The organism is Micromonospora costi, assembly GCF_003626655.1.
In the GTDB taxonomy this organism is placed as follows: Bacteria; Actinomycetota; Actinomycetes; order Mycobacteriales; family Micromonosporaceae; genus Micromonospora; species Micromonospora costi.
The window spans coordinates 1,375,326-1,432,996 of the sequence record NZ_RBAN01000001.1; the positions used below are offsets into that span (position 1 = coordinate 1,375,326).

General features: G+C 72.8%; 47 protein-coding genes (2 of these 47 cut by a window edge). 16 read left to right on the plus strand and 31 right to left on the minus strand.

Going from position 1 to position 57,671, the window contains the following annotated elements:
- Positions 1-18: the 5' end (the start) of an ATP-binding protein gene (locus tag D7193_RS06210; RefSeq protein WP_120778351.1), read on the minus strand. 3,447 nt of this gene lie to the left of the window's left edge; 18 of the gene's 3,465 nt are visible here — the first part of the coding sequence; it begins with the start codon at positions 16-18; the stop codon falls past the left edge of the window.
- 66 nt (positions 19-84) lie between these two features.
- A complete protein-coding gene (locus D7193_RS06215; protein ID WP_206611848.1) occupies positions 85-765 on the minus strand; it encodes a MerR family transcriptional regulator in 681 nt (226 codons plus the stop codon).
- Between the two features lie 101 nt (positions 766-866).
- Here D7193_RS06215 and D7193_RS06220 point away from each other — a divergent pair, with 101 nt between their 5' ends.
- Entirely contained in the window at positions 867-1,355 is a 489-nt protein-coding gene (locus tag D7193_RS06220) for a DUF6194 family protein (RefSeq protein WP_120778353.1), read from the plus strand.
- A 123-nt stretch (positions 1,356-1,478) separates the two neighbouring features.
- On the plus strand, positions 1,479-2,726 hold the full coding sequence (locus D7193_RS06225; RefSeq protein WP_120778354.1) for a phosphodiester glycosidase family protein: 1,248 nt from the start codon (positions 1,479-1,481) through the stop codon (positions 2,724-2,726).
- Positions 2,727-2,791: 65 nt separating this feature from the next.
- Here the strand turns inward: D7193_RS06225 and D7193_RS06230 are convergent, their stop codons facing one another.
- Together D7193_RS06230 and D7193_RS06235 are read right to left on the minus strand one after the other, a co-directional pair.
- Complete coding sequence (locus tag D7193_RS06230) at positions 2,792-4,120, minus strand: AAA family ATPase (protein WP_241562826.1); 1,329 nt, start codon at positions 4,118-4,120, stop codon at positions 2,792-2,794.
- 144 nt (positions 4,121-4,264) lie between these two features.
- Complete coding sequence (locus D7193_RS06235; protein WP_147434335.1) at positions 4,265-6,742, minus strand: choice-of-anchor D domain-containing protein; 2,478 nt, start codon at positions 6,740-6,742, stop codon at positions 4,265-4,267.
- A gap of 268 nt (positions 6,743-7,010) precedes the next feature.
- On the opposite strand from D7193_RS06235, the gene D7193_RS06240 reads away from it, so the two are divergent.
- Positions 7,011-7,229 carry a hypothetical protein gene (locus D7193_RS06240; protein WP_120778357.1) on the plus strand — a complete coding sequence of 73 codons (219 nt, stop codon included), beginning with the start codon at positions 7,011-7,013 and terminating at the stop codon, positions 7,227-7,229.
- A 123-nt stretch (positions 7,230-7,352) separates the two neighbouring features.
- Positions 7,353-7,673 (plus strand): GYD domain-containing protein, encoded by a 321-nt coding sequence (locus D7193_RS06245; protein WP_241562906.1) that lies wholly within the window; start codon positions 7,353-7,355, stop codon positions 7,671-7,673.
- A 102-nt stretch (positions 7,674-7,775) separates the two neighbouring features.
- Here the strand turns inward: D7193_RS06245 and D7193_RS06250 are convergent, their stop codons facing one another.
- The 4 genes from D7193_RS06250 to D7193_RS06265 all read right to left on the minus strand — a co-directional run bounded on the left by D7193_RS06250 (position 7,776) and on the right by D7193_RS06265 (position 10,219).
- Positions 7,776-8,177: a hypothetical protein gene (locus D7193_RS06250; protein WP_120778359.1), complete on the minus strand. Its 402-nt coding sequence runs from the start codon at positions 8,175-8,177 to the stop codon at positions 7,776-7,778.
- Positions 8,174-8,434: a hypothetical protein gene (locus tag D7193_RS06255; RefSeq protein WP_120778360.1), complete on the minus strand. Its 261-nt coding sequence runs from the start codon at positions 8,432-8,434 to the stop codon at positions 8,174-8,176. The genes D7193_RS06250 and D7193_RS06255 overlap by 4 nt, the downstream gene beginning before the upstream one ends.
- 15 nt (positions 8,435-8,449) lie before the next feature.
- Positions 8,450-9,124, minus strand: a complete 675-nt coding sequence (locus D7193_RS06260) for a hypothetical protein (protein ID WP_120778361.1) — start codon at positions 9,122-9,124, stop codon at positions 8,450-8,452.
- A 180-nt stretch (positions 9,125-9,304) separates the two neighbouring features.
- Positions 9,305-10,219, minus strand: coding sequence for an alpha/beta hydrolase (locus D7193_RS06265; protein ID WP_241562827.1), 915 nt, complete (start codon positions 10,217-10,219; stop codon positions 9,305-9,307).
- A gap of 177 nt (positions 10,220-10,396) precedes the next feature.
- On the opposite strand from D7193_RS06265, the gene D7193_RS06270 reads away from it, so the two are divergent.
- The gene (locus D7193_RS06270) at positions 10,397-10,738 is read left to right on the plus strand and encodes a winged helix-turn-helix transcriptional regulator (RefSeq protein ID WP_120778363.1); all 342 of its coding nucleotides are present in this window, start codon (positions 10,397-10,399) and stop codon (positions 10,736-10,738) included.
- A 9-nt stretch (positions 10,739-10,747) separates the two neighbouring features.
- On the opposite strand, the gene D7193_RS06275 is transcribed toward D7193_RS06270, so the two are convergent.
- From D7193_RS06275 to D7193_RS06285, 3 genes are all read right to left on the minus strand, one after another.
- Complete coding sequence (locus tag D7193_RS06275) at positions 10,748-11,464, minus strand: 8-oxoguanine DNA glycosylase OGG fold protein (protein ID WP_147434336.1); 717 nt, start codon at positions 11,462-11,464, stop codon at positions 10,748-10,750.
- A gap of 156 nt (positions 11,465-11,620) precedes the next feature.
- Positions 11,621-12,871 (minus strand): phosphodiester glycosidase family protein, encoded by a 1,251-nt coding sequence (locus tag D7193_RS06280; RefSeq protein WP_377456422.1) that lies wholly within the window; start codon positions 12,869-12,871, stop codon positions 11,621-11,623.
- A 213-nt stretch (positions 12,872-13,084) separates the two neighbouring features.
- On the minus strand, positions 13,085-13,849 hold the full coding sequence (locus D7193_RS06285) for a DUF427 domain-containing protein (protein WP_120778366.1): 765 nt from the start codon (positions 13,847-13,849) through the stop codon (positions 13,085-13,087).
- Between the two features lie 241 nt (positions 13,850-14,090).
- Here D7193_RS06285 and D7193_RS06290 point away from each other — a divergent pair, with 241 nt between their 5' ends.
- Both D7193_RS06290 and D7193_RS06295 read left to right on the plus strand, forming a co-directional pair.
- Positions 14,091-14,630 (plus strand): SigE family RNA polymerase sigma factor, encoded by a 540-nt coding sequence (locus tag D7193_RS06290; RefSeq protein ID WP_120778367.1) that lies wholly within the window; start codon positions 14,091-14,093, stop codon positions 14,628-14,630.
- Complete coding sequence (locus D7193_RS06295) at positions 14,617-15,825, plus strand: hypothetical protein (protein ID WP_120778368.1); 1,209 nt, start codon at positions 14,617-14,619, stop codon at positions 15,823-15,825. Before D7193_RS06290 ends, D7193_RS06295 begins: the two co-directional genes overlap by 14 nt.
- A 136-nt stretch (positions 15,826-15,961) precedes the next feature.
- On the opposite strand, the gene D7193_RS06300 is transcribed toward D7193_RS06295, so the two are convergent.
- Genes D7193_RS06300 through D7193_RS06310 form a run of 3 tightly spaced genes read right to left on the minus strand, consistent with a single transcriptional unit; the run spans position 15,962 to position 16,884 of the window.
- Positions 15,962-16,351 (minus strand): GIY-YIG nuclease family protein, encoded by a 390-nt coding sequence (locus D7193_RS06300; RefSeq protein WP_120778369.1) that lies wholly within the window; start codon positions 16,349-16,351, stop codon positions 15,962-15,964.
- A 9-nt stretch (positions 16,352-16,360) separates the two neighbouring features.
- Positions 16,361-16,624: a hypothetical protein gene (locus D7193_RS06305; RefSeq protein WP_120779294.1), complete on the minus strand. Its 264-nt coding sequence runs from the start codon at positions 16,622-16,624 to the stop codon at positions 16,361-16,363.
- Complete coding sequence (locus tag D7193_RS06310) at positions 16,621-16,884, minus strand: DivIVA domain-containing protein (RefSeq protein ID WP_120778370.1); 264 nt, start codon at positions 16,882-16,884, stop codon at positions 16,621-16,623. Before D7193_RS06310 ends, D7193_RS06305 begins: the two co-directional genes overlap by 4 nt.
- Before the next feature lie 518 nt (positions 16,885-17,402).
- On the opposite strand from D7193_RS06310, the gene D7193_RS06315 reads away from it, so the two are divergent.
- Both D7193_RS06315 and D7193_RS06320 read left to right on the plus strand, forming a co-directional pair.
- Positions 17,403-17,645 carry a GntR family transcriptional regulator gene (locus tag D7193_RS06315; RefSeq protein ID WP_120778371.1) on the plus strand — a complete coding sequence of 81 codons (243 nt, stop codon included), beginning with the start codon at positions 17,403-17,405 and terminating at the stop codon, positions 17,643-17,645.
- Positions 17,646-17,705: 60 nt separating this feature from the next.
- Positions 17,706-20,780, plus strand: coding sequence for a DEAD/DEAH box helicase (locus tag D7193_RS06320; protein ID WP_120778372.1), 3,075 nt, complete (start codon positions 17,706-17,708; stop codon positions 20,778-20,780).
- 21 nt (positions 20,781-20,801) lie between these two features.
- On the opposite strand, the gene D7193_RS06325 is transcribed toward D7193_RS06320, so the two are convergent.
- The gene (locus tag D7193_RS06325; protein ID WP_120778373.1) at positions 20,802-21,659 is read right to left on the minus strand and encodes an SAM-dependent methyltransferase; all 858 of its coding nucleotides are present in this window, start codon (positions 21,657-21,659) and stop codon (positions 20,802-20,804) included.
- A 107-nt stretch (positions 21,660-21,766) separates the two neighbouring features.
- Here D7193_RS06325 and D7193_RS06330 point away from each other — a divergent pair, with 107 nt between their 5' ends.
- Positions 21,767-23,770 carry an FG-GAP-like repeat-containing protein gene (locus tag D7193_RS06330; protein ID WP_147434337.1) on the plus strand — a complete coding sequence of 668 codons (2,004 nt, stop codon included), beginning with the start codon at positions 21,767-21,769 and terminating at the stop codon, positions 23,768-23,770.
- Between the two features lie 66 nt (positions 23,771-23,836).
- Here D7193_RS06330 and D7193_RS06335 read toward each other — a convergent pair whose 3' ends face one another.
- From D7193_RS06335 to D7193_RS06350, 4 genes are all read right to left on the minus strand, one after another.
- A complete protein-coding gene (locus D7193_RS06335) occupies positions 23,837-28,045 on the minus strand; it encodes a LamG-like jellyroll fold domain-containing protein (RefSeq protein WP_120778375.1) in 4,209 nt (1,402 codons plus the stop codon).
- A gap of 80 nt (positions 28,046-28,125) precedes the next feature.
- Positions 28,126-28,989: a HoxN/HupN/NixA family nickel/cobalt transporter gene (locus D7193_RS06340; protein ID WP_120778376.1), complete on the minus strand. Its 864-nt coding sequence runs from the start codon at positions 28,987-28,989 to the stop codon at positions 28,126-28,128.
- A 3-nt stretch (positions 28,990-28,992) separates the two neighbouring features.
- Positions 28,993-29,712, minus strand: coding sequence for a hypothetical protein (locus D7193_RS06345; RefSeq protein WP_120778377.1), 720 nt, complete (start codon positions 29,710-29,712; stop codon positions 28,993-28,995).
- 138 nt (positions 29,713-29,850) lie between these two features.
- Positions 29,851-30,678: a PPOX class F420-dependent oxidoreductase gene (locus tag D7193_RS06350; protein WP_120778378.1), complete on the minus strand. Its 828-nt coding sequence runs from the start codon at positions 30,676-30,678 to the stop codon at positions 29,851-29,853.
- An 86-nt stretch (positions 30,679-30,764) separates the two neighbouring features.
- Here D7193_RS06350 and D7193_RS06355 point away from each other — a divergent pair, with 86 nt between their 5' ends.
- Positions 30,765-31,202, plus strand: coding sequence for a VOC family protein (locus D7193_RS06355; protein ID WP_120778379.1), 438 nt, complete (start codon positions 30,765-30,767; stop codon positions 31,200-31,202).
- A gap of 53 nt (positions 31,203-31,255) precedes the next feature.
- On the opposite strand, the gene D7193_RS06360 is transcribed toward D7193_RS06355, so the two are convergent.
- Complete coding sequence (locus D7193_RS06360) at positions 31,256-32,563, minus strand: hypothetical protein (RefSeq protein WP_147434338.1); 1,308 nt, start codon at positions 32,561-32,563, stop codon at positions 31,256-31,258.
- Between the two features lie 100 nt (positions 32,564-32,663).
- Entirely contained in the window at positions 32,664-33,149 is a 486-nt protein-coding gene (locus D7193_RS06365) for a WapI family immunity protein (protein ID WP_120778381.1), read from the minus strand.
- A 275-nt stretch (positions 33,150-33,424) separates the two neighbouring features.
- Between D7193_RS06365 and D7193_RS06370 the strand changes: the two genes are divergently transcribed.
- Positions 33,425-34,036: a hypothetical protein gene (locus D7193_RS06370; protein ID WP_241562829.1), complete on the plus strand. Its 612-nt coding sequence runs from the start codon at positions 33,425-33,427 to the stop codon at positions 34,034-34,036.
- Positions 34,037-34,137: 101 nt separating this feature from the next.
- Entirely contained in the window at positions 34,138-34,836 is a 699-nt protein-coding gene (locus D7193_RS06375; protein WP_120778383.1) for an alpha/beta fold hydrolase, read from the plus strand.
- 24 nt (positions 34,837-34,860) lie between these two features.
- Here the strand turns inward: D7193_RS06375 and D7193_RS06380 are convergent, their stop codons facing one another.
- Entirely contained in the window at positions 34,861-36,039 is a 1,179-nt protein-coding gene (locus D7193_RS06380) for a hypothetical protein (protein ID WP_120778384.1), read from the minus strand.
- Between the two features lie 315 nt (positions 36,040-36,354).
- On the opposite strand from D7193_RS06380, the gene D7193_RS06385 reads away from it, so the two are divergent.
- Positions 36,355-38,646 carry a helix-turn-helix domain-containing protein gene (locus D7193_RS06385; protein WP_120778385.1) on the plus strand — a complete coding sequence of 764 codons (2,292 nt, stop codon included), beginning with the start codon at positions 36,355-36,357 and terminating at the stop codon, positions 38,644-38,646.
- Positions 38,647-38,693: 47 nt separating this feature from the next.
- Here D7193_RS06385 and D7193_RS06390 read toward each other — a convergent pair whose 3' ends face one another.
- From D7193_RS06390 to D7193_RS06400, 3 genes are all read right to left on the minus strand, one after another.
- The gene (locus D7193_RS06390; protein WP_158674777.1) at positions 38,694-41,933 is read right to left on the minus strand and encodes a S8 family serine peptidase; all 3,240 of its coding nucleotides are present in this window, start codon (positions 41,931-41,933) and stop codon (positions 38,694-38,696) included.
- A gap of 333 nt (positions 41,934-42,266) precedes the next feature.
- A complete protein-coding gene (locus D7193_RS06395; RefSeq protein ID WP_120779295.1) occupies positions 42,267-44,645 on the minus strand; it encodes an acylase in 2,379 nt (792 codons plus the stop codon).
- Positions 44,646-44,747: 102 nt separating this feature from the next.
- Positions 44,748-45,965, minus strand: a complete 1,218-nt coding sequence (locus tag D7193_RS06400; RefSeq protein ID WP_120778387.1) for a hypothetical protein — start codon at positions 45,963-45,965, stop codon at positions 44,748-44,750.
- Positions 45,966-46,274: 309 nt separating this feature from the next.
- Between D7193_RS06400 and D7193_RS06405 the strand changes: the two genes are divergently transcribed.
- Positions 46,275-47,939, plus strand: a complete 1,665-nt coding sequence (locus tag D7193_RS06405; RefSeq protein WP_120778388.1) for a gluconokinase — start codon at positions 46,275-46,277, stop codon at positions 47,937-47,939.
- A 7-nt stretch (positions 47,940-47,946) separates the two neighbouring features.
- Here the strand turns inward: D7193_RS06405 and D7193_RS34060 are convergent, their stop codons facing one another.
- Positions 47,947-48,231: a putative quinol monooxygenase gene (locus D7193_RS34060; RefSeq protein WP_120778389.1), complete on the minus strand. Its 285-nt coding sequence runs from the start codon at positions 48,229-48,231 to the stop codon at positions 47,947-47,949.
- 134 nt (positions 48,232-48,365) lie between these two features.
- Between D7193_RS34060 and D7193_RS06415 the strand changes: the two genes are divergently transcribed.
- Entirely contained in the window at positions 48,366-49,634 is a 1,269-nt protein-coding gene (locus D7193_RS06415; RefSeq protein WP_120778390.1) for a serine hydrolase, read from the plus strand.
- 50 nt (positions 49,635-49,684) lie between these two features.
- Here D7193_RS06415 and D7193_RS06420 read toward each other — a convergent pair whose 3' ends face one another.
- The 5 genes from D7193_RS06420 to D7193_RS06440 all read right to left on the minus strand — a co-directional run.
- Positions 49,685-50,443 (minus strand): MerR family transcriptional regulator, encoded by a 759-nt coding sequence (locus D7193_RS06420; protein WP_120778391.1) that lies wholly within the window; start codon positions 50,441-50,443, stop codon positions 49,685-49,687.
- 51 nt (positions 50,444-50,494) lie between these two features.
- Positions 50,495-52,810 (minus strand): putative bifunctional diguanylate cyclase/phosphodiesterase, encoded by a 2,316-nt coding sequence (locus tag D7193_RS06425; RefSeq protein WP_241562830.1) that lies wholly within the window; start codon positions 52,808-52,810, stop codon positions 50,495-50,497.
- Between the two features lie 326 nt (positions 52,811-53,136).
- Positions 53,137-55,347 (minus strand): trypsin-like serine protease, encoded by a 2,211-nt coding sequence (locus D7193_RS06430; protein WP_120778392.1) that lies wholly within the window; start codon positions 55,345-55,347, stop codon positions 53,137-53,139.
- Between the two features lie 119 nt (positions 55,348-55,466).
- A complete protein-coding gene (locus D7193_RS06435; RefSeq protein WP_120778393.1) occupies positions 55,467-56,972 on the minus strand; it encodes a hypothetical protein in 1,506 nt (501 codons plus the stop codon).
- Positions 56,969-57,671: the 3' portion of a hypothetical protein gene (locus D7193_RS06440; RefSeq protein ID WP_120778394.1), read on the minus strand. Its footprint extends 398 nt past the window's final position; the window shows 703 of its 1,101 coding nt (coding positions 399-1,101); its start codon lies beyond the right edge, outside the window — the gene reads right to left on this strand; its stop codon occupies positions 56,969-56,971. The genes D7193_RS06435 and D7193_RS06440 overlap by 4 nt, the downstream gene beginning before the upstream one ends.

Here is a 57,671-nt window from a genome sequence, read left to right on the forward strand (position 1 = left end):
GCCGAGCTGCGCGTCCATGACCTCTCGACGGTAGCGGAACCGTCCGACAACCCGCCGACCTTAAAAACCCGCGGCAGAGCGCCGTCACCGGCCGGCGGCCGCCAGGTAGTCGGCCAGGCGGCCGTCGGCCACCAGCATCGCCCGGCCCCGGGCAGCGAGCCGCTGCCGCCAGCCGTCGAGTGAGGCGGCCAGCGGCGCGGCGCCCTCCGCGGCGCGTACCTGATCCATGACGGTCGCGATGTGGTCCAGCAGGTAGCCGCCGCGACGCAGCAGGTGCGCCAGCTCCGCGTCGCGTACGTCGTCGGGGCCGTAACGGCGCTGCCGCGTACGGTCGCGGGCCGGCGTCAGGATGCCGGCCCGTTCCCACTTCCGCAGCGTCGCCGGAGTCACCCCGATCCGGTGGGCGAGCGCGCCCACGGTCAGCGGCCGGTCGGGGCGGCTCCCTGCCGGCGCCGAGGTGAGCACGGTGACGGTCGCCTCGACGGCGTCGAGGGTCTCGCGATCGCGCAGCAGTTGGGCGTGGCCGCCGTCCACGGCCCGCAGCGCCGCGTCGACGTCGCCGCGGGTCGCGGCCCGCATGATCTCGGCGGCGACCCCGTAGCCGTACGCGGGAACGAGCGCCAGGTACGCGCGCAGAGCGACGGCGTGCAGCGCCGTGTACGCCCGGTAGCCGCTCGGGGTGCGCCGGGCGGCGGGGAGGACGCCGTCGCGCTCGTAGTTGCGGACGGCCTGCGTGGAGATGCCGTGCTCGCGGGCCAGGTCCACGGGCCGGTAGGCGCGGTCTCCGGTTGGAAGGTTCAGGGGTGCGCTCCCGCGTCAGCCTCGTCGAAACTCTCAAGAGGTCGTTCAACGATACGGTAAAGGTCATGGCTGAACCGCAATCACCCACCGCCGACGAGATCGCCGGGCGGATCCTCGCCCTGCCCGGGGTCGAACTGCTCGTGGCCAGCAAGGAGTCGAGCGCCCCGGAGGTGGCGTGGGGCTGGCGATTCTTCTACGTCGGCCCGGACCGCCGACTGCCGTTCGCCACCATCGGCGAGTCCGACATGGCCGGCTTCGACGAGGAGTCCCGACTCCACCGGCCCGGCGTCTTCCGCCTCAACCTCGACGTGGGCCGGCGCGAGTTCGCGCGCCTCTTCGGCTACCCGCCGGCGGAGTCGGACGACCGCCGGGCGTCGGTCGACGTCAGCGTCCTCGACGAGGTGCTGCCCCACCCGGTCTACGGCACGGCCGCCTGGGCGTGCGTGCTCAACCCGGGCCCGCGCAGCCTCGCCGAGGTCGAGCGCCTCATCGCGTACGCCCACCAGCGGGCGCAGGAACGTCACCGCCGGACGTCCGACCGCCGTTCAACTTGATCATCTCGCCCGTTCACTCCCGCGTGATCGGCTCATCGGGACGTTTTCGCTGGTCCGGCGATCGGTCGGACCGGCTCGAACCTCCGGGCCCCGCCCCGGAACCCGATAGAGAGAGGAGCGGCGATGAGGTCATCGACCCTCGTACGCCCCGGTCTGGCGCTGCTGCTCGCCGCAGGGCTGAGCACGCTCGCGGCGCCCGGCGTCGCCCAGGCCGACACCGCGCCCACGGTGGACGCCCCGGTCACCATCACCTCGACCGAGGAGCTGGCCCCCGGCGTCACCTACGGCTCCTTCCAGGTGGACACGCCCCGCGGTGCCACCGTCGGCTACCTGCTCACCGCCGACCTCCAGAAGAACAAGGTCTCCCTGGACCTGCTGCACCCCGGATCCGTGGCGCAGCGCCAGGTCGTCTCGGCCATGACGAACGCCCAGGGCGCGATCGCCGGCGTGAACGGGGACTTCTTCAACATCAGCGAGACCCACGCCGGGGTCGCGCCGACCGGCTCGGCGTCCGGCCCGGAGATCGCCGACGGCGAGGACCTGAAGTTCGCGGTGCCGAACGCCCAACGCTTCGGTCCCGGGCTCGCCCCCGGCACCACCACCCGCGACGTCTTCGGCGTGGGCGTCAACGGCAGGGCCCGCGTCGACACCCTGAGCCTGGCCGGTGAGGTGCGCAGCGCCCGGGGCACCATCACCCTCGACGGCCTCAACCAGTACGCCCTCCCCGTCGGCGGCGTCGGCCTGTTCACGTCCGCCTGGGGCACCGCGTCCCGCGTCCGGTCGACCTGCGGCAGCGACACCAGCCGCAACGACCCGTGCAGCACCCACACCTACGAGGTGGTCGTCCGCGACGGCGTGGTGGCCTCGGTGGGCACCGCACCCGGCGCCGGCGCGATTCCGGCCGACACCGAGGTGCTGGTCGGTCGCGAGGGCGGCGCGGACGAACTCGACGACCTCCAGGTCGGCGACCGGGTGAGCGTGGACGAGAAGCTCGTCTCCGCCGGCGAGCCGAAGCTGACGTTCGCGGTCGGCGGCGCCCCGATCCTGCGGGACGGCCAGCCCCTGGCCGGGCTCGACACCAAGACGGCCGCCGTGCGCAGCGCGGCCGGTGTCAGCCGCGACGGCAGGACGGTGTACCTCGTGGCGCTGGCCGGCCGCGCGCCCGCCAGCGCCGGCTTCACGATCGCCGAGCTGGCCGACCTCATGCGGTCGTTCGGCGCGGACGCCGCCGTGAACCTCGACGGCGGCGGCTCGACCACCGTCGCCGTCCGGGAGCCGGGCCAGGTGGCGGCCACCGCCCGCAACAACCCGTCCGACGGTACGGAGCGCGCGGTCGCCAACGGCATCGGCATCTTCGTCGGCCACCGCTGACGGTCGGCCACGGCGTGCCTCGGCGCGTCCCGGCCGGCCGCCTGCGGGAAGCGCCCCGCCCGTTGTCAGCTCCGGGCGGGGCGCTTCCCCGTGAGGTACGTGATCATCGAGTGGTTGGCCTCCCAGCCGTCCGGGAACTTCACCGGCACGTCGAGGTGCACGGGTTCGGTCGACGGGTGGGCGTCGAGGAGGTCGGCGATGCCGTCCCGGGCCACCACGACGCAGGCGTGCCGGTGCCGGGACGTCAGCACGCACAGCCGCCCCGACTCCAGGTGGAACGCCGTGGCGTCCCGCCGCCCGGACAGCGGGTGCAGCACGATGGTCACGTCGTACTCCCGGCCCTGGAGCCGGTTGGCGGTGTCGACGGTGACGCCCTCGCCGGCCGGGCCGAGTCGTGCGCGGACGGCCGCGGCCTGGTCACGGTGGGCCGTACCGATGGCGATCCGGTCCGCGGTCACCGACGCGCCCCCGGCGTCCTGCTCCGAGACCGCGACCGCTCCCCGTTCCAGCAGCCGCACGGCGAGCGCCGCGCACGCCGACGCCGCCTCCACGTCGGTACGCAGCGTGTGCCGCTCCGGCAGCGCGTACAGTCCCCAGCCGGTCGACGCGGCCAGGTCGAGCGTCGCGTCGACCGCGTCGCCCGGCCCGTCGGCGGTCAGCGTCAACGCCCGGTCGGCCGCCCCGGTGCCGGCGCGGAACCCGGTGAACGGGTAGAACGCCTCGGCCACCACCGGGGCCGCGGAGGCGGGCAGCCGCCAGGAGACCGGCAACCGGTGGACGGGCAGCTCCGGGTTGTGCCGCAGCAGCACCGCCACGGCGGACTGCATCGGATCCCAGGTCAGGCCCGTCCACCGCGCGGTGTCCACGGTGGAGAACGGGTCGAGCTGACCGGGATCACCCACGAACAGGGCCCGCTCGAACCGACCGGCCACGCGCAGCAGGGCGTCCGACCGCATCTGGTACGCCTCGTCCACGATCGCCCACGGCCAGCAGCCCTCGGTGACCGTGGCCCACTTGGCGGCCGTACCGATGACGACGGCCGGACCGCCGAGGTCCGCGACCTTCGCGGCCACCCGGACCGTCGCGTGCCCGCTGATCCGGGCGGACGGCTGGTAGTCGGCGGCGGAGAGCCGGCCGATCCGCAGCTCGGGCGCCTTGCGCGCCAGGCGGTCGATGAGGTCGTCGACCTGCTCGTTGGTCTGCGCCACGACGATCAGCGGCTCGCCGCCCTCGGCCAGCTCGACGGCGGCGCGTACCACGAGGGTGGACTTGCCGGCGCCCGGCGGTGAGTCGACCACCACGCCCCGGTGCTCGCCCGACCGCAGATCGGCCAGCACGGCCGTGATCACCCGTTCCGCCTCCACCGCGGGCGGCAACTCCAGCCCAGCCTGCACTGCCCTCACCCCTACCCGCCGTCGCCCGGGAAGAGTATCGGTCACCTGCGGGACAGTCGCGGTCACGCTGGCCGGAAGACAGCGGCGGTGGCCGTCGACTGCTCGACGGCCACCGCCCGGTGCTGGTGGTACGGGTTCAGCGGGTCATCGCGCGACCCGGTCGGGCGTCGGCAGGTCCCCGGCCGGCTGTCGGGTGGTGCTACCGGCGAAGCCCTGGACGGTGGCACCGCTGGCGGTGCCCGGGTAGCGCCAGAAGGTGCCGACGACGTCCGCGACCACGCCGGTGCTGCCCGAGTGGTTGTAGATGTTGAACTGGTTGGTCGGGCCGAGCTGGGTGATGGCGGCGTTGGCGACGATCTGCCCGGCCAGGGCGTTCACGTTGCTGACGTCCGGCTGGTTGATGCCGCTGACGCCGTTCGGCCACAGCTTCAGGAAGGTGTTGGCGGTGGGCGTCACCGCGGTGACGTTGAGTGCCAGGGCCTGGGTGCCGCTGGTCAGCAGCGCACCGGGCGTGGTGACGGTGCCAGTCCGGCCCGCGCCGAGGTTGCCGGGCAGCCCCTGAGCCTTGCGACTGTCGACGATCCGGGTCGGCGTCTTCGGGATGAACCGCAGGCCGTTGGCGAGGCTGCTGTCGTCGATGAACCCGACGATGTCGACGATCACGTGGGTGTCCTTCAACGTGTAGACGCCGAAGGTCGGGAACTCGGATCCCCACGGGCAGTCGTAGCAGTGCCGGACCGGCACGATCGCCAGATTCGGGGTGATCGACCCGGTGTTGTAGTTGACGGTGGAGGTCTTCGGTTCGGGCCACTCGCCGTTCCACGCGGTCAGGAACCCGTTGGACGCCGGCGACACCGCGGTGATGTTGAGGACGACGGCCTTCATCCGCCAGTTGGCGTCGGTGCCGTAGTTCACCGCGACGCGGACCTGGTTGTCGGCCGGCAGCTTCTCGCCCCAGTCGCTACGACTGTCGAACACCCGCAGCGGCGGTACCGGCTGCAGCTGCCCACCCAGTTGACCCGAGGTGAGCAGCGGGGTGTTGTCGATGGCGTAGTAGCCCAGCACGTCGACGATGACATGGGTGTAGCCGGAGAGGTTGTTGATGGCGACCTTGCCGCCCGAGCCGACGGCCACCGTCACCGAGTTCGACCGGATCCAGCCCTTCTGGAAGTTCAGCGACGAAGCCGTCGGCTTCGCCTGGCCGGCCGGGTAGACCGTCAGGAAGCTCGAGGACGTGGGCTCGGTGATCGTCACGTTCAGCACCACCGCGCCCACCCCGCTCGACGGGACACCACCGCGCCCGGTCACCTGCAGGTTGACCGTGCCGTTCGGGCCCACCTTCGCCTTCGGGGCGCCGTTGCCGGTGCGGGTGTCCATGATCCGCGTCGGGGTCAGCGGGTAGTAGGTGCCCTTTGCGCCCACCACCCCGTTGAGGGTCAGCGGCACGGTACGCGGGTTGGTGAGGCTGTTGTTCGGCAGTTGCAGAGTGGCGCTGCGGGCACCCCGGCCGGCGGCCTTGGCCGAGACGTCCACCCGGCAGGTCTGGTTCTTGGCCAGCGTGACGCCCTTGCAAGTGTCCGCCTTGACGGTGAACGACGAGGCGTCCGTGCCGCCGATGGTGGCGGTGCCGAAGGTGATCGGCGTGTCACCTGTGCCGGTCACGGTCACCGACTGCGTGGAACCCGTCTCGGCGATGTACTGGTCGCCGAAGGCCAGTGACGTCGGGGAGACGGTGATCGAGCGGGGGTCGACGCCGTTGACGCCGAGCTGCACGAGCCGTTCACCGAGGACGGTGTTGTCGGGGAGCCGGAGGAACGTCCAGTCGCCACCCAGCTTGGTCGGCTTGACGCTCACCGTGACGGTGCACGTCTCCCCGGCCGCGCGGGTCGTGCCGGAGCAGGTGTCGCCCGTGATCGAGTAGGCGCCCGGGGTGTCGAACCTGGCGGTGCCGTACTCCACCGGGTCGGAGCCCATCGACCGTACGGTGATCGTCTTGCTGGCCGCGGCGCCGCCGACGAACCGGTCGCCGAAGTTGTACGACATGGTGTCGGTGCCGGCGGCGGCGTACCCGACGCTCGAATTCCACCGGATCTCGCCGAACAGGTCGTGAACGTTGGTGCCGCACGAGATCACGTAGAAGGCGGCGAACGAGGTGAGCCGGTCGGTGCCGGCGTCCCGGGTGGCCTCGTGGACGGAGAGGTAGCCCGGCACCTCGTCGCAGGTGGCGCCGTTGTGCGCGACGTCGATGAAGGCGAAGTCGGCGGCGGGCTGCACACCCGTCAGCTCGTAGGTGGTGCCGACCGTCCAGGACTCACCGCTCGGTGGCGCCAGCCGGAACGTCCAGGCGTCGCCGGCCTGGTCCGCGCGGAGGTTCAGCTCGTCACCGGCGCTCGGCGTGACCGTGAAGGCGGCGCCGCCGGCCTGGTCGAAGACCCGGGACCCCTGGTACCACCAGGAGAGCGGGTTGCCGTCGACGGTGAGCGCGGTGTAGGGAGCAGCGGGCGCGGCAGCCGCGCTGGCCGGGGTGGCCACCGCGGTCACCGCGGCCAGCAGGGTTATGGTGCCGATGGCGGCACCACGAAGGTAACGCAACGAGACCCCCGTCTTGTTGTGTGAAGGCATGAACGCCAGCGACGACAGTAGATTCTCCGTCTTTCCGCGGGCAAGATCGTTTGCGGAGAACTGTCCGAAGAGACCCCGACGTCGGACGGTCGGCGAGTCGGCCAGCGGGCCGGGGCGAGGACGTCGGGCCTTCCGCTGCTCGCGTACGCACACGTGAGGGCGCTGTAGCGGCGTCGGCGTCCGCTCGAACGCCGCGGCCTGGTGCCCGGTGGCGCCGGCCCGGCCGAGGTGGATGACTAGCCGCCCGGGGACCGGGTACGCGCCGGCCATGGGTAGCCAGAAGCCGAACAAGCATGATCCTGGTGGCGAGTCGGCGCGCGGGCGGCGGCACCCGGGCAGTGGCGCCCGGGGTCGGCAGGGTTCCGAGGTCGAACGCTCGCCGCACCGGCGCCAGCTCCGCGCCGCGACCGGGACGTCCGGGAGCGAGCGCGACCAGGGCCGGGCCCGGGTCGAGGGCGGCGAGCGGGTGCAACGCCAGGGCACGTGACCACGACCGTGGTACGCCATGAAGCGGCCCTACGCCGCGAGGCGGTCCCGGCGGTCCTACGCCGCGAACCAGTCCGGAGCCGGCGCCCGGGTGGTGCCGCAGTGCCTGAAAGGTGACGTCGAGGTGGCGAAGTTCCTGCTCAAGTCGACCTACACGCTCGATGGGGTCAAGGGCCTGGCCAAGGACGGCGGCAGCAAGCGGGCCGAGATCGCCACGAAGGCGATCGAGGCGGCGGGCGGGCGCGTCGAGTCGCTGTGCTTCGGCCTCGGCGAGCACGACACGTACGTCGTGTGTGACCTGCCGGACCACAAGACCGCGGCAGCGCTGGCCATCGCCATCCGGGCAGCCGGTGGTGTCGACACGCGGGTCGTCCCGCTGCTGACGCCGCAGGAGGTCGACGAGGCGGTCCAGAAGCAGATGAGCTACCAGCCGCCCGGCGCCTGACCGGTCGTCGGTCCGGGCTAGGCCGACTCCGTTTCGCCGATGTGGCGGTGTCCGGGCGCGCCGGACGCCGCCATCTCGGCGATCCGGTGCTGATCGAAGACGTCAGCGGGTGTCGGTGACGACGTGGGAGCAGGCGGCGCAGGCCGCGCGGCCCTGCTCGGCGTACCAGCGGCAGCTGCGCCGGATGGCGCAGCGTGGCAGGTCGGCCTCGGCCGGGCCGACGGCCTCCTGGTAGGAGTCGGCGAGGCGTTTCCCGAGGCCGCAGTGCTCGCCGGTCCAGAAGCCGCACCGGGACGTCACGCAGGGGCCCGCGAGCCGGACCTGCGACTCGACCGGCGCGTCCGTGGCGGCCACCGCGAGGGCGACGTCGGCCGGCATCTGCGGCGTGACGTACGCGACCCGGCCCGCCGGAGTGATCATGCCGAGGAACACCGTGGCGTTGGTCGCCGGCGTGCTCGGGCACATCCGCTCCGGCGGGTCCGGCCGGCGGACGGCGTCGGTCACCTCTGCACCCAGAAGCCGATGTCGTTGATCTTCTGGCCGAGGTCGTCGGCGAACGGGCCGTCGAGCACCCACAGCCCCCGCCACTCGGGGCGCAGTTTCAGGTTGGCGTGGCCCACCGAGAGCGGGTTGGTGAGTTGGGCGCCGGCAGTGGCGAGCGCCTTCAGCCCCGCCTTCTGGATCTCGCCCGCGATGAGGCTCTCCTGCTCCCGGCTCAGCTCGACGCCGTCGACCACGAACCGGAACTCGCTGCGTGCCATGTCTACCTCCGATGGTCAGTACGCTTCGGTCCGCAGCCCGCGCCGCAGACTCGCCCTGGTGAAGGCCGCCCACGCGTCGGCCCGCCGCCCGCCGACCTGGTCGCGCCAGGAGCCGGCGTCGGCCGTACGCACACCCCACAGCTCGCGGCACGCCGCCACCGCGAACGCCACCTGCTGGGGTGCACCGGTGAAGCCGGCGAGCCCGTCGCCCACCCGCAGCCCGCCGCCGGGCACGACGTCGACCAGCGGGAAGTCGTGGTGCAGGCTCGCGAGCGTGGCCAGGTGCGCCGGGTCGGTGCGGCCAGCCGTGAACGCGTCGACCGCCCGGTCGCCGCTCACGACCCGGATCCGGAGCAGCGTGAACGTGTCCCCGGCGGAGGTGACCTCCCCGTCCACCTCCACGGGGCTGCTCCAGTGCCGGGGTGAGTTGGCCGACCAGAACGCCAGCCAGTCGTCGAGCCGGTCGGCGAAGTCCGCCTGGACGCGGACCGCGCCGCCGGTGAGCCGCGCGCCCGCGATCCGGTCCCGAGTGACGAGCGGCTGCCCGGGACGTACGCCGGTCGGTGCGGCGTGTGCGGCGCTCGGTGCGGCGTGTGCGGGGCTCGGCCCGGCGACGGTGACCGCCGCCGAGGTTGCCGCGGCACCCACGAGGATGCGGCGCCGGGAGAGCGAAGGGATCGTGTCGTTCATCGTCCGCCTTTCCGTGACGGCCTTTGCGCGACACGCTATCGACGGACATTGATCAGTTGAACGGACTCTCTATCGGGACACCGACATGAATGCCGGTGATCGACGGCGGCGTGAATCGACTCATTCTGCTGCCCGTCGCATACCCGTCGATCGCTGGTCGGGTTCACGTCAGCGGCCTGCTCACAGGTGCCGACGCAGGAAGTCGGCCGCCGCGCCCACCGCCTCGGTGACGTACGGCTCGGTGTCGTACAGGTCGATGTGCTGGGCGGCGTCGAGCCAGACGAGCTCCTTCGCGCCGGTCGCCCGGCGGTGCAGCTCGGCGGCGAGTTCGGGCGCGCAGTAGGCATCGGCTCTGCCGTGTACGACCAGGAGTGGGGTCGCGGCGAGCAGCGGGGCCGCGCCCAGCGCGTCGAACGTCATCAGGCTGTACAGCGAACCGCGGGTCACCCGGTTGACCCAGTGCGGCGAGGCCGAGCGGGAGGTGCCGTAGTAGGCGTACGGCTCCTCGCCACCCATCGCGGCCGCCGCGCCGCCGGGCGCCACGGCGGGGAGGGTCTCGTCGTACGCGTCGAGCAGCCCGGCGAGCATCGACCGATAGGTGTCGGCTCCCATCCGCTCGGCGAACCAGGCCGGGCTGTTGTAGCCCCCGGCGACGCCCACCACCGCCTTGACCCGAGGGTCCTCCGCAGCGGCGCGTACCGCGTAGCCGCCGCCGAGGCAGACGCCGACCAGACCAACCCGGTCCGGATCGACCTCGGGCCGCGACCGCAGCAGGTCGACGGCGGCCCGCAGGTCGGCGAGCTTGCCCTGGCTGTCCTCGTGCCCCCGGCGGCCTTCCGACTCGCCGAAACCACGGTGGTCGCAGGCGAGCGTGGCGAAGCCGGACCGGGCCAGCCGCTCGGCGTACACCCCGGCGACCTGCTCCTTGACCCCGGTGAACGGCCCGGTGAGCGCCACCGCCGGCGCCGCGCCGGCGGTGGCGGTGGCGGTGGCCGGCAACCGCAGCTCACCGACGAGGGTGAGCCCTTCGCTGGTGAACGTCACACGCTCGGTGCGTATCGGCGGCGGGGTGCGTGTGGAGGGAAGCGTGGTCACGTCTGACATCCGATCGGGCTCGGCGAATAGGGTTACCGGCGACGCTAGGTGGGCCGCCGGGCACGAGCCAGAAGGCACTTTCCGGTGCCCATCCCGGTTGACCAGCGGCGAACCCGGGTTCGATGGCCGCGCCCGGGCGGACGTGTGTCGCAACGGGTGCACCGACCAGGAGGACGAATGGCTCTCGTGATCCCCGACGTGCTCGAGGAGAGCTGCTCGACCCGGCAGGCGCTGGAGCGGTTCGCGGCGAAGTGGCGCGTCCTGCTCGTCTACGCGCTGCTCGCCGGGCCCCAGCGACACGCGCAGCTGCGTCGGCGCCTGCCCGGCATCAGCCAGAAGGTGCTGACCGAGACGCTGCGCGGGATGGAGGCCGACGGGCTCGTCCGGCGCCGGGTGGTCAAGGAGAGCGCACCGCAGCACGTCGAGTACGAACTCACCGACCTCGGGCACACGTTGGAGAAGCCGCTCGCGGCGATCTGCGACTGGGCGAGCGCCCAACCACCCGTCCGGCCCGCCTAGGGAACGCCGTCAAGGAACCCCGGTGAGCTGCCCATGGAGCACCGCCATCTCCACCTGCTCCGGGTCGATCCCCCTGCGCCGCGCCTGCTCCGCCGCCCAGCGCAGGTAGGCGAGCCACTCCTCGGCCACCCACCCGGACTCCCGACGCACACCCGCCTCGACGGGCAGCCCGCGGGCCACCACGGTGTCGAGGATGAGCGGTTGCAGGCCGGCGCCCCCAGCGAGTGACCCGCTGCGCGAGTCGAAGCCACCGCTGCGCGTCGCCGTGTCGCCAGTGCCGGGCCGTCGGTAGCCGGCGAAGTAGAGCAGCTTCGTGACCATCCCCGGCCCGAGTCGCGGCAGCCGCGACTCCTTCGGGTCACGCAGCCGCTGGTAGGCGGTCCGCAGCACGTCCTCGTGCGGCACGGCGGGTGCCCGCAGGCCCTCCAGTGCGTACGCCAGCCGCGTGCCGTCCGGATCGGCCTCCAGTGAGCGGGCGGCGCGCCACGGGCCGTACCCGATCGGGCCGTAGCCCCACATCAGCACGGCGCTCAGCAGCTGGCGCGGGCCCGCCTCCCCCGCACGCCAGGCATCGGCCACCGCGAACACGTCCCGCCGCCACACGACGCCCGTCTCGGGGAACCCGGCGGGCCAGGCGTCGGGCGGCAGCGCCGTACGCCATCGGCCGACCTGGACCGCCATCGGCGCTGACTCCCCCGGTAACGCCGGATTGGTCGACTCGGTCATGGCGCCCCTCCTCGCCCCGGGCGGCCCGGATGGCCGCCTCCTGTGAAGGAGCCTTCCGCCCGGCCGGCGCTCGCGCGGTCCCGGTACGCCATGTTGCGGTATCGCGGGAGGGTGCGACCGGCACCCGAGAGCCGGCCGCACCCCGTTCGCGGGAACTCAGTTGCCGCTGCGGTACGGCCCGTCGACGTAGACGAGCGCGTCCCCGACGGCCCGCTCGGCGCCGCTCGGGTGGTTGACCAGCGCGCCGTCGACGGCCATCGCGGTCGAGCCGCCGCCGTCGAGGTTGATGCCGTCCTCCAGGCCGAGGGCCTGCGCCACGGCCGCCGTCTCGTCCATGGTGGTGCCGACGCTCGTGGTCTGGCGACCGTCGATGGTGGCCAGGACGATCTTCCCGTCCCGCGTGGTGCCGGCGATCGTGCGCGGGTTACGGGCGAAGAAGCTATCGCCGGGGGCACCGGCGGGCACGACGATCCGGCCGTCCTTCGTGAGCTGGTACCGCCCGGTCACCCCGAACAGGCCGCGCCGCAGGGGCAGCTCCTCGCCGTCCTGGTCGGTGAGGGTCGACGTCTGCTCGACGCAGCCCTGCCCGGCCACGGCCAGCAGGGCGACGGTGTCCTGACCGGTGGCCTGGAGCGAGGTCTGGCCGGCCGCCAGGGCGGTGCCGCGCGTGGTGGCGGTGCGCACCACGCAGCCGCGCCGGTCGAGCACGATCTCGACGCCGACGCCGGACGGGGTGGCCGCCGCGAACTCGGGCGTGAACCGCACGACGTCGCCGGGCAGGGTGCACTGGGTCTGGTCGGTGAGGGTGGCGCAGCCGGCGGGTACGACGGGCGGGTGGTTGATGAACTCCAGCGGCAGGGTGGCGCCGGTCGTCCGGTTCCGTACGCTGCCCGACCAGCTCAGCTTCCCGGTCAGGGCGCGGTTGCTGTTGGCGTCGACCACGAAGTTGGCCTCGGCCGGGTCGGTGACGGGCTCGCTGAGCAGCTTCCCGCCGAACAGTCCGAGGCCCACCGGGTCACCCGGGTAGAGCTGGCTCGCCGTGAAGGTGAAGAACGAGGCGTTGACGCCGGCCAGGGCACCGGAGGCGCGTACGAGATCGGTGGTCTTCTCGACCCGGGCGAGGTCCGGGCCGTACGTCGCCTTCAGGTGCCCGCGGGCCTCGCGCGGGTCGATGGTGAGGACGTTGACCACCCACGGGCCCCGCGTCGTGGTGTTGATCTGGTCGGCCGGAGCCGGCTCGGTGCCCCGCATGATGCGGGTCAGGGTGACACCCTCGGCCAGCGTGCGGCCGGTGGTGACCTCGGTGAGGTCGGCGTCGCCGAGCGGGAGGATGCCCGTGGTGGCATCGGCGGGCTCGGCGGCGTCGGCGCGGGCTCCCGGAGCGACGGCGAGGCTGATCGCGGCCAGGGCGGCGGCCGCGATCGCGCCCGCACGGCGGAAGCCGGACAGGCCGGAAGTGGAAGCAGTCATGGTCCGACCCTGGCGACGCCACGGAACCAGGTACCCGACTCCACCTGACGCCCCGCCGAATTCTGCCGTAAGTAACGCTTACTCAGAAACTTTCCGTCGCAGCCGTGGAGCCGTCCTGCCCACGCCGCATCGCATTGTGCGCGACCTGGATCAGGAGAAGTGCGTCTTCGGTCGGCTGAGCCTCTCGCCGTCCACGATCAGGTCGACCTTCTCGTTGTAGAAGGCGACCAGGCCGGCGATCGGGAGGAGCGCCGCGGTGGGAAAGGTGTACGACCAGGCCAGGTCGGGGTGGACGGTGTCGCCCAGGCGGACGGACCAGTAGTCGCTGGTCCGACCCTTGTACGGGCAGGCGGTCCTCGTCGCGGAGGGCACGAGGTGGCTCGTGTTCAGGTCGGTGCGGTTCACGTAGTAGCGCGTCGGAAGCCCGGTCTCGAAGACCAGCACCGGCGACGTCGACTCGGCCAGCACCGCGCCGTCGAATTCCACCCGCACGCTGCGGGTGGAGCGCAGCGCGTCCACCCGGGCGTAGGGGTTGCGAGGGTGGACGAAGACCTCCTCGTCCTCCTCGAACCAGCCGTCCATCGCGGCCCAGTCGAACCGGATCGTGTCCGCCAGCCCGGGCAGCGCGTCGTCGCCGTACCACCGCGCGCAGGACGGGCGGCTCTCCTCGCCCACGCGCAGCCCGTGCAGCCGCGCGGTGCCGCGCCGCGACTCCTCCGTACGCCGCTCATCGACCAACAGGTCACGCTTCACGTCGGCGATCGGGATGTAGTACTGCGGGTAGAACGACCACTCCCACACGTACGACGCCCGCGTGGTGTCCAGCACCTGTTCCCCGCCGAGGAAGGCGCGGATCCGGCGCGGCACCGGCTCGATGCGGTCGACCGGGGTGAACGCCTTCGGATAGTCCGGCACCGTGTCCTCCTGCTAGATGAATCGGGTATCGGTTCAACGATCGGCGTGGGGGTGGCGGCGTCGGAGGCGGCCGGGGCCGGCGGGTGCCGGCGGGCATTGGCGGTCGCCGCCGGTTGCTGGCGGGGGCTGGCGGGCGCTGGCGGCGCCGCGCCGGCTCCCGGCCCGACGGGACCGGGGCGTGTCAGGAAAAAATGTTCGGGAACGCGGCAACATTCGCCGGGGCTCCCGCCGTCCTACCCGCGTGAGAGCCGAGGACGAGGAAGGCTTCCGGGAGTACGTCGCCGCCCAGCTGCCTGCGCTCCGGAAACTGGCGTACGTCACCTGCGGTGACTGGCACACCGCCGAGGACGCGGTCGCGACGGCCCTGGCCAAGCTGTACCCCCGGTGGCCGCGCCTGGATCGGCCCGACCTGTACGCGAAGACGATGGTGGTCCGGGCCGCCATCGACGAGAAACGCCGCCCGTGGCGACGGGAACGGGCGGCCGGCGACGCCCTGCCCGAGGTGGCGCAGCCCGACGCGACCGCGTCGGTCGACGACCAGCTACGGGTCCGGGCCGCTCTGCGGGCGATCTCGCCCCGGCAGCGCGCCGCCGTGGTCTGCCGGCACTACCTCGGCATGAGCCTGGAGGAGACGGCCAGCGTGCTCGGCTGGCACATCGGCACCGCCAAGAGCCAGACCTCCCGCGGCCTCGCCCGGCTGCGCGAGGTGCTGGCCGCAGACCGGATCGACCTTGACGAAAACATGACGCCAGAACGGGAGAAGACCAGTGCGAGTGCATGACCTGGTGGAGTCGGCGACGTCGGACGAACCGGCGCCGCGGTACACCGTCGACGACATCGTGGCCGCCGGCCGGCGGATGCAGCGGCGTCGCCGAGCCGGTTGGAGCGCGGCCTCCGCCGCGGTCGCCGTCACCGGCGTCGTCGCGGCGATCGGCATCGGCCTGCAGGGTGTCGCGGAGCGCCCGGCCGTCGAGGAGCAGCCCGCCGCGATGACGTCCGTACTGCCGGCCGCGTCACCGTCCCGGCCGGCCGCAAGCTGGGCGTTCGACGACCCGTTCAGCTACGTCTTCGAGGGGTACGACGCCGGCCGGCTCCATGTGAAGAACCCGATCGTCGTGTCGAGCGCGTACCAGATCGCTCCGCTGCACGTCGACGGCCTGGTCACCAACGACCGCGCCGTCGACCCCGCAGAGGCGGTCGCTCGCGCGAAGAAGGGCGACTCCGCGAAGACGACCGAGTCCGGCGGCGACGAGCGGCAGGTCTACGCCTACCTGACCGTGTACCGCCCCGGGGCCTTCGACGCGGCGAAGTTCACCGGGACCCGGGTCACCGTCGACGGGCACCAGGCCGTCGAGCAGGAAGGACCGCGCTACGGCGCGAACCTGCACCGTGCGCTCGCCTGGGAGTACACCGAGGGCGCCTGGGCCGTCGCCGAGAGCTTCGCGGAGCCCGCCGACGTCAGCGCCGCCGACCTGCGTGGCCTGGTGGCCGGGCTGCGGCCCAGCGTGCCGCTGCCCGCTCGGGTGCCGTTCACCGTCGGGTACCTGCCCGCCGGCTACCACGCCGCCGAACTCGGCCAGCACGCCTTCGCCGGCCTGAACGGCATCGCCAGCGCCGGCGACGGCAACTACGGCGGCGCCATCTTCGCCAACCCGGCCCTGCCCACGACCGGACTCGTCGAGCCGTACGGCGGCGTCGAAGGCGAGGACCCGCCCGGCAGCTTCACCATCTTCGTCCTGCCCAACGACTCGTCCAACCAGGCGCTGAAGGACGGCGAGAAGGCCCCGGCCGAGCCCCGGTGCGGCAACGGCTTCTGCAACGCCTGGACCGCCGACGGCAAGACCAGCATCCAGGTGGCCAGCGAGGGCCGGCTCTCCGACGCGGAGATGACCCGGATCCTGGAGGGCATCACGCTCGCCGACGTCACCGACGACAGCACCTGGCCGATCGCCGCCACCGCCCTCCGAGGCAACTGACCCGCTTTTAGGCGGCCCGGCCCGACCCTCCGTGGCACCCCTGCCCGGATGACCCGCCCGCCCCGGCCCTCGACAGCGACTCTCGCCGTCGAGGGCCGGGGCGTTTGGTCGTACGGCGGCAACCGGCAGTCCCTTCTCAGGGGCGTTGCTTGGGCACCTGCCGGTTGAAGCGGGGCTTGAGGGCCAGGACGAGGGCTTCCTTCGTACTCTCCGGGCTGCCGGTCTCCTGCCAGCGGACCTCGCACCGACCCAGCCAGCGGGCGATGTCCTCGCGTGTCGCCGCCTGGCTCGGGGTATCGAGGAGTTGGCCGACCTGCTGGTACAGCACCGACGAGTCACGGTTGCCGGTGAGGTGCTGCCGGAGACGGTTGCGCAGGTTCCCGGTCCAGCCGACGTAGACGACAGTGTCGGAGTCGAGGACCGCATGCACGCCGGGCGCTGATGGCGCGGTCGCGGCGGCTTCCATGGTGTACGGCTGGGCCGGCGTGAAGCCGGCCAACAGGTCGTCGGTCATGGGATCGGGCATGCCCGGAGGCTACCGAGTTGGGCCATCCTCCGTGGGCCCGCACGGACCGTCGTGCTCGTCGCGGCGACGGCAGCGGCCGTCCCCGTCGAGCCTGGCGTCGCACCAAACTCGCGTACGCAGGAACTGGCGGTCCTCCTCGCTGAGGGTGGTCTCGCCGAAGTCGATGGCCGTGACGTGGCCGAGCGAGTCGCGGAGCGCCACGGCCAGGATGATCACGCCGTCGCGGCTGGTCAACGTGGTGGGCAGGTGGATGATCCAGCGTGGCGCCGTCATCGCGCCCACCGACTGTTCGGCGACCCCGAATCGCCGTGACGGCACGTGGCGTGCCGTGACTGCCACTGCCTCAGCGCCTGACGGATCCGCTCCGCCTCGGTGTTCGCGGTGGTCAGCTCGCGGTGCAGTCGTTCCAGCTCATCGGCTGCCCGGTTGAGGTAGGCGTACACCTGGTCGGGGTCCAGACCCCGCCAGCGCGTATCGAAGGCGGCAGCCCGGACCTGGTGCGGATGGAGACGCTCACCGGTCACGTAGATCATGGGCGTGCTGCCTCCTGCTCCACGATTAGCGCCGCGGCGCCGGTGTCGCCGCTACCGCCGGCGATGGATCGATGCGGTAGCGGCAGTTCATCGAGGGACCGATCGTTCGACTTCATGACCCTCCTTGACTGGCGGGTTCGACGATTCGCGGTTCGGGGTCGAGTTGCGGCGCCGAGGCGAGCGGTGCGGTCCCGTGCGCGGACCGACTGGACCCCGGCACCCCGCCCCGGTCCTGACTACTGTCTGGCCTTTCACCTGGAGGTCCGGCCTGCCCTGCAGCACCGGCAACGGACGTGACGGAAGTTCCTGGCACGCCGAAGGAGCGCGCGGTCCAGCGCGGACTCAGGTGAGCCGGCTGGTCGAGGCGCGCCTGCTCCGACGAAGGATCACCGCAGTGCCTAGCTGGGGTGTTTCCTCGTCCTCGCACCTTACCGGCATTACTGGTAAAGTCAACGTTGCCCTTGAAGTTCTCCCAGCCCCCGTGATCAGATGTGTGGGCCTAGCTGGGAGTCCTTCGCATGCCCGCACGAACGTTCGAACCGCACTACCGGCGAATCATCGCCGACATCAGGGGCCGCGTTGCCTCGGGCGAGTGGCCGCCCGGCTACAAGCTGCCCTCCACCAAAGCCCTCGCGGAGATGTACGAGGTGCGTAGCGCGACCACGGTCCGGCAGGCCATCACCATCCTGATTGAGACCGGCGAGCTGTACGGCCACCAGGGCCTGGGCGTCTTCGTGAGCGACAGGCCCTCAGACCGGTAATAGACAATGGAACGCCGATCAAGGCAGCGCAGCAATCCCCAAACCGAATAGGTTGCCGGAGTGACGGATCTTGAGCGCGGTATTTACGAGCACCTGATCACCCGGCAGCTCGCCGACGACCTGAGACGTCTCGACCCCGATGTCTTGCAGCACCGCAAGCTCGAACCAGCCGACGCGCCGGACGTTCTCGCCCGACACATCGCCACCCTCGCCCGACGTGCGCTACTCGCGGTCGGAGGTGGTGACGACAAGCTCCTACGCCAGGTGGAGCTGGCCAACCGCATTGCCGAGAGCATCGCCCAGGCGGAGCCACGCGCGGTCGGCGTCGACGACCAGATCACCGACGCCCAGCGGCTACTCCACGCCATTGCTGACCCGCCGACGCCACCAGCCGAGCCCGCCTTTCCGACACGCCCCACGACGCCGCTGTCTACCGGAGCCCTCCTGGTCAACGGCCGTCACCAACCCCGTATCGGCCACGAGGTCAACTACGAGATGGCCTCCGCCGACTCGGTCGATCTGCTGTGCGCGTTCATCAAGTGGTACGGCCTGCGCCTCATTGAGCCCGCCGTCCGCAACCTGATCGCACGCGGCGGTCGCCTCCGTGTCATCACCACCACCTACCTGGGCGCAACCGACCAGCGAGCCCTCGATCGGCTCGCCGAGTTGGGCGCAGACATCAAGGTCTCCTACGAGACCAGGACCACGCGCCTGCACGCCAAGGCCTGGCTGTTCCGCCGCAACAACGGCATGAGCACCGCGTACGTCGGCTCTTCGAACCTGTCGAAGTCCGCACTGGTCGACGGGGTGGAGTGGAACGTACGGATCTCTAACGTGGAGCAGCCGCACGTCATCAACACCTTCGCTGCCACATTTGATGACTACTGGAACGACCTTGCGTTCGAAGCGTACGACCCAGCAAAGGACGGCGAACGGCTCAGGCACGCGCTGCGGGGCGAGCGCGTCAATGAGGCGCCGACCGACATCGCGAATCTCGACGTGCGCCCGTTCCCGTATCAGGCGGAGATCCTCTCCGACTTGGATGCCGAGCGCCGGGTGCACGGCCGTTGGCGCAACCTTGTCGTGATGGCGACGGGCACCGGCAAAACCGTGGTCGCGGCCCTCGATTATCGCCGGCTGCACCAGGCCGGAGAGGTTGACTCGCTGCTGTTCGTGGCACACCAGGAACAAATCTTGCGGCAGAGTCGGTCAACGTTCCGGCAGGTCATGAGGGATGGCAGCTTCGGCGAAACACTGGTCGCCGGAGACCGGCCCAAGGCCTGGCGTCATGTGTTCGCCTCGATTCAGTCTCTCCACCGGCAGGAGCTCGATCCCGAACGCTTCGACATGGTGATCGTGGACGAGTTCCACCACGCCGAGGCGAAGACGTACGCCCGCCTACTCGATCGCCTACGGCCACGCGTACTCCTGGGATTGACCGCGACCCCCGACCGGACCGACGGCCGCGATGTGCGGCGGTGGTTCGACGGACATGCGGCGGTTGAGTTGCACCTACGAGAGGCGCTGGATCGGCAGTTGCTGGCGCCCTTCCACTACTTCGGCCTCCATGACGATGTCGACCTGTCGCGGGTCCACTGGAAGCGCGGCCAGGGCTACGACCGTTCAGAGTTGGAGAGCCTTTATACCGGCAACCAAGCGCGGGCGCGGTTGGTGCTACGGGCCGCCCAGAAGCTTGTCGACGTGGGGCGAATGCGAGCCCTCGGATTCTGCGTCAGCATCGGGCACGCCGCGTTCATGGCGGACTGGTTCACTCAGCACGGCGTACCGTCGGCGGCGGTCACCTCGGAGGTCGACCGACCCGAGCAGCGCGACCTGATTCGGGCCTTCAAGGCCGGCAAGCTACGGGTGCTCTTCACCGTCGACCTGTTCAACGAGGGCGTCGACCTGCCGATGGTCGACACGATCTTTCTCCTACGGCCCACCGAGAGCGCCACCGTCTTCCTCCAGCAGCTCGGTCGCGGTCTGCGGCTCGACGACGACAAGCCGTGCCTCACGGTGCTCGATTTCATCGGCGGGCAGCACGCCAACTTTCGGTTCGACCTGCGCTGGCGGGCGTTGACCGGCGCGAGCCGCCGCGAGGTGTACGACGCGGTCGAGCAAGACTTCCCCACGCTGCCGAGCGGATGCCACATCGAGCTGGACCGAGTGGCGAAGGAGGTCGTGCTCCGCAACCTGGAGCGTGCAGTTCCGTCGTCGAAGAACAGCATGGTGGCCGAACTGCGACGGCTCGGGGACGTGACCCTGGCCGATTTCCTCCAGGACACCGGCCTCGAAATCGAGGACGTGTACCGATCGGCCACGCTGGGCGGCTGGACCGGTCTCCGGCGGCTCGCCGGGGTAGAGACGTCAACGCCAGGCCCGGACGATCGGGAACTAGGCCGTGCGATCGGCCGAATGCTGCACACCGACGACCTCGACCGGTTGGCGCTGTGGGAGCGGGTGGCATCTGGCGGATCAGTGCCCGAGGGCCGTCTCCTGGACATGTTGCACTTCAGCCTCTGGGGACCGAACGTGCCGCTATCCCAGCGTGACGAGCGGCTGGCGCGGCTCTGGGCGGAGCCTGCCCGCTGCGCTGAGTTGCGTCAGGTCGCGGAGGTGCTGGGAGAGCGAATCCACCGGGTGACCGAGCCAATCGGGCTCGGCCACGTGCCGCTGCGGGTGCACGCCCGGTACAGCCGCAACGAGGCGTGCGCGGCGTTCGGGATGCCGAACCCGGGCTCGCTGCGTGAAGGTGTGAAGTGGCTGCCGAATGAGCAGGCCGACCTGTTCTTCGTCACCCTGGTCAAATCCGAGCAGGACTACTCGCCGACGACCATGTACGCCGACCGAGCCATTACCGACAGACTCTTCCAGTGGGAGTCACAGAGCACCACCCGATCTGTATCTGTGACCGGGCAGCGCTACATCAATCACGAGAAGCTGGGATCGACGGTGCACTTGTTCCTCCGCGAAACCAAGGTCGCCGACCGCGACCTTGGCGCACCGGCCTACCTGTACGCCGGGCCGATGACGTACCAGGAACACACCGGCGACCGCCCGATGCGCATCCTGTGGCGGCTGGCGCATCCGCTACCCGCAGACGTGTACGGCGCCGCTCGTGCCATCGCGGCGTGACCGCCGCGACGGTGAGCAGCGTCAGGGCTTGCGGCCGACCGCGCCGTAGCCGTCCACGACAGCAGGCGTGCCATCTCCCTCGTGCCGCCACTGCGTGAACGGCACCAGCCCCGGCTCGACGAGCTCCAGCCCGTCGAAGAACCGCGCGATCCGTTCCGGGCTGCGCAGGTGGTACGGCATGGCGCCGCTCTCGTTGTACTGCCGGTGTGACTCGACGACGGCCTCGCTGGTGTCGGTGCCGTCGGACATGGCGAGGAAGCTGCCGGAGGGCACGGCGGCGAGCAGCGTACGGATGATGGCGATTACCTGGTCGTCGTCGGCGATGTGGCCCATCACGCCGAACAGCAGGACCGCGATCGGTTGGTTGAAGTCGAGGTGCTCGGCGGCCTGGCGGAGCACCGCCTCGGGGTCGCGCAGGTCGGCGTGCAGGTACTGGGTCTGGCCCTCGGGCGTGCTCACGAGCAGCGCACGGGCGTGGGCGAGCACCATGGGGTCGTTGTCGACGTACACGATCCGGCTGTCGGGCCGGATCCGCTGCGCGACCTCGTGGGTGTTGTCGGCCGTCGGCAGGCCCGTGCCGAGGTCGAGGAACTGCCGGATCCCGGCCTCGCCGGCGAGGAATCGCACCACGCGGGAGAGGTACGCGCGGGACTCGCGGGCGGTCTCGACCATCGCCGGGAAGACGGCGCGCACCTGGTCGCCCGCCATCCGGTCGACCTCGAAGTTGTCCTTGCCACCGAGCCAGTAGTTCCAGATACGTGCGGAGTGCGGAACGCTGGTGTCGATCTTCGAGATCTGCTCGGTAGCGGAGCGCGGGGCGGTGTCTGCCACGGGGCAACCCTTCCGACGGGGCGGGACCGTACACAACGGACGGACCATGGTCCCACAGCACCGGGGACCGCCGCGGCCCCGACGGTCGCCGTGTGATGCGAGGACGCCACGGGACGCCGTACACAAGGAATGATCTTCACGGGGATGGAGGACGGTTGAAAGCCCACGCAACCACCCGCCTACGACGGATCGGCATCGCCCTCGTGGCGACGCTCGTCACGTTGACGCAGCTCACCGCCACACCCGCCCTGGCCGCGCCCGCGGTCACCCCGCCCCCGGCGACCAGCGCCGTGGCGGTCTCGTCCACCGAGATCCGGGTCAGCTGGCAGGCGGCGCCGCAGGCGTCCGCGTACCGGATCTCGCGCTCCACCGGGTCGAGCGGCCCCTACACCCAGGTCGGCAGCAGCACGAGCCTGGACTTCCTCGACTCCGGGCTCACCCCGGCCACCACCTACTACTACGTGGTCCAGGCGGAGAGCCGGAACAAGGTCTCCGGCTACTCACCGCAGGCCAGCGCCACCACCGACCCGGTGCTGCCGGCGCCCGGCGGCCTGCGGCTCACCGGCACGCCAACCGTCATGGACCTGGCGTGGGAACCGGTGCCGGGTGCCGCCCGCTACGAGGTGTACCGCCACCACGTGATGGACGGCGACACCCTCATCACCACGACCACGCAGACCTCGTTCCGTGAGACCGAGCGGTCCGACACCTACTACTACCAGTACAAGGTGCGGGCGGTGACCGCGAGCGGTGCCACCGGCCCGTTCGCGTCCGCGGCCGGTTACACGGGCACGGCGACCACCACCACGATCGCCGCCGACCCGGTCCGCTCCGAGCAGGGCCAGAAGGTGGCGCTGTCGGCCCGCGTCACCACCGCGGACGGCGCCGAACTGCGCGGCAAGGTGGTCTTCCTGTCCGGCGGCGAGGTCGTCGGCCAGACCAACGCGTGGCAGGGGTACGCCGCCGTCGTGGTCACCCCGACCGCCGCGGCGACCTACTACGCCCGTTTCGAGGGCACCGGCAGCGATCCCGAGTACGGCGCCAGCGCCTCGGCCGACCTGACCGTGCCGGTCGACCCGGCGTACGGCGAGGTGTCCTTCGGCCCCGCCGAGGCGGCCCGCGTGGGCTCGGAGGAGAAGGCCATCGCGGCCGGCGACCTCACCGGCGACGGGCTCACCGACGTGGTCCTCACCACCGAGGACGAGGCGGGCGCCGGTGACCTCAACCACTCGGTGTACCTGTTCGTCCAGTTGCCGGAGCACCGGCTCGCCGCGCCCGTCCGGTACGCCACCACGGTGTCGACGGGCGGCAGCATGACCCCGGTCATCGCCGACCTGGACGGCGACGAGCGCAACGAGCTGCTGGTCGCGTCCGGGGACGGGGTGGACCTCTACCGGCAGTCCGCGGGCGGACTGTCCGCTCCCGTGGCGCTGCCGTTCGGCGCGGCCCTCGGGGATGTCCGGGTGGTCGACCTCGACCGGGACGGCCACCTCGACCTGGTGGCGACCACGAACGAGTCGGTGCTGGTGCGCTACGGCACCGGCCCGGGTGAGTTCGCGCCGCCGGCGTCGGTGGCCACGCCGACCTCCGCCCCGCTCCTGGGCATCGCCGACGTGACCGGCGGCCCCGGTCTGGACCTGGTACGGCTCGACGGCCGCCGGGTCATCGTCGTCGAGCAGACCGGCGCGCGCACCTTCGCCGCGCCCGCCGGCATCCCCGTACCCGAGGGGCAGGAGATCTCTGCGCAGTCGTTCGCGGCCGGCGACGTGACCGGCGACGGCCGGGCCGACGTGGTCGTCACCGTCACCGGCAACATGCCCGACCCGCGGGTCTCCGTGCTGACCCACCAGGCCGACGGCACCCTCGGCGCCTGGCAGGTCTACGTGGCGTACGACATGCCGGAGCCGGTCGTCCTCGAGGACATGGACGGCGACACGCGGCTGGACGTGGTGGTGGCCCACGGCGGCTGGTACGCGGTGGGCGTCCTGCTCCAGCGTCCCGACGGGCGGCTGGGCCGGGAGCAGCTGGGCAGCAACCCCTACTACGCCTCGCACTACGACCACCGGGGCCTCGCCGTCGGGGACATCAACGACGACGGGCACAAGGACGTGCTCCTCGCCGACTACAACAACGGGATCGTGGTGGTCCCCGGCGCGTAGCGGCGCTCCCTGAACGACGGGTGGTGCCGGCGCCACGGGATCCGCCGGCACCACCCGTCACTGTCACTACCGGCGCTCCACCACCGTCAGGGTGAAGTCGTCGTACGACGGGGCGTACGTCCTGTCGCCGCCGTAGATCGCCCGCACCCGGTGCGTACCGGGGCTGGGCATCCGGTCGACCGTGCAGGTCGCGACGCCCTTCTTCAGCGTGGCCTCGCACAGCACGTCCTCACCGATGAGGAACTGCACGGGACCGGTGGCCGAGTTCGGCTTCACCGTGGCGCTCAGCTTCACGCTCTTGCGCCAGGTCGCCGTCACGTCGTCGGCGCGGACCGACGTCGGGATGCGTACCTCGGTGGGGGTCTTCGTCACGGTCACCACGCGGCTGGCGACCGCCTGGTTGCCGTTGGTGTCGGAGACCAGGTAGGTGAGCGCGTAGCTGCCCGGCGCCCCGGTGTCGACGGTGCCGACCACCTGGATCCGGTCGGCCACGTCGCCGTCGGTGTTGTCGACGGCGGTGACACCGGCGAGCGGGTCGAAGGCCTGACCCTGCGGGACCGAGGTCGACGCCGGCACGGTCAGCACCGGCGGGGTGACGTCGGTACCGGCCGCGGTGGCGGTGAAGACGCCGCCGAACTGGTCGGCCGAGCCGACCTGGTCACCGTCACCGGTGCGGCTGGTGCTGGTCCAGGCGTACAGCTCGCCCTCGGTCAGGCCCGTCCACGCCACGCTGGCCGGCCAGCCCGACTTGGCGGTGGCCGAACCGATGACCGTGGCGGTCGGGGTGACGACGACCAGGCTGTCCGTGCCGAAGCTGGTGGTCCGGCTGGACAGGTCGATCGGCAGCACCATGTTGTCCTCGGCGCCGTTGTAGCGCTTGCGGTCGTCGTACTCCGTGGCGCCGAAGTTGTTGAGCATCGGCGAGTAGGTGTCGACGCTCATCTCGGACCGCTCCACGTCGATCTGGAGCAGCCGAAGGAAGCTGGCGCCGAACTGGAGCAGGTCGGTCGCCTTGTGGTCGACGGTGCCGTCGCCGTTGAGGTCGAGGTTGCCGTTGGCGTCGACCTTCTCCGGCCACAGCTCGCCCGCGGTCATCTTGTAGAACTGGTAGTCCGCGAGCAGCTCGACCACGTCGTGCGCCACCGTCACGCCGACACCGGTCTTCAGGTTGGTGCCGACGCCGTGCTCGTGGCCGGCGAGGACCAGGAACACGTTCGGGTTGGACTGGACGATGGTCGAGAAGGCCCGGGAGCCGTCGGTGGAGAAGGTGGCTCCGCGGCCGTCCGGCGTCGTTGACGGCGCGAGGTAGGCGTGGGTCAGCAGGATGCCGTTGCGGTCGTGGTACCGCTGGAACACCGAGCTGGCCCAGTCGGCCTCGGCCTGGGTGACGCCGTACGACAGGCCCACCGCCACGAAGTCGAGCCCACCGGCGGAGAACAGGACGTAGTTGTTCTGGTTGTCCCTGCCCCGGGTGACCGTGTTGCCCGCCGCGTCGGTGGTCTCGTCCCACGCGTGGTACGACGCCTCGGACACGGCCGGCCACTTCTGTGAGCCGTCGTAGTAGCGGTCCGGGCCGTAGTACTGGTTGAAGCGGGACGTCGGCCCGGTCTCGTTGCCGCCCTGGTTGTCGTGGTTGCCCGCGACGACCTGGTTGACCAGGCCTGCCTCGTCCAGCGTCCGCTGCGCCTCCGAGGTGAACTGGAACTCGCGGGTGACCTGCTCGTCCAGGCCCGGGTAGAGCAGGTTGCCGTTGGAGTCCTTGGCGAGCGGGTCGGAGTAGTCGTTCTCGATGACGTCACCGGTGTGCGCCGTGTAGGCGATCTTCTTCCCGGAGGCGTTGTCGGCCAGCCACCTGGTGGTGTCCCGGTAGGACTTCTGCCAGAGCGCCCGCTCCTCCATGGTCATCTTGTCGGTCGGCTCGTCGACGCCGTCGAAGTCGTCGTACGTGCCGCCGGCCGCGCCCTCGGCGAGGTACTGGGTGTCGGTGAAGTGGGCGAGCGAGAAGTCGTACGACGCCGGGTCGTCGAAGTGGTCCCGGTTCGCCGGGTCGCCGGCCGACCCGTCGCGCGGCGCGAGGTCGTCGGCGAACGGGTCCTTCCCGACCACCAGGACGTGCACCGTACCGTTGTCGACCAGTTCGGGCCGGACGACGGCCTTCAGGGTCGAGTCCCCCTCGGCCTGGCCCCGCGCGGTGGCGAGTTCCGTCCACGCCTTCGCGGTGGTGTTCCAGGCGAGGAGCGCGACGGCCCGCTCGGGGTCGACCACGCCGCTCCACAGGATCTGGCGGCGCTCACCCGACGGCGGCACCTGGACGTCGAACCGCTGGAACGGGATGGTGCCCGTGGACGGGCTGTTCGCCAGCGTGCCGTCGGGCCGCGGGCTGGCGCCGATCTGGCCGCCCTCGCTGTAGGAGAAGTCCAGCGTGGACGGCATGACCGGGATGACGCCCTGGAAGCCGCCCGCCGGCACGCTCGGGGTGGCCTGCTTGAAGGTGGTGGTGACGTCACCCCCGTCGGGGTTGTGGGCGATGGCCGACAGGGTGACGCGGCCGCTGCCCTGGCCGACGTCGGTGCCACCGCCGGTGGGGATGGCGTCGGAGGTGAAGCGGACCGTCCTGGTGACCGCCTTGCCGAACACGTCGGTCGCCGAGATCTCCAGGGTGTGGCTGCCGGACGTCAGGCCGGCGCCGATCTCCTGGCCGACCTCGACGGGCTGGCCGTCGAGCAGGTACCGCCAGCCGGTGGCGTTGCCCTGGTTGGCGACGGTCAGCTGGAACTCGGTCGGGCGGCTGAGGTGCGCGCCCTCGGCCGGCACGGTGGCGGTGATCGCGACGCCCGCGTCCCGGACGTCACCGAGCGCGGCGATGTTGAGGGCCTGCACCTCGTCCAGGGTGAGCACCCGGGAGTAGATGCGGGCGTTGCGCACCGACGCCGGCGCCCAGAACTGGTTGACCGCGTCGGCGCCCACGAAGAAGCTGTTGCGGGCGGCACCGCCCGGCAGCCCCAGCGGCGCGGGTGCGGCGACCGAGGCGGCCAGGACGCCGTCGACGTACAGGCGGGCCGTGGCGCCGTCCCAGGTGCCGACCGCGTGGTACCAGCGGCCGGAGGAGATCGGGACCTGGGCGTTGCGGTACGCACCGTTGGCGTACACGGCGAAGGTCAGCTTGTCGCCGTACACCACGATCGAGTAGCCGCCGGTCTCCTTCTCCGAACACACCGAGTGCTCACCGGAGTTGGGCAGCGTGCCGTTGTCCTTGAGGGTGCACTCGATCGAGACCTGGTTGCGGATCTTCGCCCACTGGGCGTCGCCCATCGCGTAGGCGTACGCGTCGTTGGCGCCGTCGAACGTCGCGACCGGCGTCTTCACCGCGTTGTCCTGGGCGATCACCGGCTCGCCGACGGTGGTGACGGCGAGGTTCTGCGCGTCGTCCTTCGGGGTGCCGTCGTCGAAGTCGACGTCGAGGACGTCGGCGGTCGGGACCGGCGGCTTGAGGTCGTACGCCGCGGCCAGCTCGTACGCCTCGGCGGCGGTCAGCGACCGGCTCCAGACCCGGCTGCCCGCGAAGGAGGCCGGCGGGGCGACCTGCCCGATGCCGGACGGTGCCGCGTCGGCGCCGATCACGAACCGGCGCGCGGTCGCGGCCGGCAGGGTGAGCGCGCCGGTGGCGGCCGTCGAGCCGGCCAGCTGGCCGTTGAGGTAGAGGCGCAGCGTCTGGCCATCCCAGGCCGAGACGACGTGGTACCAGCGGTTGCCGCTGATCGGCGTGAGCACCGACTTGTAGCCGCCGCCGATGTGAGCCATCGTGCCGAGGTTGCCGGCGTTGACGTAGACGGAGAAGCCGCCGCCCTCCTTGTCGGAGCAGAGGTCCTTCTCGCCGCTGACGGGCATGGTGGTGTCGACGCGGAACACGCACTCGATGGCGAAGCCGGTGGAGAACCGGCTCCACTGGTCGGTGAAGTCGAACGAGACGGCGTCGTCGACCCCATCGACCTTCACGATGTCGTGGCCGAACGCCGCGTCCGTGGCGTAGGTCGGGGTGCCCCAGGTGGTGGGGGTGAGGTTCTGGGCCCGGTCGGTGGCGGTGCCGCCGGTGAAGGCCACGTCGAGGACGTCGGCGGCCGGGACCGCGGCGGCCGCGGCGACCTGGTTGGTGCTGCCGAGGGTGGGCGCGTCCTGGGCCGGCAACAGCAGCACGCCGGCGGCCATCGCGAGCCCGAGGGTGGTCGCGCCGAGGCGGCGCCACCCACGGGCGATCGGATGGAGCGGTGTCGTCACGACATCTCCTTCGGTTGGGGGTTACCTGTTGGTGGTGGTGGGGTCACTGGTCGCGGATCCGCGACAGGAGGGGGCCCAGGTCAGGTCCCGGGCATGCCGGCCACGGCGGCAGCGGAGATCCCGACGCCGATGAGGGTGATCCCGCACGCGGCCAGCACGGGGGCCACTCGCGCCGCCAGCCGCAGGAGGGCGCGGGACGAGTGGGCGCGCGCCACGAGGGAGCGGCCGGTGAGCGCCAGGAGCCCGACGGTGAAGAGCACCGCGGCGAGCCCGAGACCGAAGCAGGCCACGAGCACCAGGGCGAACCCGGCGCGGCCGGCGAAGATGCCGGTCACCAGCAGGAGGAAGGCCGCCGGCGACGGCGTCAGCCCGCCGGAGACGCCGAGCAGGAGCAGACCCGGCCGGGACGTCTGGCTGTGGTTGTGGCTGTGCCCGTGGTCATGCCCGCGTTCATGGCTGTGCCCGTGGTCATGGCTGTGGGCATGGTCGTGACCGCGTCGGCGCAGGTGGCGTCGCAACAGCCAGAGCCCGACGGCGACGACCGTGAGACCGGCCACCAGCTGGAGCCCGGTGGTCAGTCGTTCGAGGCTGACCAGGTCGGAGAGGGAGAAGAAGGTCCAGGCGACGGCGATGGCCAGCACCGAGACGGTGTGCATGACGGCCACCGAGAATCCCAGCCAGGCGGCGTCGCGGACCCGCCCGCGGGATCCGATCAGGAACGCCGCCGCGAGGCTCTTGCCGTGGCCGGGCGCGAGCCCGTGCGCGGCCCCGGCCAGGAACGCGATCGCCAGCGCCACCGGTACGAAACCGGGCGACTGCACCGCCTCGATCAGCCGGTCGCCGAGTGCGGCGGCGCCGAAGAGGTTGCCGTCGCCGGGGATGAGGGCCAGGGGGCCGGAGCCGGTCGTGGCCGAGGCGATGCCGGGGCTGGTGCTCGCGTCCATGGTTCAGGCCCTTCGCCGCCGGCGGCGGTACCAGAAGATCCCGGCCGCGGCGGCGGCCAGCATGATGCCCCCGACGACCAGGAGCTGCCGGGCACTGTCGTCCGGTGGGACGGGGGCGACGGCGCGAGGCGACGCGGGGCCGGAACCGGTGTCCGGCCCGGCGGTGAGGTCCCAGTCGGCCGACTCGTGCTTCGCGTCGTACACCGCCTTCTGCCCGGCGGGGCCTCTGGCGAGCGTCCGGTACGCCTCGTGCAGGTCGGTGAGCATCCGGGACGTCACGGTCACCGTGCTCACCGGCTCGGGGCAGGTGAACAGCACCTCGGCGCCGTCCTTCACCAGGTCGTCGGCGACGCTGGCCCGGCCCTCGCAGGACCGCCCGCCCTGGGCCACGGCGATCCGCTCGGTCAGGTACGCGGCGAACTCGGACGCCTTCGCCATCGCGCCCGCGTCGGAAGGCTCGAAGGTCACCGCGCCGTCCAGCATCACCCGGTCCTCGCCCAGCACGCCGAGGTCGATGCCGAGCAGCGTCAGGTCGTCGGTCCCGCCGACGAGCCAGCGAACCCGCACCTCGTGCTCGCCCGCGCCGGCGACCTCGATCTGCTGTGGAGCGCCGAAGGGGTGCGCCGAGGCCGGATCCGGCGCCAGCACACCGATCAGCGCCAGGGCGAGCACGGCCCACGAGCGACGCCGGGCGAGGCGCGGGGCGCGGGGCAGGGTGAACACAGTGGACTCGCTGTTCGTTCGGAGGTCGGGCGGAAACCTGGTGATCGTTTCGGCCGCAGGTGACCAACGAGGTCACCGAACCTGAGCGAACGTTGACAGCGAGATTGCCGTACTTCGAAGACTGCTATCCGGTGGTGTTCACGGTCGTACGCCGGTTGCCGTCCCCTCGGCCCGATCGGCAGCCGGTCCGGTGGGGACGGCGACCAGCTCGAAGTGCACGGTACGGCCGGTGGTACGCCGCCCGAGCCGGTGCACGAGGGGCACGAGCACCACGTGCAGCAGCGGGTACTTGCGACGCAGCGCCCGCCTCGCCTGCTGGTACTCCTGGCCGCTGAGCCGGCGGGCGGTGGCCTGGAGGGCCGGGCCGGTCGGTGTGCCGCGGCCGGTGGACGCGGCGACCGTGACGGTCGGGTTGTTGCGGATCCGGCGGGTCTTCCAGGCCCGTTCGTAGCTGCGCACGTACGCCCGGCCGCCCGACACGGCGATGCTCACCGGCGTGCTGACCGGGGTACCGTCCCGCCGGTACGTGGTGAGGGCGACGGTCTTCTGCCGGACGTACGGCGCCCACTCGGGCACGGCCGCCGGTTCGACCCGGCCGAGCACCCAGCCCAGCTCGCGCCACCGCTCGACCAGCGCCACGGCGGCCAGCAGGGCCGACACCCCGATGAGCACGGTCTGGCCGTCGCTGCCGCCGAGCTCCCGGTCCATGAGGTGCGCGACGGTGTGGGTGACGCCGCCCACGAGGTAGCCGCCGAGGGCCACGGCGAACCCGTCGGCCCAGACGGTGGCGAGCAGCAGGCTCACCCCGATGCCGAGTTGGAACGCGCCGACGTCGTGCACGAAGTGCTCGTGCGGCGGGAAGTTCACGACGTCGGCGAACGACGCGGGTGCGGTCATCGCCCACACCCCGACCACGAGGGCCAGCAGCGCGAGCAGCACGGTGACGGGTACGAGTATTCGTCTCATGCCCCCCGGACGCGGCAGCCGACGCCCTCGTGACCGGTGCCGGCGCATGTCACACCCGTCGGCCCGGGATGAGAGAAGCTGGGGCCATGGAGCAACGGATCAGCCTGGTCACCCTCGGCGTCACCGATCTGCCGCGGGCCCGGGCCTTCTACGAGCGGTTGGGTTGGCGCGGTCAGGAGGTCGCGGAGACCGTCTTCTTCCAGGCCGGCGGGCTGGCGCTGGTGCTCTGGGCGCGCGAGCGGGTGGCGGCGGACGCCGGCATCGACGACCCGGGCGGCGGCGGCTTCGGCGGGATCACCCTGGCACAGAATGTCCGGTCCCGCGACGAGGTCGACGCCCTGCTCGGCGACGCCACCGCGGCCGGGGCGGAGGTCACCCAGCCGGCCCGCGAGACGTTCTACGGCGGCTACGCGGGCTGCTTCGCCGACCCGGACGGTCACGTCTGGGAGGTGGCCTGGAACCCGGGCTTCCCCCTGGCCGCCGACGGCACCCTCACCGTTCCCGACTTCGGCGCCACCGGTTGAGCGGGGAGCGCGGCGGTCTCACGGCCGTCGCGTCCGTCGCCGGGCGGCCCGCCCTACTCGTCGCGGGGGCAGAGCAGCGGGTCGAGCAGCGGCAGCCGCAACGGGTCGAGGCAGACGGTGAGCAGCCGGTTGTCCGGCGACGAGGGTGGCGGGCTCGTCGGGGCGGGGCTCGGTGCGGCCGGCGGAGGCGGGCTCGTGCTCGGCGGCGTGGTGGGTGCGGGGCTGCTCGGCGGCGTGGTCGCGGCCGGCGGAGGAGGCGCGGTGGGCGACGCGGGTGGCCGCGCGGGCGCGGTGACGGGAGCCCGACCGGATCCGCCGCCCGCCCCGGGGGCTGCCGACCGGGCGGGCGTGGCGGAGTCCTCGGCCGGCGCCTCGCCGGGGCCGCCCGCCTGCGGCCCGTCACCGGGCGAGCCGGCGTCCGACGTGCCGCCGGTGATGCCGGCGGTGCCGCCCGACGGGACGGCCACGACCGGTGGGACGGGGGCGAGCGTCGGCACGACCGCACCGATGACCACGGGAGGCTCGACGTCGGTGACGACCACCCGGCCGGCCTCGGCCCGGTACTGCGGCAGGTCCTCGTCGGCCCCGTGCGCGCTGGCAGTGAACGTCACGAACGCCACGGTGGCCACGGCGACGGCGGCGCGCCGGTCCGGCCGGCGCGCGACCAGCGGCGCCTGCCACGGGTCGGCCGCCGGCGGCGGGGCGGGACGGTCGCGCTCGTGGGCCTCGACGAGCGCGTCGAGTTCCGCGACCACGGCGGCGCGCTCCCCGCGGGCCACCGCCACAGCGAGGGTGAGGTAGAACCGGGCGTTGGCCACGGACACGTCCGGCACGAGCAGCCCGGCGAGCCGCCCCGCGTCGCTGGTGTGCAGCAGGGTCACGGGCGCGTCCGGGTGGTGGGCCGGTCCGGCGAGGTCCGCGTACCGCCACTCGCGCCGCAGCGCGCGGCCGGCGAAGGCTACGCGGTGGTTGGTCACGACGGCCAGCCCGGCGTCCGCGACCCGCAGGCCCTTCGGGAGCGTACGGCTCGACGGGGTCGGCCGGCCGATGCTGAGCGCCGGGTGCGGGAGGCCGGGCACGTGGCGCCCCGTGGCCTCGACCAGCTCGGCGGTGGGCAGGATCCGGAAGACCAGCTCGTCGTCGCCGAGGTCCACGGGCAGCCCGGTACGGGGCTCGGTGCAGCCGAGGAAGGCGAGCGCCTCGATGCGCTGCCGGGTCAGCTCGTCGGCGCGTCGACGCCACGTCTCGAGGTCACGGTGGTGGGTGCGCCGCCGCCGGTCGTTCTCGCGTTCCGCCCAGGCGGCGCGCCATGCGGGCAACTGTGTGGTCGCCACAACGGTGCCGGGTGATGTGGTGGTCACACGCGGTACAACCGCTCGCGCACGAGTCAGGACACGCTCAGGGATCGATGCTTCCCTTTGTTCCCGATAAGAGCAAATTAGTCGGCACCGATGCGGATCGTCAGGAGATGACCCGCTGCGGGTACGCCTCGACGTCCCGTGCCCACTGCTCCGCGGCCACGGCGAGGGCGTCAGCCGAGACGGTCAGCGGCAGCGGGTACACGGCGGTGAGCGGACGGCGCATCCAGGGCGGCAGCGACTCGTACGAGAACTCGACGACGAGTTCCACCCGCCGCCGGCGGATGACCCGGGCGCGGAACGCCAGGTTCGGCTCGGTGAAGCGCAGCACCGCCGGCCGGATCGACGGCGCCGTCGCCAGCCTGGCCTGCAACAGGAGCCAGTCGGCCAGGACCCCCGCCTCGGCCACGGTGAGCGACGGCTCGCAGTGCGACCAGGCCTGGCCGTCGGCCGTACGGGCGTCCGCCTCGATGAGCAGCCAGTCGTCCCAGTCCCGCGCCTGCTCGGGATCGACCGGCGGCTCGACGCCCGGCTGGTAGCCGACCGGCCGGATCCTCAGCCGCGCACCATCATCGGAGCGTACTTCCATACCATCCATAATCTACGACAAAAACCCCACAAGAGCCGAAACCAGTCACGAGATCGCCCCGCTCCCCGCGCTGCCCCCACTCTCCCCCCGCGATCTTGCACTTTGTGCCCCGGCATAACGCGCGAAACAGCCCAAACCAAGGGCACAAAGTGCAAGATCGGCGGGGAGGGGGGGCGGGGAGGGGCGGGCTTGGGGGTTCGCGTGGGGGGTTGTTCGGGGTGGGAGTGGGGGGATCCCCGATGGTTTGGGGCGGGTCGGGGCGGCACGCTGGGAGAATGACTGCCACCAATGCCACCCGGCCGGTCGGTGTGCCGCCCCGCGTCACGCTCCGCGCGCTGTCGCCGCTGCGGCTGGTCGCCGTCACCGCGCCGGTCCTGCTGCTGCTCTACGGGATCCTCCGGCTCGCCGACGGCCTGGACGGTGACCACGGGCCGGGCTGGGCGTGGAACACGGGCCACAGCCTGTTCCTCGCCTCGATCGTCCTCTTCGCCGCACTGGCCGTGGGCCTGCGCCGGGTGCTGCTGGCCGACGGACCCCGCCTGCGGGCGCTCACCGACATCGCCACCGGGGCGACCCTGGCCGGGGCCGCGGGCTTCGTCTGGGTGATCCTCGGCGACCTGTTCGCGGGACTGGCGGACGCGGCCCCGCTGCCGGATCCGCTGTTCGCGGTCGGGCCGCTGCTGTTCCAGCTCGGTCTGCTCACCCTGCTCGTCCAGGCCGCGACGGTGCGGCCCCGCCGGCTGCCGCGCTGGGCTCCGCCCGTGACCTTCGTGGGCTTCGCGGCGATCGCGGTGAATCTCGACCTGCTGCCGGTCGCCGGCGCGCTCATCTTCGCGGCCCTGCTTCCCCTCCGCCCCGACTCCGCGGCACGGATCGCCACGCGCTGACCACCGCCGCGCCGGCGCCGATGCCGACACGGAGAGCGCCGCGACCCCTCACCGCACGGGTCGGCGCGGACAGTGTCGGGCGTCCCGGTTACGGTGCGGGCATGGCGAACTTCGTGCTGGTGGCAGGTGCGTGGCTGGGCGCGTGGGCGTGGGACGAGGTGGCGCCGCGCCTGCGCGCGGCCGGCCACGGCGCCCACCCGGTGACACTCTCCGGTCTCGCGGAACGGCAGGGCCTGCCTGCGGGGCAGCAGACCCACGTGCAGGACATCGTCGACGAGATCGAGCGGCAGGATCTGCGCGACGTCGTCCTGGTGGGCCACAGCTACTCGGGCATCCCGGTGGGTCAGGCCGCCGAGCGGATCGGTGCGCGGCTGCGGCGGGTCATCTTCGTCGACTCGAACGTGCCGCACGACGGCGAGTCGTTCGTGTCGGTGTGGCCGCCGCTCGGGGAGCGGGTGCGGGCGGCGCTCGCCGACAACGGCGGGTTCTGGCCGCCGCCGACCGCTGACGACTACGCCGGCCAGGGCCTCAGCGGGGAGCAGATCGCCCGCATCGTGGGCGGTTCCACGCCGCACCCGGGTGCGACGCTCACCGAGCCGGCCGTGCTCGCCCGCCCGCTCGGCGAACTGCCGGCCACGTACGTCAAGTGCCTGCTCGACGGCGACGAGCCGAACCCCGACGTGGCGGCGCTGCTGAAGAGCGACAGGTGGCGACTGGTCGAGATGGACACCGGGCACTGGCCGATGTTCTCGCAGCCGCTCGAACTGGCCAGCGTGCTCCTCGACGCCGCCGCCGAGTGACGGCCGACCCGGCCCGGAAGCGCGTCAGGTCCAGACGGTCCGGCGTGTGCCCCGGTGCTCGGTGCACGCGTCGCGACGGCCGCCGTTCAGGCTGACCGCGCCGTCGCGGCACTGCACGAGGTAGCCCCGGCCGGCCCAGAACTCCTGCACGCAGTCGAAGTAGTCGCAGGTCTCGGCGGCGGGCTTGCGGATGCGGTAGCCGCCACAGAAGTCGTACCCCATGGGGTTGGCCGGGGCACCGCAGAGCCGCTCGCGGCTCGGGGTCGGCGACGGCGTCGTCCGCTTCGGCTTGCCCGACGGCGAGCCGGTCGGCGACGCCGCGGGCGGCACGGCGCCGGGTGCGAGCGCCCGTCCGGAGGGCGCCGGCCCGACCAGTGCGGGGACGCTGCTCGGGCTGCTCGCCGGAGTGGCGGCCACGGCCCTCTCCCCGGCCGGGTCGGACGGGTTCGACTCGATGAGCGCCGCGGGCACCAGCACGGCGACCGCCGCGGCCACGGCGACCGTACGCCGGCCGCCCGGCACCAGCCCGGAGAGCCGGGCCTGGGCCGGCGTGGCGACGGCGGGCCGGAACGGTTTGCGCTGCTCATGTTCGGCGATCAGTTCGTCGAGCTGGGCGAGGACCGCGCCGCGCTGCTCGATCGCGTCGGCGAACGCGAGGGTCAGCTTGAACCGGAAGTCGGCGGCCGCCTCGACGGGCAGCATGAGCCCCGAGGTGCGGCGACGGTCGAGCACCTGGACGAGGGTGACGGGCGCCGCCGGGTAGTGGGCCAGGCCGATCATCTTCCCGTACGACCAGTCGCGCCGGCCGCGGCCGCCCAGCAGCACGAGACGGCAGCTGGTGATGACGGCCATCCCGGCGTCGAAGACGCGAACGCCGTCCGGGCGGCGGGCGCGCAGTGGCATCGCCTCCGGGATGACGGTCAGGTCCGGCGCGGGCAGCACCCCGCTGTGCCGCACCTCGACCAGTTGCGCGGCGGGCCACACCCAGAGCACCACCTCGCCGGGGGCGAGTTCCAGGGGTAGGCCGGCGCCGGCCGCCGCGGACCCCTGGAAGTCGGCGGCGAGCGCGCGTAGTCGCCGCAGCTCGTCGTCGCGCCGCCGCCAGGCCGCCTCGGCGCTGCGGTACGTCCGGTGCCGGCGCTCGTTCTGCCGGTGCGCCCAGCGGTACCGCCAGGTGGAACCCGTCGAATCAGTTCTTGCCATGCCGACTCCTTCGCCGCGCAGGCCACCAATCGGGGTGTCACACGTGTTAACTGCCGCGGCGACCGGCGGGACCACGCCGCACAGGACGAATCATCCGTTTGGGTGGCCAAATCGGATGGTTCGGTGGTTATGCTGCGTCAGTTCGCGTACCCGTGACACCCGGGTCGGCGTCCCGGTAGCCGGCCTCGGGAGTCGGCTCAGGGGGTGCCACCTGGGTCGGGAGGCGTGGCATCATCTCCGCATGCTGCAGGTGATGGGTTCGCCGCCCACGGAGCGGATGATCCGTGGACACGGGGCGATCCCGCCGCCGGTCTGATGGGCGTCCCCACGGCGACCGAGCCCCACCGCTTCGGCCTGCTGCTGCGCCGGCATCGCGGTGACGCGGGCCTGACGATCGAGGAGCTGTCCGCGGCGTCCCGGGTCAGCGTCCGGGCGATCAGCGACATGGAACGTGGGCGCAGCCAGGTACCCCAACGGCGTACGGTCGAGGCGCTGGCGCGGGCGTTGGGCCTGCCGGACACCGCGGCCACCGCGCTGCGGGAGGCAGCCCGCGCCGGTCGTCGCGCCACGCAGCCGATCCCGGCGTTGGCGCCGCCCAGGACCATCGCCGACTTCACGGGGCGGGACAGCGAACTGCGCTGGTTGGCCGACCTCGTGGTGCGCAGTGCCGAACCGACCGACCGGCAGGCCGCCCCGGTGGTCGCCGTCGTGTCCGGGCAACCCGGCCTCGGCAAGACGGCGCTCATGCTGCAGGCCGCGGGCGCGTACGCCGATTCCTTTCCGGACGGGGTGCTCTTCCTCGACCTGCGCGGCCTGGACGCCGACCCGCCGCGCCCGGCGGACCTGCTGCTGCGCCTGCTCATCGCGCTCGGCGTCGAGGAGAGCCGGGTACCCGACGACGAGCACGACCGGGCGGCGCTGTACCGGGCCCTGCTGCGCGAGCGGCGCGCTCTGCTGCTGCTCGACAACGCCGCCGACGAGAGGCAGGTGCGTCCGCTGCTGCCCGGAGCCGGGGCCACGTTGACCGTCATCACCAGCCGGCGCGGCCTCGCCGGCCTGGAGGCGGTCGACCGCCTCACGCCCCCGGCCCTTCCGGGCGGGGAGGCGATGGCGCTGCTGCAGCGCATCATCGGGCCGCAACGCGTCGCCGCCGAGCCGGACGCCACGCTGCTCGGCCTCGCGCAGGCCTGCGGCAACCTGCCGCTGGCACTGCGGATCGCCGGAAACCGGCTGCTCAGCCGCCCCGACTGGAGTGTCGGGTACCTCGTGCGGCGGCTGGCCCGGCAGGAGGACCGGCTCGACCTGCTCGTCGCCGGTGACCTTCAGGTGGCCGCGCCGTTCATGCTGTCCTACCGGCAGTTGTCCGCTGCCGCGGCCCGTACGTTCCGGCGGCTGTCGCTGCTTCCCGGCCCGGACGGCGGCGTGGACCTGGCGGCGCAGGCGGCCGGCCTGAGCGTCCGGGAGGCCGAGGTCGCTCTGGAGGAGCTGACCGACCTCGGGCTGCTCCAGCCGGCCGCCGACGGCCGGTACCGGTTCCACGACCTCATCAGGTTGTTCGCCCAGGCGCGCCTGGCGGAGGAGGAGACGCCGCAGGCGCGTCGGGAGGCCGAGGACCGGGTGGCCACCTGGCTGCTCGGTGCCGCGGTGGCCGCGGGGCGGTGGTTCGAGCCGGAGTACGCCGGCGAGGCCGGCGCCGACGGGTCGGCGTCGGCCGAGGAGGCCAGCCGTTGGATCGCGCAGGAGAGCCTGAACTGGCTGGGCGCCCTGCGGGCGGCCTTCGCCGCGGCCCGGCACGCCGAGGTGATGGCGGTCGCGGATGCCATGCACTGGTTCTCCGACCGCTGGACGCACTGGGAGCACTGGCTGGAGGTGTTCCAGATGGGGGCGGCCTCGGCCGCGGCGCTCGGCGATCCTCGTGGTCAGGCCGTCCACCTGAACTACGTGTCGTGGGCGTACACGGTCTGTGCCCGGAGGCCGGACCTGGCGGAGGCGCCGGCCCGAGAGGCGCTGCGGCTGGCCGGGGCCGTGGGCGACCTCAGCCAGCAGGCGTGGGCCTGGGTCTACCTGGGGTCGGCGGCCCGCCGACGTGGCGATGCGGGGCAGGCGCAGGCGGCGGCCCGGGAGTCGCTGGCGTTGTTCGAGGCGGCCGCGGACTGGGACGGGTACTCGCAGGCGCTGTCACTGCTGGCCGGCAGCCTGGCCCAGGCCGGCCGGCACCGGGACGCCATCGAGCAGTACCGGCGACTGGAGGATCTTCTGGCCGATCCGCGCCGGGCGCCGTCTCCACTGGTCAGCGGCGTGACGGCCGGGCACCTTCATCTGAACGTCGGCCTGAGCCTGCTGGCGATGCGCCGGTGGGCGCCGGCCGCCGCGAGCCTGCGGGTGGCGCTGCCGATGCTGCAGCGCTCGGGAGTGCGGCAGAGTGAGGCGCGGTGCCGGCTGGGCCTGGGCACGGCGCTCGCCCGACTGGGTCGCGTGGACGAGGCTCGGGTGCAGTTGCGGCGCGTCCTGCGGATCTCCCGGCGGGTCGGCCCGGTCGAGATGGTGGATCAGGCCCTCAGCCGGCTCGCCGAACTCGACGCGACGGCGGGTCGGCACGTCTCGTGAGGCGCGGGGCCGGACGGGGATGAGCCGCCCGGCCCCGGGCGCCACCGTCACCCGAGCTGGTACGCCCGGTAGACGGTGGTGGTGACCTTGTTGCCCTTGCTGTCCGTGGCCGTGGCGCGTAGCGACACGAAGCCCGACGCGTTCTTCGGGTGGGCGATCGTGGCGCTGTAGCGCCCATGCGTCTCAGCGGTCGGAGCCGCCACCCAGGTGCGGCCGTCGTCGAACGACACCGACACCGTCGCCGAGGTCACCCGACCCGCCGTCGCCTGTTGGGCGAACGTCAGGGGGATGCTCAGCCTGCTGCCCGCACGGACGCTGTTGTCCAGTGCCAGCGCGGGTTGGAACCCGACCGAGGTGAGCGGCAGCGCACCCGCCTGACCGGCGGAGGTGGTGAACGTCCACTCCGACTCCATCCGGCGCGACAACCGGTACGGGTCCGGCAGGTCGAACGCGTACCGCATCCGGTAGGTGGTCGGCTCAGCGGCCACCTCCCAGTTGCCGTACAGGTAGTCGAACGCGCCGACCACCGTGTCGCCCTTCTGCAACGTGAGCTGGTGGTTCGTCATCGAGTACGGCAGACCCACGTGTCCGGCGCCGTCGGTGTACCCGTTGAACGCGGCCCGTACGGTGTTGCCCTCGCGCACGGCGACCGGCGAGCCCGCGTACACCGGGATCATGGTGGTGTTGAGCGCCGCGCCGTTCCACCGTTCCGTGTAGCGGTGGCCCGGCCGGTAGTCCGGGTCCTCCAGCTGCGCCAGGTCGAGGATCCACAGGTCACCCGCCACGGTCTTCTCCAGGACGTCGGAGCGCCACTGCACGGTGCCGCCGTAGTACTCCGTCCGGCGTCCCGGGGTCGCCACCGCCGGCAGTTCGCTGGTCAACGCGAACCCGCCGCCGGCGATGTCCGGGTCGGGGCTGCTGTTGCTGCGTCCGGCCGCCACACCGACCGCGTTCTGCGCGTACTCGGCCTGGACCGTCGCCAGGTCACGCGGCGAGACGTGCCGGACCAGGCCGGTGGTGAAGCCCTTGGTCCGCCAGCCCAGCTGGTAGATGTCCGGGGCGCTGTCCTTCCGCGCCGGGCCCTGGAAGACCGCGTGGACCTGGGTGGTCACACCCGGCACGTCGCGGGGGCCGACGTCCGCCGTGAGGATGCTGTCCAGGTCGCCCGAGACCCCGGCGTACGTCTGGATCGGGTCGGCGGTGCGCACCATGAGGACCGAGGCGTCGTACGGTTTCGCCGTGGCGTCCGGGACGGTGACCGTGAGCGGCCGAGCCTTGCGCCCGTCGAGCACCACCTCCTGGTCCCCGTCGGCGACGACCTTGTTGTTGGTCAGCAGCGCGACCGTGCCGTCGGAGTTCTCCAGGTACGCCGAGACGTTCCAGGAGCTGTTCAGCGGCACCCGCACCGACTGGCTGGACGCGTAGAAGGTGTAGCTGGCGTAGTTCTCGGGGTCGGGGTTGGTCATCTCGATCATGATGTTGGCGGGCGCCCCGCCGTCGGTGCCGATGGCGGAGATCTTCACGCCCGCCGCCGGCTCCTCGTGGTAGACGCTGAACGGCGTCTGCACCGTGACGTCCCCGCCGCCGGCCACCAGCCGCCCGCTGTAGAGGCCGTAGGCGGTGCTGGCCCGCTCGTCGATGCCGACCTGGACGGTCGCGTCGCCGCGGGCCGGCACGGTCAGCGTCGTGGTGCTCAGCGTCAGCAGCCCCGCCGGCGCGTTGCCGTCCAGCGCCAGGTCGAGCGTCACCGGCTGGTCGCCGCGGTTGTGATAGGTCACGGTCCGCGTGGTGGGTTGTTCGGTGTGCGGCCACTCGAGCACGCCGAGGCTCAGCGACGCCGGGGTGGAGGTGACGGGTTGGCTCAGCGCCTTGGCGACGTTCACGAAGCCGGCGCCCTGGGCGAAGACGTCGTACGCCCGGTTCGGCGAGGCCGTCGCCATCAGCGACTCCTTGAACTGCGTGGCCTTCCAGTCCGGGTGGGCCTGAGCCAGCAGGGCGGCGGCGCCGGCGACGTGCGGGGTCGCCATGGAGGTGCCGGTGGCGGCGAAGTACTGCCCCGCCGGCAGGTGACCGAGCGCGCTCGGCGACCGGGCCGCGGTGATCTCGGTGCCGGGTGCCCCGATGTCCGGCTTGACGCCGAAGTCACCGATCCGCGGGCCTCGCAGCGACGACCAGTTCACCTCGCCGGCCTTGTCGAAGTTCGCCACCGACAGCGCCGCGTCCGCGGTCGACGGCGACCCGACCTGGTACTGCCAGCCGTTCCAGTTGCCGGCGGCGATCACGAACAGGGTGCCGTACTCGGCGGTCAGGTCGTTGACGGCCTGCTCCAGCGGGTCGACGCCCACGGAGTCCGCGGTGCCGAGGCTCATGTTGACGATGTCCGCGCCGGACTCGGCCGCCCACTGCATGCCGGCCAGGATCGCCGAGTCGGAGCAGCTGCCCTGGCCCTCGACGTTCCAGCAGACCTTGCCGTCCAGCAGCGTGGCGCCCGGCGCCACACCCTTGTACTTGCCGTCCGAGGCGGCACCGCTGCCGGCGATGGTCGACGACACGTGGGTGCCGTGGCCGTTGAGGTCCACGCCGGTCTCGTTCTCGGGGACGAAATTGCGCCGCGCCGCCACCTTGCCGGCGAGGTCGGGGTGGCTGTCGTCGATGCCGCTGTCGAGGACGGCGACCGTCACTCCGGTGCCGTCGTACCCGGCCGCCCACGCGGTCGGTGCGCCGATCATCGGCACGCTGACGTCCAGCTTGGACTGCCGGATGCCGTCGAGCCAGATCTTGCCGCCGGTCAGCGACGTCCGCGTGGTCTGCCAGGTCGTCGCGAGGTCGGCGACCGGCACCCTGCTGGCGAAGCCGTCCACCGCGTCGAGCTCCGGCCCGGTGGACAGACCCCGCACGGTGGTCGCGTCGGAGACCACCAGCGGCAGATAGGAGAGCTCGTCGAAGCGGTACTCGAGCAGGGCGGTGACGTTGAACAACCGCTCGTCCAGCCGGTCGGCCTTCAGCAGCGGGATGGCGTCGGACGGGATGACGTAGTCGGCCTTGTCCCGCTGGACGCGCACGAAGTGGACGCCGTCGCGCGGGGCGACGCTGACGTCCGTGCCGCGGACCGTGACCTGGTCGCCGGTGAACAGGGTCAGCTTCCGCGCGGGCTCCGACCGGGCGGCCGCGCCGGCCGCCGGGACCGGTGCCCCCGTGGGGTCGGCGGTGGCGGGCGGAACGGCGATGAGGAGCGTCGCCAGCGTGGCACCCACGGTGCCGTACGCCAGAAGACGGCGTTGTCGCATGCGGTTGTCTCCACTTCCGTGCGTTGACCGGCGTGGTTGCGCGATCAGGTGAGCGGGCGTTCGGAATGAGTTCATCCGCACGTTTCGTATCGGCGACCCCGTGGTGCCGCAATGGTTTCGCTGACGACGGGAGCGGCCGGCATCGATGACGTTCCTGCAGCTAGGCACGGCGGTCCGAGCGGCGGCTTGTGACATTCGTCGCGCCGTCGAGCACATTTCCCGCATGAACTTCTGCCGGTCGTTCTGCCGGAGAGCCCGAGCCTTCAGCCGAAACCGGAATCGCCGCACGCCCTGTGGAGGACGTGCGGCGATTTGACCCGAGGGGCGGCGGCGTCAGTGGTGGCGGCCCTCCCCCACGCGGTACGTGCGCAGGTTCGGATCGGCGTTGATCTGCGCCTCGGTGTACTTGATGGTGTCCCAGCCCTTGCGGGAGTAGAGCGCGGTCTGGTCTCCGTACCAGGGCGAGTTCGGGTCGGTCGACTGGGAGTAGGTGAGGATCTGCCGGCCGGACGGCCCGTTCGGGCCCAACTCGACGGCCATCACGAACGACGACCCGTGCACCACCTTGGGGTAGCCGACGCCCGGTGAACGGGTGCTGACGATCATGTTGAAGATGCCGGCCTCGGCACGTCCACCGTGGATCGGGATGCGCCGGTCGCCGCGCGGTTCGGTCTGGATGTCGCCGAGCCGGGCGTCGAGCGGGATGCCGGCGAGGTTCCGGACGGCGTCGGCGAGCGCGGTGAGCACCCGAGGGTCTGTCGTGTCGAGCCGCCGCGGGGTGCGTACGGGGTCGGCGGCGGAGAAGGCGTCGGCGAAGCGCAACCCGCTCTCGACCGCGAACTCGATGAACACGTGGGCGCCCCGGCTGTCGAGGTCGGCGTGCAGGTCCCAGCGCTTCAGCGCCGCGCACGCGTCGCGTACGTCCACGGTCGTACCGTCGGACGCGGTGGCGGTGGGCCGGCCGGTGCACAGCGCCACGAGGTCGTCGCGGACGAGTTCGCCGCCGTACACCCGGTTGCCGAAGACGGTCTGCCACAGCCGCTCGGCGGTGAACCCGCGGCCGGGTAGGCCGTCGGTGCCGGCGAGGCGCTGCCGCACCTGGTCCAGCCCGAGCCGCGTCCGCAGGCTGCGCGGTGTGCGCTCGTCGCCGATGATCCGCGGGTACCCCTCCAGCGGCGCCTCGGGGTTGGCCAGCCAGTAGCTGTCGTTCGAGTTGGTCACGTAGTCCGTCCGGAACCGGACCGGCAGGTCGGCGGGGCCGAAGATCCCGGGGACGGCGGCGTCCCGGTCGGCGCCGAGCGCGCACGCGGACCGGGATCCGTCGAGCACGGCCTGGCCGCTGCTGGTGTAGAGGGGCCGGAAGGCGGCGGGGATGCAGGTGGCGGCGAGCGCGTCGGTCACCCGGGGGATCACCGAGTGGTCGGCGTACAGGGCCTCGCCGCGGGCGTCGGCGGCGATCACGTTGACCCACGGCAGGAACTGGTAGTGGTCGAGCACCCGCTTCAACTCGCGTACGGTCGAGGCCCGGCCCATCTGGAGCCACCCGTCGAACGCCCGGTTGTTGGTGGCGTTGACGTCGGTGATGGCGTACGCGGTGGTGGCCGTCCAGTCGAAGGTGCCGGGCACCACGACGACCGGCCCGTAGTGGGTGTCGTGGAAGGTGCGGCGCACGGGGACGAGATCGCCCTTCGGGCCGCGCACCTGGACGGTCACCGTGCGGGTGGTCATCTTCCGCGGCCGGCCGTCGACGTAGTAGGAGGTCGGGTCGCCGGGGACCAGGGCGAGCCGGTGCCAGACGAAGCGGCGGGCGGTGGAGACGGTGTGGCTCCAGGCGAGCGTGCGGTTGTGGCCGATCTCGACGATCGGGTCGCCGATCAGCGCGGCGCCCTCCACGTCGTAGCGGCCGGGCACCTTGAGGTGCATCCGGTAGAAGCGTTCCGCGCCGTCCCACGGGAAGTGCGGGTTGGCCAGCACCATCCCGCCCCGCGTCGCGGTGGCCGCCTCGCCCAGCCCGTACGCGTTGCTGCCCACCCCGGCCGGCGCGCCGTCGGCGGCGGCGAGCACCGCGGCCGCGCCCGGCGCGTCCTGGGCGGCGGCCGGGCCGGTGGCGGTGGGCGGGGCCGCGGCGACGATTCCGTCCAGCACCGCGGCCGAGCCCGCCCGGACCATGCTGGCCCACGTGGTACGCCAGACGTCCAGTTCGGTGAGCGGCCGTACCCACCCCCGCCCCCGGCAGGCGGGGTCGGAGAGCTTCGCGGCGCCGACACGACGCAGGTAGGAGTTGTAGCCGGCGGCGAAGCCCCGCACGAGGTCCCGGACGTCGTCGGTGGGGGCGTGCACGCCGTCGCGGCGGCCGGCGAGCAGCCGCTCGACCGCCCGGTCCTCGACGGCCTTGCGGTAGAACAGGTCGCTGCGCACGTTGGGATCGGTCGGTCCGCTCGCCCCGAACCAGCGGGACCGTTCGCCGTTGACGGTCACCGCCGTCTCGGCGATGACGCAGAGATTGTCCTCGGCCTGGGCGTATCCGACCCCAAAGCCCAGGTCGGCGAAGCTGCGGGCGGTGATGTGCGGCACCCCGTACGACGCGCGCCGGATCTCGGCGGCGTAGCCGTGGTCCCGCTGGTGCGCTCCGGCCGGGACGGCGGCCAGCCCGGAGGCGACCAGTCCCGTCACGACCAGTGCGGCGCCGACACGTTTCGAGCGAGCGGTCATCGCGTCCTCCCCCGTCACGGCCACCCGGGCGCCGGCGCCCGAGAGGCATTCACATCCGTGCATTCTCGCGCCGTGGGCGCGCCACGGAAACCCCTGGCGCGGTCAGTCGCCCTGGCCGAGGGCGCGACGCATCCGGGCGGCCGACAGGGTGAACGCCTGCTTCTCGTCGACGAGGCAGCCGGCGAGCAGCTCGCGGGCGCGGTCCCGGACCACGGGCGCGTCGGGATGGCCGGGCAGCCACTGCTCCGGCTCTCCGACCGTCAGCTCGGCCCGGCCGCCGGGCAGCGGCACCGCACCGGACGGGAGACCGCCGAGCCGGTCGAGATGCCCGGCGGAGAGCAGTTGGTACCACATGGCGTCCGGGACGAGTTCGTCGGCGAGCAGCTCCACGCCGGGGCGCCGGGTGACCGGTGGCCCGTCGGCCGGCGTGCGCTGCGACCACTGTGGGAGGAGCACCCGCCGGCTGTCCGGTTCCACGTCCACCCCGGCCCACACCAGCGCCCCGGCGTGCCTCCGGACCAGGTCGCGCAGTCGGCGCATCCGCTCCACCAGACCCGCCGGGTCGCCCCGCGGCGGCGCGGCGGTGAGCGACGCCGCCGGCACGGCGTTGTGGAAGTCGCTGCCGACGGTCGCGGCCACCAGCGGGTCGGTGAGGTCGCCGGCGAGCACCGTCATCGTGGTGGCGGTCGGCAGGGTGGACAGCACGGCCGCCGCGACCGGACGGGCCGTCTCGGCGGTCACCGGCACCCGGACGCCGAGCACGACGACGCTCGTCTCGTCACCCGGCCGGCGCTCGGCGTGCCACCAGTCGAGCGCCACGTCGAGCAGGGGCAGCGGCGGTGGCGCCGACGGCGGGGCCACACCACCTCCCGGCCGGGGGCTCGGGATGGCGACCGGCCGAGGGCCCGGAGTGTCGGTGAACGGCAGGCCGAGTGGGCCGCGCAGGTACGCCCGCGCTGACGGGCCGTGCTCCTCGATCGCGTCGATGGGGTCGTGCCGCGCCACCGAGACCACGGCGTCCCGCACGCCGGCCCCTCGCAGGTGCCCCGCCAGCAGTTCCGGTACGGCGAGGATCTGCTCCGCGGGGAGCGGGCCGAAGTCGATGAAGAGCAGGTGCGCCCCGGGCACCGGGACCGGTGACGACACGAACGCCGGCCCCACCGGCTCGCCGTCGGCTCCCGGCGCCTGCATCGCGAGCAGAGCCGGCCGGAGCACGGCCATGGCGGCCGCGACGCGGACGTCGTCGGAGCGCACCTCGATCATCAGGCTCTGCTGCTCCCGCACGACATCATCGATGTCGAGCACGACGACGACAGCCATGCGTCCCCCCGTGATCGTGTTGTCCGTACCGAATCGACTCCCGTTTTCCACGCCTGTCGCTTTCGGCGACCGGACCGGCCGAATTTGTCGGTCGAGCGCTATTGACAGGCGAAGAGAGGTGCCGGGGAGCATATGGCGGACGCCATTCCGCCGTGGGCCGGTCAGGTCCGCTGCGCTCCCATCCGACCCATCGGCGACATTGGCACGAATACGCGGCCCGCGAAAATACGCGGCGCGATTCCTGCGACGTAACGCAATTGGCGGTAGGGGCGCTATTCGCGAATCGCAACAGGGTCGCCTCGTCGGGGGATGACGGCGCTCAGGCGCGTGATCGCCGTACAGGTCCGCGCGCGTCTCGGTAACGTCAGCCGCAGGCGGGTGGCGCCGCCCGCCACCCCGGGCGCGAAGGGGGTGAGCGTCGTGGCCGGCACGGGACGTTCACCCGCTGTCGTGGTCGGCGTCGACATCGGCACGACCAGCACCAAGGCGGTCGCGTACGACACCCGCGGGCAACTGCTCGCCTCCGCGACCGCCGGCTATCCCCTCGACGAGCCCCAACCCGGGTACGCCGTCCAGGACCCGTACCGCATCCTCGACGCCGTACGCGAGACGGTCCGCGCGACGGTCGCGGACCTGGACCGGCCCGTGGCCGGGTTGTCGTTCGCCACCGCGATGCACAGCCTCATCGGGCTGGACGCCGACGGTGAGCCGCTCACGCCGTCGGTCACCTGGGCCGACTCGCGCGCCAGCCGGCAGGCCGAACGGCTCCGCGCGGTGCCCTCGGGCCTCGCCCTGCACCGCCGCACCGGCACGCCGGTGCACCCGATGGCACCGCTGCCGAAGCTGCTCTGGTTCGCCGAACAGGAGCCGGTGCTCTTCGAGCGCGTCGTCCACTGGGTGGGCATCAAGGACTGGGTCCTGCTGCGCCTCTGCGGGCTGCTGGTCACCGACCACTCGGTGGCCTCGGGCACCGGCCTCATGGACATCCACACCCTCACCTGGGACACCGAGGCGCTGGCGATCGCCGGCATCACCACCGAGCAGCTGCCGCGGCTGGTGTCGACCACCGCCGTGCTGCCCCGGCTCACCCCCGAGGCGGCGGCGGCCACCGGACTGCCCGAGCGGACCCCGGTGGTGGTGGGCGCCGGGGACGGCCCGCTGGCCAATCTCGGGCTCGGCGCGGTGCACCCCGGCATGGTGGCCTGCTCGATCGGCACCAGCGGTGCGATGCGGGTGGTGGTGGAGCGCCCGGGCGTCGACCCGCTCGGCGGGGTGTTCTGCTACGCGCTCACCGAACGTCGCTGGGTGGTGGGGGGCGCCATCAACAACGGCGGCATCGTGCTCCGGTGGGCCGGCGACGCGCTCGCGCCGGAGCTGGGCGAGCAGGCCGAGGAGGACCTGGTGGCCCTGGCCGCCCGGGCACCGGTCGGCTCGGGCGGGCTCATCATGCTGCCGTACCTGCTGAGCGAGCGGGCGCCGCACTGGAGCGCGCTGCCCCGGGCCGCGTACGTGGGGTTGACCCACGGGCACCGTCGGGAGCACCTGGTCCGCTCCGCCATGGAGGGCGTCTGCCAGCAGCTCGCGCTGGTGCTCGCGTCGGTGCGTTCGGCCGGCAACGAGGTCCGCGAGATCCGGGCCAGCGGCGGGTTCGCCCGCAGCGGGCTCTGGCGGCAGATCCTCGCCGACGCGCTCGGCGTGCCGGTGAGTTTCCCGGCCGGGACCGAGGGGTCCAGCTTCGGCGCGGCGCTGCTCGGCATGCAGGCCCTCGGCCTCATCTCGTCGATCGACGTGGCCGCCGACCTGGTCCGGATCGAGGAGGTCATCCGCCCCGACCCGGCCGCGTCCGCCACGTACGCGACGCTGCTGCCACTCTTCGCCGAGCTGTACGACGCGCTGGTGCCCACGTTCACGTCGCTGCGCCGGCTGGCGCCCGGCCTGCCCCCGGAGCCGATCCCGGAGCCTCCGCCGATGTGACGCGGGATCAGGGCGCCTCGACCGCGGAGATCAGGTATCGGTGTACCTCGGCGCCGCGGATGGCCACGGTCTGCTCCTCGGGCGGCCCCGAGCCGCGGAAGGCGAGCAGTTGCTCGGGGGACTCCCACCGCTCGTAGACGTTGATCCGCCCCGGCTCGAGCAGGTCGGGGCTGATCGCGAAGTCGACGCACCCGGGCGCCGAGCGGGCCTGCCGGACGACGTCGCGGCAGGACGCGAGGTAGTCGTCCCGCCCGGCCGGATCGACGTAGAGACTGCCGGCGACGATGAGCACTGTGGACCTCCCGGTCACGGCGGCGACCCGCCCATCCTCTCCCGGATCGGCCGGCCGCGGGGGTCCGCCGCCCCGGACGGGTGACGTGGTCGCCGTCCGCACCACCGACCTCAGGGGCTTCTTATCGTACGAACGTGAAGAAAACAGACAAGCAGGTCTCATCTTCCCGGAGGACGGGCCGCCGCGTACTCCTGACGAGGCTGGTCGCCACGGGCCTCGCGCTCGCGCTGCTGCCGTCCGGGCCGGCGCTCGCCGACGGCGGCGGGCCGGAGCCCCAGCGGCCCCCGGCCAGCACCCTCGCCTGGCTGGCCGTGCCCGGCGGGGCGTTCTCCGTCGACAGCGGGACGCGCACCGTGCGCTACCGGGCCTGCGACGGCGACACCGGTCGGGTCGCCGACCCGGACATGCGGGTCGACGGACGGGTGGCCAGCGGCGAGGTCACGGTCGACGACACGACGTACGCCTACGACGTGCCGCTGGTCGGTCGCACCCGCGGCATCGTCGAGGTGACCCGGCCCGACGCCGAGCCCGTGGGGCTGGTCGGCGACGTCGTCACCGAGCCGCAGCCGCCCACCGACCCGGTCGCCGGTCGACGGCTGCTGCCGCTCACCGGCCAGCTCCGGCAGGTGGTGGACGCCTCGACCGCCAACCCGGCGGGGGTGACCGTGCGCGACCTCTCCGGCCGGTACGGCGACCAGCAGATCGCGGTCAACGGCACGTTCCGCCCGAAGGCGGCCAGCGTGATCAAGTTGTGGATCCTGGTCGAGCTGCTGCGCCGCGTGGACTGCGGCCAGGTGTCGCTGGACGACGAGGTGCTGGTCACCCCGGCCCAGGTCGTCGACGGCACCGGCGAGCTGCAGCACGAGGAGTTCCCGCGGCTGGTCACCCTGTACCGGCTGGCCGAGTACATGATCAAGTACAGCGACAACACCGCCGCGAACGTGCTCATCGACTACTTCGGCGGTTTCGCACCGGTCAACGACCTGATCGACTCGATGAACCAGCGGGAGACGATCCTCGCCCGCAAGATGCTCGACACCGAGGCTGCCATGCGCGGCGAGGAGAACTACACGAGCCCGGACGACGTGGTCGCCCTGCTGGGCGCGGTGTGGGACGCGCAGATCCTCACCCCGGCCTCCCGGGACCTGATGATCGGGTTCATGGCCGAGCAGACCCTCAACACCAAGATCCCGGCCGCGCTGCCGCCCGGCGTGCCGGTGGCGCACAAGACGGGTGACCTGCCCGACGCCTCGCACGACGTCGGCTACTACCTGATCCCCGGCTCGGAGACGGTCGTCGCCTTCCTCACCTCCGGCCCGATGGCGAGCGGTGACGAGACCGTCCGCCAGCTGGCCCGCACCGTCTACGACCACCTCGTGGACCCCGGGGCGGTCGAGGAGTGACACCGGCCGCGGGCCGCGCCCCGGTGCGGCGCGGCCCACAGCCGGACACGTCACGCGCGGCTGACCGCGTTGGCGTGGATCGCCTCGCTCAGGTACGCGGCCAGCCCGGGAGCGATGCTCTCGTAGTGCGCCGTGAACCGCTCGTCGGCCAGGTACATGTCGGCCAGGCCGGTGTGGATCTCGTACGAGCACTCGTAGAACCACCGGCCGATGATCTGCCGGTGCTCCTCGGCCAACTCCATCGCCTCCGCGCTGTCCGCCGGCGCACCCGTGGACATCACGGCCACGATCCGCCGGCCCCAGTCCTCGTTCTCCTGTCTGATCCGCAGCCAGTCGTCCTTGCCGTACCGGGACGTCCGCCGGTTCGACTCCCGGTACGCCTCGCCGCCGCCCCACCGCCGCTCCGCCTCCTCGGCGTACGCGTCCGGGTCGGCATCCCCGAAGACCTCGAACCGCTCCTCCGGGGTCAGCCGGATGTTCACCTTCTTCGCCTCCATCGCGAACTCGATCGCCGTGACCATCTCCTGCAACCGCTTGATCCGTACCGTCAGCAGCTCGTGCTGGTGGCGCAGGTGTACGGCCGGGTCGGCCGCCGGGTCGTCGAGGATCGCGGCGATCTCTTCCAATGGGAACCCCAGCTCGCGGTAGTAGCGGATGAGCTGCAACCGCTCCAGGTCCGCGTCGTCGTAGCGGCGGTAACCGGCGGCGCTGCGCCCGCTCGGCGAGAGCAGGCCGATCTCGTCGTAGTGATGCAGCGTCCGGACCGTCACGCCGGCGGCCTTCGCCACCTGGCCCACCGTGTACGCCATGGTGTCCCCTCCCTTCCGCAAACCAGGCTGCAGCCTGCCGTTACGTGAGGGTCAAACCCGATTCTGGCCCACCGCGGCGGCCACGTCCGGCCGCCCGTAGAGGTAACCCTGACCCTGCGGGCAGCCGATCGCGGCGACCGCCGCGTGCTGCCGCTCGGTCTCCACCCCCTCGGCCACCACCGCCAGGTCGAAGGCCCCGGCCAGCCGGGTCACCATCTCCACCGTGGCGTACGCGCGGTCGTCGTCGCTGTCGAGCCGGGCCACGAACGAACGGTCGATCTTCAGCTCGGTGGCCGGGATGCGGTGCAGGTAGCTCAGCGAGGAGTACCCGGTGCCGAAGTCGTCGATGGCGATGCCGATCCCCAGCTCGCGCAGCTGGCCCAGCCGGTCCAGCACCGCCTCGCTGCTCTCGATGAGCGCCGACTCGGTCAGTTCCAGGGTCAGCGCACGCGGCGCCAGCCCGGCGGCGGCGGTGGCCGCGGTGACCGTGGCGATGAGGTCCGGCCGGCGCAGGTGCGCCGCCGAGATGTTCACCGCGACCGTGGCCTGCGGCGCCCGCTTCCGCCACGTGGCCGCGGCGCGGCACGCCTCGTGGATCACCCAGCGATCGATCGGCAGGATGAGCCCCGCCTCCTCGGCCAGCGGCAGGAACCGGGCCGGCGTGAGCACGCCCAGCCGCGGGTGCCACCACCGCACCAGCGCCTCGGCGCTGCGCACGGCCCCCGTGGCGAGGTCCACGATCGGCTGGAACTCCAGGCGCAGCTGCCCCTCGTCGACGGCCCGGCGCAGGTCCGCGATCAGCTCCGCGCGGGACACCGCCGACTCTCGCAGCAACGGCGTGCAGATCCGGTACGCGGACTTCCCGGCGGCCTTGGCCGCGTACATGGCGATGTCGGCGTCGCGGAGCAGGTCGGTGGGGGACGCGTGCTGCGGGCCGTACTCGGCGATGCCGATGCTCGCCGACGGGTGGACGCCGGCGTCCTCCTCGCCGTCGGACGGCTGCAACGCCTGGAGCAGCCGTTGGGCCAGCCGTTCCGGTGCCGCGGAACTATCGCCGTCGACCAGCACCGCGAACTCGTCGCCGCCCAGCCGGGCGATGGTGCCGTCACCGTCCACGGCGGCCCGCATGCGGGCCGCCAGGCCGCTCAGCAGGGCGTCGCCGGTGGCGTGCCCGAAGCGGTCGTTGACCTGCTTGAACCCGTCCAGGTCGAGCAGCAGGACGGCCACCCGGCCGTCGTCGCGCAGCGCCCGGCGCAGCCGACGTGTGAACATCAGCCGGTTCGGCAGCCCGGTGAGCTGGTCGGTGTAGGCGAGCTGGCGCAGCTGGGCCACCAGCCACAGGTTCTCGTACGCGGCGAGCCCCTGCCGTACGGCCAGCGCCGCGAGCAGCGCCAGAATGCCGCCGAAGACGAGGTGCGGGGTCTGCCCGCTCGGCTGTCGGGCCAGCATCACCGCCACGATCGCCCCGCCCACCGGCAGGTACGGCAACGCCACCCGCCACCACGGCGGAGGCGCCGCGTCGGCCGTGTCGTCGGTGTCGGCGCGGACCGGCGGCGGCGGATATCCCGTCGCGGCGGCGATCAGCAGGTAGCTCAGCGGCCAGCACAGGTCGAGCGGATGACCGGGCGCGTAGTCGCCGCGCGCGAAGAGGGCCACGTACGCGGTGTCGGACAGCGCCCGGAGGGCCAGGCTCCCCGCGATGAGGCTCATCGGTCGCCACACCGGCCGGGCCGGACCGGCCACCGCGACCAGGATGGTGAGCTGCATCAGGTCGAACATGGGGTAGAGCAGCCCGAGCGTCCGGACCGGGTCGGCCAGGTCGGCGTCGGCGACGTTCCGGAACACCACCACCCACGCGATCGGCACGAGCGCCAGCGCGACGATCACCCCGTCGAGCAGGATGCGGGCGCGGCCGACGGCCGTGCGCGGGGCGGTGAGCGAGCAGAGCAGCGCGGCCGTGCCGGTGAGGATGCCGGCGGTGAAGACGGCGCCGATGAGCGGGGTGTGCGGGAGGTCGTCGCCGGTCAGCCGCTCGACGGTCCAGATCAGCCGCCCCGCCGCCGCGAGCGCCATGGTGGCGGCCAGCAGCGACCAGAACCGGCGGAGCGACGCGGGCTGGCGCCGCGCCGCGCTCGCGCAGGCGACGGCGGCCCACCCGGCCACCGTCATGGCGCCCAGGTCGCTGACGAGCGCCGCGGCCGGCAGCGCGGCCACGAGCCAGAACGCTTCGAGGAGGACGACGGATCCGGCGACGAGCAGGCCGGTCCGGCCGAGCGCCCTCGGCGGACGGGTGGGCGCGGTGGGCGCGGCCCCGCGCGGCTCGCGGGCGGCGGGCCCGGCGGCCGGCGTCAGCTCCTGCGGCGGCACGCTCGCTCCGGCTCCCTCCGTGCGGGCGCTCGACGGCGCGGACCGCCCCGGCAAACCCGGGAAAGCGTAGCCAGCGCCCGGGCACCGCCGCCAGAGCCGACACCGAGACCAATCAGGACGGCGGCGGGTCGCCCTGGCGGTGGAGGGTGACCAGCACGCCGTAGCGGGGCTCGTCGTCGCCTGCGTCCCCCCGCGCCGCACCGGCCTGGAGGCGCCCGCCGTCACGGCGTCCACCGCTGTGCACTGAGCCCGGCGCCGGCAGACAGGCGTGCGGGCCGCCCTCGCCGGGCGGCCCGCATCATCCCTGCTCTGTGGCGGTCAGCGCGTCACCAGCGGCGGGTGCTGTCCGGCCAGGAGTCGTACGGGCGGGCCGACAGGATCGGATCCCAACCGCCGCTCGCCGTGCCCGCCGGGACGTACGGCGCCACGTCGGACCCGTTGCCGTCGAACGGGCTGAGGTCGAACCATCCGGTCACCACGCCGTTCGCGTCACGCCGGTAGTACTGCCCACCGCCGGGCGAGACGAGCGACGTGAGCCCGCTCCACCCCGTCGCCACGAGGTCGGTGCGCTTCCACACGTCGTTCGCGTCGATCTCGTACGCCACGAGGATGCTGCCGGCCGTGGCGAGCAGCCGGTTGCGGCCGGTGGCGGCGAGGGTGGGCACGCCGAAGCCACTCGCCGGAGTCCGGTCGCCGTTGTAGACCGGCCAGCCGGGCAGGTCGGCGGCCACCGGCTTGGCCTTGTTCACCCGGTAGCGGCGCAGGAACGTGCCGGCGGTGCCGAAGAGGGTGCCGTTGCCGTCGTACACCAGCCGGTCATGCGTCCAGCCACCGACGTTGAGGTCGACCACGGAGAAGACCAGCGGGTCGAGGCTGACCACGTCGACGCGGTTCAGCCGCCCCTCCGTGCTCGTGACGAGCAGCGTGTCCGAGTTGAGGGTGGCCATCGCCTTCGGCGTGAAGCCGAGGGTCTGCTGCGACACGGCGGCGATCCGCTTCTCCCCGGTCACCGGGTCGAGCGCCGTGTACGACAGCCGACCGTCGGGCCGGGTGCCGAAGACCGACACGAGGCCGGTCCAGGGCCGGGCCGACAGGAGCACCTGGTTCCAGCCCGACGTGCTCACCGGGTCCGCCGGGAAGCTCTGGATGTCCGCGCCGCTGCCGTCGAGGGGGTTGGCGTCCCGGTACCGGTCCAGCCGGCCGGTGGACGTGCGGGCGTAGTACAGCCCACCTCCCGGGGACACCACGTGCGTCGGGCCGGCCCACCCGGTCGTCGCCAGGGCGCCTCCGGACCAGCCCGTGCCGGTGGAGTCGTTGCCGTAGATGCGGTAGGACAGCAGGCGCCCGTCGGAGGCCGTGCCGAGGATCCGCCCCGCGCCGGGGGAGGTGATGGTCTTCTGGCTGAAACCGGTGTCGATGACCGTCGTCCTGGTGAGGTCGTCGGCGCTCGCGGGCTTGGCGCGGGTGACGGTGCGCCGGTAGAGCTGGTTGGTGCTGCCGTTGATGTAGTACAGCGAGCCGTAGCCGTCGTACGTGATCCGGTCGTACGGCGACCAGCCGCTCGTGATCCTCGTGGTCGTGTAGGTCAGCGGGTCGTAGCCCGTGACGTCCACCCGGTACATGCTGCCGCCGGTGTCCGTGATCAGGATGGTGTCGGCGTTCAGCGTCGCCATGGCCTTCGGGGCGAAACCGAGGGCGACGGCGGACGTCCGGTCGGCCCGCAGGTCACCGGTCTCCGAGTCGATGACGCTGTAGGTCAGCCGCCCGTCGCCGAGCACACCGAAGATCTGCACGTCGGCGAGCTGCTCCCGGACCCACGCGCCGAGGTCGTCGACCCGGGTGGCGGTCGCGCCGTCGCGGGTCTCGGTCTCGCCGAGGCAGCCCTTCTGCCAGGACGTGGCGGCGATCGCCACCAGCTCGACGGCGCCCGCGTTGTCGCGGAACGCCGGCCCGCCCGCGTCGCCCTTGCAGATCGTGGCGCCCGAGGTGCCCAGCAGGCCGACCGCGCCCGTCGACACGTCCTGGACGGTGAAGCCGCCCTGGTGCAGCCGGTCGGGCACCCATTCCGTGCTGGTCCGGCCGTACCCGGTCACGGTGAGCGCCTCGGTGGCGGCCGGCGCCGTGGTGGCCAGCGCCACCGGCGGGACGTCGGTGACCGGCGCGGAGAGCCGGACCAGGGCGAGGTTGCGGCCCGGGTGCGGCGTCACGTGGGTGATGGTGCGCTGCTGGCCGGCGCCGGTGGTGAGGTCCGTCCGGCCGACCACCACGGTGCTGGGCCGGGCGGGTGCGCCGGCGGCCACGGGTGCGGCGCCGTCGGCGAAGCAACTCGCCGCCGTCACCACCCAGTCCGGGTCGATGAGCGCGCCCGAGCAGGCGCGGACGTCACCGAAGGTGACCTTCGCGGTGAAGCGGTAGACGCCGTCCGGCACCGGCTGCGCACCGGCGACGGCCTGGGCGGCGCCGCCGCCGAGCAGGCCGGCCGCGACCGTGGCGCCGAGCAGGGCGGCGCCCCACCGGCGTGAGCGGTGAGCTGACACGTGATCCCCCGTCCGAGCTGTACGAGCATTTCGAGCCTCGTGGATGTTATCCGGGTGACCGTTCGGAGGAGGCCCACGCTTCCATAAGCGATCAAGGCAGCCCTAAGCGGGCGTACACGTCAGTCCCACGCCTCCGCGGCGGGGCCGGCGTCGAGGTCCGGCGCGGTCGTCGGCGGGCCGCCGTGCGTCCACGGCGTCTCCTCCGGCGCGGGGAACGCTCCGGCGGGCAGGAAGGCGTCGGAGAGCGTCGTGTAGCAGACCCGCTCCCCCACCTCCGGCACGCTGCCCGCCGGTGCGGTCAGGCCGCGTCCCATGCCGCCGGACAGCTCCAGCACCACCTCGGTCTTGCCGTCCGCCGCCGGGGTCAGGAAGACCACCCGGGCCTTCTGGCCGGGCCGGACGGGCGAGTGGAGCGTCGCGCCGAGCGGCACCAGCACCGGCTCGGTGGTCACCACCTGGATCCGCGGGCGCAGCACGGGCCGCTTCCCGGTGTCGTCGACCCGTCCCGGATCGGCGAGCGTCACCTCGCCCACGAACGCCTCGCCGGTCAGCCGGTGCGCGGCCATCACGAGCGGGTCGTCGTAGGCGCGCTGCACCGCGTACGACGTGAGCGCCCGCTCCAGGCGGTGCAGACGGACGGCGGCCGCCACCGCGCCGTCGCGGCGGGGCTGCGGGCCGCCGCCCGCGTCGACGTGCTCGGCGTGCGCGGTGAACGCGTCCCGGTCGCCCGCCCAGCGCCCCTCGACCCGGGCGCCCGGCGGCAGCCCGCGCAGCAGTCCCACGCCGCGCCACATCAGCTCCCAGGTGGGCGCGAGCTGGTCGCGCAGGAGCGCCTCCAGCGTCGCGTACGCCCCGGCGCGGGCCTCTGGGTCGTCCTCCGCCGCGGCGTACGCCTCGATGGCCGGTGCGAGCCGACGGTTGTCGAAGTCCGGGTCGGTGGCCGGACCGGCGGGCGGGTGGAGGGCCGGATCCTCGGCCCGGGCGGCCGCCTCCGCGCCGGTCATCCCGGCGGGCGGGTCGATCCAACCGAGCAGCGCCGGCAGGTGCAGGTCCTCCACGGCGCTCTGTCCCGTCGCCCAGTGCAGGGTCAACGCGTCGGTCATGGCGAGCAGCGCCGACGAGCCGGGGTGCTCGGCCCGCTCAGCGAAGAAGGTCAGCCAGCGGCCGAGCAGCGGCACCGCCGGGGGCACCGGGTGCTCGCCGTCCGGCCGCCGGAACCGGGTGGAGCGGCCGAGCAACCGCAGGAAGGTGATCCCGGCCGGGTTCGGCACCAGCAGTTGCGGCGCGTCGACGTACCGGTGCCGCACGTCGCGGCCCCGGTCGACCGGCACCGCCTCGGTGGCCGCGCGGTGCCCGTCCACGTAGGACAGCAGGATCCCGGCCAGCTCGGCGGCGAACGCGAAGCGTTGGTCCCGGTTGCGCGGCTGCGGCACGACGAGCAGGCGCGCGTCGTCCGGCGCCGCGCCGACCAGCGCGCCGAGCGGGGCGTTCGCCTCACCCGCCAGGGCGAGCGGCACCACCACCAGCGGCCGCGCGTGCAGGTGCAGGTGCCGGACGGTCGCCACGGGCTGGGCGATTCCGGCCGCCACCGCCTGCGCCTTGGCGAGGGCGTGCAGCGTACTCATGCCGGAACGCCGAGCGCGTCGGCGCGCAACCGGGCGGCGGCGCGCAGCAGCGCGGCGGCCTCGGCCTGCTCGGGCTCGACGGCGTCCCCGCCGGCCGCGAGCGACAGCACCTCCGGCACCGTGGCGAGGCCGCCGAGCGCCTCCCGCGCGGGCCGGCCCAGCGCGGCGGTGTGGCCGCGCGCCTCGTGCCGGCAGAAGTACGCCAACTCGCAGCTGGCCAGGCACTCCGGGGCGTAACGGGCCTCCACGGTGGCGAGCGCGGTGGCCAGGGTCGCCGGCTCGGCGGTCAGGTCGGCCGTGAAGTCCTCCGGCACGGCGGCCAGCAGGTCGTCGAGCCGGGCCATCCGGCGGAGCTGCCGGCGCAGCACGAGCAGCTGCCGACGCACGTCGAGCAGGCTGGCCACCGGGCGGTTGGCGAAGTCGCGCGGGCAGATCAGCACCACCTCGTGCGACACCAGCTCCGGGTCGTGGCCGGCCGCGGCGAGCAGTTCGCGCAGCGCCAGCACGTACACCGCGGACTGGGTCGCGGCGGCCGAGACCTTCGCGGGGTCGGCCTGCCCGTCGATGACCGGAAAGGACTTGATCTCCACGACGTGGTACCGGCCGGCCAGCCGGGCGGCGACCAGGTCCGGTTCGAGGTGCACGCGCCGCCCGGCGACCTCGAGGCTGAGCAACGGGTGGTCGAACAGCGCGGCCGGT

Bases quoted from the DNA above. Each gene is read 5' to 3' on its own strand.
- D7193_RS06340 (WP_120778376.1), bottom strand. From the start codon at position 28,989: ATGGACGCGAGCACCAGCCCCGGCATCGCCTCGGCCACGACCGGCTCC.
- D7193_RS06300 (WP_120778369.1), bottom strand. From the start codon at position 16,351: ATGCCCGATCCCATGACCGACGACCTGTTGGCCGGCTTCACGCCGGCC.
- D7193_RS06255 (WP_120778360.1), bottom strand. From the start codon at position 8,434: ATGGCACGCAGCGAGTTCCGGTTCGTGGTCGACGGCGTCGAGCTGAGC.
- D7193_RS06405 (WP_120778388.1), top strand. From the start codon at position 46,275: ATGACGGCGCTCAGGCGCGTGATCGCCGTACAGGTCCGCGCGCGTCTC.
- D7193_RS06275 (WP_147434336.1), bottom strand. From the start codon at position 11,464: ATGACCGAGTCGACCAATCCGGCGTTACCGGGGGAGTCAGCGCCGATG.
- D7193_RS06310 (WP_120778370.1), bottom strand. From the start codon at position 16,884: ATGATCTACGTGACCGGTGAGCGTCTCCATCCGCACCAGGTCCGGGCT.
- D7193_RS06270 (WP_120778363.1), top strand. From the start codon at position 10,397: ATGGCTCTCGTGATCCCCGACGTGCTCGAGGAGAGCTGCTCGACCCGG.
- D7193_RS06235 (WP_147434335.1), bottom strand. From the start codon at position 6,742: ATGCCTTCACACAACAAGACGGGGGTCTCGTTGCGTTACCTTCGTGGT.
- D7193_RS06260 (WP_120778361.1), bottom strand. From the start codon at position 9,124: ATGAACGACACGATCCCTTCGCTCTCCCGGCGCCGCATCCTCGTGGGT.
- D7193_RS06240 (WP_120778357.1), top strand. From the start codon at position 7,011: ATGGGTAGCCAGAAGCCGAACAAGCATGATCCTGGTGGCGAGTCGGCG.
- D7193_RS06390 (WP_158674777.1), bottom strand. From the start codon at position 41,933: ATGCGACAACGCCGTCTTCTGGCGTACGGCACCGTGGGTGCCACGCTG.
- D7193_RS06370 (WP_241562829.1), top strand. From the start codon at position 33,425: ATGACTGCCACCAATGCCACCCGGCCGGTCGGTGTGCCGCCCCGCGTC.
- D7193_RS06305 (WP_120779294.1), bottom strand. From the start codon at position 16,624: ATGACGGCGCCACGCTGGATCATCCACCTGCCCACCACGTTGACCAGC.
- D7193_RS06315 (WP_120778371.1), top strand. From the start codon at position 17,403: ATGCCCGCACGAACGTTCGAACCGCACTACCGGCGAATCATCGCCGAC.
- D7193_RS06350 (WP_120778378.1), bottom strand. From the start codon at position 30,678: ATGAGACGAATACTCGTACCCGTCACCGTGCTGCTCGCGCTGCTGGCC.
- D7193_RS06400 (WP_120778387.1), bottom strand. From the start codon at position 45,965: ATGGCTGTCGTCGTCGTGCTCGACATCGATGATGTCGTGCGGGAGCAG.
- D7193_RS06435 (WP_120778393.1), bottom strand. From the start codon at position 56,972: ATGAGTACGCTGCACGCCCTCGCCAAGGCGCAGGCGGTGGCGGCCGGA.
- D7193_RS06355 (WP_120778379.1), top strand. From the start codon at position 30,765: ATGGAGCAACGGATCAGCCTGGTCACCCTCGGCGTCACCGATCTGCCG.
- D7193_RS06420 (WP_120778391.1), bottom strand. From the start codon at position 50,443: ATGGCGTACACGGTGGGCCAGGTGGCGAAGGCCGCCGGCGTGACGGTC.
- D7193_RS06225 (WP_120778354.1), top strand. From the start codon at position 1,479: ATGAGGTCATCGACCCTCGTACGCCCCGGTCTGGCGCTGCTGCTCGCC.
- D7193_RS06395 (WP_120779295.1), bottom strand. From the start codon at position 44,645: ATGACCGCTCGCTCGAAACGTGTCGGCGCCGCACTGGTCGTGACGGGA.
- D7193_RS06325 (WP_120778373.1), bottom strand. From the start codon at position 21,659: ATGGTCCGTCCGTTGTGTACGGTCCCGCCCCGTCGGAAGGGTTGCCCC.
- D7193_RS06375 (WP_120778383.1), top strand. From the start codon at position 34,138: ATGGCGAACTTCGTGCTGGTGGCAGGTGCGTGGCTGGGCGCGTGGGCG.
- D7193_RS06220 (WP_120778353.1), top strand. From the start codon at position 867: ATGGCTGAACCGCAATCACCCACCGCCGACGAGATCGCCGGGCGGATC.
- D7193_RS06385 (WP_120778385.1), top strand. From the start codon at position 36,355: ATGGGCGTCCCCACGGCGACCGAGCCCCACCGCTTCGGCCTGCTGCTG.
- D7193_RS06365 (WP_120778381.1), bottom strand. From the start codon at position 33,149: ATGGAAGTACGCTCCGATGATGGTGCGCGGCTGAGGATCCGGCCGGTC.
- D7193_RS06380 (WP_120778384.1), bottom strand. From the start codon at position 36,039: ATGGCAAGAACTGATTCGACGGGTTCCACCTGGCGGTACCGCTGGGCG.